The organism is Tildeniella sp., assembly GCF_059505325.1.
Genome location: NZ_JCACKI010000045.1, coordinates 1 through 40,467 on the forward strand (window position 1 = coordinate 1; position 40,467 = coordinate 40,467).

The window sequence follows — 40,467 nt, forward strand, 5'->3', positions numbered from 1 at the left end:
TGTTTCAGCCTATTGTGCTACGCTGCCTAATTGGATAAAGTCGAGCTAAGAGGCTATTTGAAAAGGTATGGTCTGTAAGCTTAAGCACTCAGCGATCCCCCCTGTCACCCTTAAAAAGGGGAAAATACGTCTGTAGTCCCCCTTTTTTCTGTCAGCGGCGCAAAGCGCGGGGATTGAGGGGCATCTAGCTTTTTGCTACTAACAGGAGGACTTTTAAAACATCCTCTTAGACAATCCGGACAGGATTGTCTTGGATTGCCTTGATGAGGCTCAGATTGGCTTTGCCCGCAACTCAAATGAAGATACAGCCTTCCTGGAAGTCCTCTCTCGGTTGGTGCGTCGTAGCAACAAAGAGCGAGAACGGCTTCGCACTCAAGTTAAAAGCATCATGCTAGAGATGTCAGCGGCGATCACGACCGAAGGAACGCGGCTTGCCACAGCCGTTGGTGACGCAAACTTTGAGGATCTGCATAAACAGTCCGAAATCAATGTTCGTAAGCATTACGAGAAGGCTGGCGAAGCTCTAGAGCAAACGATTGAGCAAGCCATTCAGTCGATTCAGCTTGAAGTTGAAGCTGAACTGCAAAGCAATCTGACTCAGGCTTTTGTGGCTCAACTCAACTTCAACGGTTCAGTCTCAGCGCAAAACCTCAAGGTCAATCTGAAACAACAGCAGGTACAAGGGCAAGTTGAGTGGCTGCAACAGATTGGTGGTCAAGTAGGCGCAAAAATTACGCAAGCAGCAACCAGAGAATTTGCCACTACAACTGGTCAAGGCTTTCTCCATTCCATGGATGTTGCAGGCAGTGACCTTCATCAAGGTGTGCTTGGACTCGGGAAGGCGATCGGCTTCAAATTCAAACCCTGTCAAGCAGTAGGCATTGCTAAGAATATCGGCAATGCTGCGATGGTTCTGGGACCTGCCCTAGTCGTTATATCCGTAGGGATGGATCTACACACGATGCATTAAGAACGAGAGTACGAGAAGCAAATGGCAGATGTTCGTCGTGATATTACCAGTCAGTTCAAGGCGATCGCCATCGACCTCGAACAGCAAATGGAGAACCAACTGTGGCAATTTGAAAATCAGGTCTATGGGCAGCTTGAGAAGAATATCGCCGAGGCACGGCAGCAAACTGAGTCAGATCTTCTTCAAATGTAGGCTTTTCATGAACTTGATGGATTTTCGGTAGGAATACCGATCATGATCCGGTTTCGCCCAGTTAGAACTCTAGAAAGGCTGGGAATACTTGGCTACAGAGCAAGATTTTTCACAAACTGCACAGTCACTAGAGTCACTAATGAGCCGTTTAATCTACTTAGAGGCTCAGCCGTATTTCCGTGCGAAGGAAGTGGCTGATCAAAATCAGCTTGCTGTAACTACTCCTACCAAAACTACAGCAAGGGCTTTGGGCAAACAGAAGCGATCGCTGCAAGATTTTGCCATGCAGCAATTACCCAAGGGGACAACGATCGCGTCTCCCCTGGAGGCACAGAGAGCCTTGCGCGAAGCAATCCATCAAACGGTTCAGCCTCATGACGTTGAAGGGACAGCACGAGCGTGGATGCCAACGGTTCAAGCCTTGCTGCGATCGTCGCCCTCATTCAATATCGCGCTAGACAGTTGTACAGAACGGGCAACGCAACTATTGCAAGTGACGCAGCGGTATGTGGATATCCTGCGACAGCAGAACCAGTTTGACACAGCAGAAGTCTTGTGGAGGGCTGTCGAGCAACAGCCGGAGCCTCACCCAGCCCTCATTTACGGTTACTTCCAACCGCGATTGGACGAGTTGACGTTGATTGATGCGATCGCCGCTGATGGTAGCATCGTTGTCTTGCCAATTGGGACTGGAGAGCTTTTTCGTGAAAGTCGCGTTGCAGTCGAATGGCTACAACAGAAAAGCTGGACGATTCATGCATTTGAAGCATCACTTCAGACAATTGGTGAAAAGCTAGGGCAACAATTTCTTGCACCCGTTGAGGCGATCGCAAAACCTTCAACTTATGCTTACAGCAACGTTGAGGCGGAAGTCCGAGGCACCCTAGCTCAAGTCAAGCAATTGTTGCATGAGGGGGTTTCTGCCCGCGATATTACCATCATTGCCAGAGATGAAATTTCCTACGGTCCTCAACTGCTGGAGATTGCCTGGGAGTGTGGTATTCCACTACGAGCGCTGTATGCCACACCCTTGAACACAACGCGCTTCGGAGCGTGGATCGACCTGTTGCTAGAGGCGATCGAACAGCAATTTCCTTTTGAGGCAACCGCAAAACTCCTCCGCCATCCGCTGTATACAAACCCAGATGCTGAATTTTGGAGCGCGGTGCGGTGTCTCCATCCGACTGGGTTTACGGCATGGCAAGAGGTTTGCCAAAGCGTTTTGAACTTTGACCTATCAGTGCTGAAGGTGGGGCATCGGGCACGTCGGGATTTCTGGGTTGAACGCCTTCAAACCATTCTCAAGACGTTTGATTTACGACGACGTTGCTCCCGTTGGGCACGAGAAAGTTTGGCGTTCAATGCATTGAATCAAGCGTTGGTGAATCTAGCCAAACCAGAGGAAGAAATACTAACCTGGAGTGCCTTTGCCCAAGAGATGCGAGAGGTGCTGGCGATCGTAGGCGTGCCTGCCCAACCCGGTCGCGGTGGCGTAGAGCTGCATAGTCCAAGCTCTATCATCGGAGCACGCTATCCCTATTTGTTTGTCCTTGGCATGGCAGAGGAGACTTTACCTGCGCCAGTGCGTAACGATTGCGTCCTGGACTTTCACGAGCGCAAGGCACTTCGACACATTGGCATTCCACTTGAATTGGCTTCTGAGGCAGCTCGTCAAGAAGCACTGCTTTTCTATTACCTGCTGCAAACTATAACCGAAGCCGTTGTCTTTTCGTATGCAAGCTTAAACGGTCGTCAGGAGCAATTACCCAGTCCATATCTCGCTCAATTGGGGCTGAAGGCGATCGCGCCGCCTGAAATGCCGATCGCCAGTTTGGAGGCATTGCAAAAGCTTTCCTTACGTAGGGCAACTCATCCTGAGGATGTTGTCCTGCAAAACGCGATTCACGCTTGGACTGTGGAATGTCGTCGCGAAAGTAGTGCAACACAGGATGAGTATGACGGTGTCACTGGAATGCCCATTGATTATCGCGATCGTATCTTTAGCGTTTCTCAATTAACCAAGCTAGGACTTTGTCCCTTTCAATGGTTTGCCGATAAAGTGCTGAAACTGGGCGAACCCGAAGAAAGCGAGGATGATCTCAGCCCCAGTCGTCGAGGTAATTTGTATCACAAAGTGCTGGAACTGGTCTTTAAGGAACTACAGACTAACCCACAACAATCGTTGCAAGATCCAGCACTGTTGGAAGCGCAATTTCAAAGCGTTGAGCAAGCCATGAAGCTCACAGACTTGCCCCTTTGGGCAGTACGACGCATTGAGCATCTACAGACGTTGCAGCGAGTTCTTAACGAGCCTAACTTCTTTCCAGACGGAGCAGAAGCGATCGCGCTAGAAGCTAAATTTGAAGGGATCTGGCATGACCTGAAATTAACGGGACGGGTCGATCGTATCGATCGCACCCCCCAGGGATTGGTGCTCATTGATTACAAGACAGGCTCCTCACCCCCAAAAGGCGTTAGCGACGCGAATGGCAAAGCCTGTATTGACCTCCAACTCCCTCTTTATCAACAGGTTGCTGCCCCTGCTCTCTTTCCAGCGGCGACGGTGGCGACATCGTATTACTATTCACTCACTAAAACGAAAAAGCTATCTAAGGCGCTGCCTTCAGAGCAAGAGTTAGCAGACGTTGCCGATCGTTGTAAAGCTCACCTGAATCACGGTCATTTTCCAGTGCAGCCCGATGTGGGAGGGGTTGCCTGTCAATACTGCGCCTTTGATCTGGTTTGCCGTCAGGGAAGCCGCTTGAGCCGCAAAGCACGCAAGGAGAATACCCATGATGCTGACTAAACAGCAAGCCGCTGCCGCTTATGCAGTCCACAGTGTTGCAGTCACAGCAGGCGCGGGCACTGGCAAAACTCATATGCTGGCAGAACGGTATTTGTACCATCTGGAGTCAGGTTACTCACCGCTGACAATTGTCGCTCTAACGTTTACTGAAAAAGCAGCAACTGAGTTGCGATCGCGCATTCGTCAAACGATTGGCGATCGCTTAGCCAACCCTGATTTTGTTGCAGAGCTGGAAGCGGCTCAGATTAGTACCTTTCATGCGTTGGCAGCGCGTATTTGTCGAGAACATTCCGATGCCGCAGGGGTGCCACCCGACTTCGCCGTGCTAGACGATTTGGATGGCAAGGTTTGGCTGGCAGAAGCGTTTACAGAGGCGCTCGATCAGATTCCGCTGCACCTTTACAAGCAAGTGCCCTACTCCTCAATGCGATCGATTATGCTTGCGCTCTTGGGCGATCCATTGACGGCAACAAAGGCACTTGCGAGAAGGCGGAAGGATTGGTTGCCGATACTTCAACAAGTGAAGCAAGAAGCGCTGGAAGCGTTCGTGCATCATAAGGATTGGTTCAATACTAAGGATATCTTGCAGAGCTACGCTGCTCCTGGGGACAAGCTCAACGATGTGCGCGAGTCTACTTTAGACGCGATCGCGAGCATAGAGCAAGGACACGCTTTCGCCGAATCTTTGGAAGCGTTATGTGATTTGAAAGTGAATGTCGGAAGCCAAAAAGCATGGGGTAGCAAAGAAAAGTTAGATGCTGTCAAAGATGCCATCAAATGCATACGTGAATTGGCTCAGGAGCATCAAAAGCAAGGTCTAATGACCCTGGAACCAAATATCTGGGATGACCAAGCAGAAGCAATTTTACCCGTTCTGCGAGAGGCATTCGAACAGGTGCGATCGCAGCTCCAGCAGGCGAAGCAACGTCAGCGAGTATTGGATTTTAGTGATCTAGAAATTCATGCACTGCAAGCCTTAAACCATCAAGCAGTACGGGACTACTACGCTCAACGCTGGCAAGTCTTCTTAATCGATGAATTTCAAGATACGAATCCCATTCAAGGGGAACTTCTAGAACTGTTAACGGCGAATCAGTTGCTTACCATTGTTGGGGATGCGAAGCAATCCATCTATGGCTTCCGTCGAGCTGATGTGAAGGTCTTTGAGTCCTGGCGCGATCACATTTACAGTGCAGGCAATCCGCCCAAAGAACTGAGCCTCAGTTTTCGGACTCATCACACCTTAATGCAGAGCATCAATACCATTTTTGAGCCGATATTGAATGGATTGCATCAAAACCTGGACGCTCATCGACAGGAGGAACCCCATACCGCTCCCCATTTGCGTGTCTTGACGATTCAAGACACGCATGGTCTGCCAATCGATCAATGTCGGCAAATTGAGGCACAACAAATTGCTGACCTGATCAAACAACTGCTGGACGATCAGGTAATGGTGTATGACAAGCTGACAGGAACCTTACGCCCGATCGAATATCGTGATATTGCCATTTTGTCGCGCACGTGGAGTCCTTTAGAGCTATACGGTCAGGCATTAGAGAGCCAGGGCATTCCGATTTTTCAAGCTGGAGGTGGCAGCCTTCTGGAGACCCGTGAAGCTAAAGATGCATGGGCGCTGCTGCGCTTCCTGGCGGACCCCACTGATGATATTGCCTTCATGGCAGTGCTGCGGAGTCCCTTCTTTGCGGTGAGCGATCGTACGCTCTTTCAATTGGCTCAAACTCTACCCGACCAGGTCTCCTGGTGGAAGCACCTGAAACACCAGCCAAACGCTGGAAGCTATGCCGCGATTCAAGTACTCGAAAAACTGTTGATCGAACGGCATAGCGAAGCACCCACGCGTCTCCTACAATTAGCCGATCGCGTCACTGGCTACACGGCAGTCATCGCCAATCTCCCAAATGCTCCCCGTCGGGAAGCTGATTGGCTCGGCTTTCTGGCGTTTGTCCGAGAGTTGGAACAGGGAAGCAATGATGTATTGAGCGTTGTGCAACGGCTGAAAATTTTAGTGACGAGTGAGGTGGAAGTGCCTCGCCCAGCCCTGGAAGCAGGCAATGCCGTGCAGCTCATGACCATTCACGCCTCTAAAGGATTGGAATGGTCAGTGGTTGCGGTTGCTGATTTAACACGACGATCGCCATCAGATTCTTCGCAAGTTCGGTTTGATCCAGACCTTGGTTTAACCTTCCAGTTGGCAGATGAAGCGGGTGACAACCAAAAATCTGCCCTTTACACGCTGCTGGAATATCGCAAGCGCCAGGCGGAAAAGGAGGAGAACAAGCGGGTTCTCTATGTTGCTCTGACTCGTGCGCGCGATCACCTCATTCTCACTGCCGCAGGTAACAAAGGAGGCGGTTTAGACATACTCCACCCTGGACTACAAGGGGCTGTGTCCATTGAGGAAATTTCAATGGAACAAGATCGCCTTCACCCCGTAGATATTGAAGACCCACCTTTACCCAGCATTCCTACGCGTATTCTCACTGGCACGGTCGGATCAGGGCTTTGGGAATTGCCTGTTACCGCGCTTACCGAGTATGCTCAGTGCCCCCAACGGTTTCGCTATCGTTACGTTGACGGACATCTGGGCTACCGTGAAGCCAATGGGAATCACGGCACTGAGATTGGCACAGTCACTCATTGGGCGTTACAGCATCAGATTCAAGAGCTTCAACCACTGTCGGCAAACTTTTCACACCTGTCGATCGATATCTTGCAAGAGGCACTGATACTGGCGCAGCAATTCCATCAGCGAGAGCTGTATGCACCGTATCGGCATCCAGAAGGATTGGCAGAACATGCCATAACGCTGAAGCTGGGTCAAATTACATTCAACGGGATCATTGATTGGCTAACCCCGGAGTGTGTATTGGATTTTAAGACCGATCAGGAACCTAAGCCTCATCACCATCGCTTGCAGTTGTGGGCGTACGCCAAAGCCACTGAGCGTACGACTGCTCATATCGCGTATCTCCGCCACAGCCAAGTGCATACCTTTACTGCTCAAGACTTAACTGAACTGCAAGACGAAGCTGAGGCTGTAGCAAACGCGATCGCCAAAGGACAATATCCACCCCAACCGTCTCAAACAAGCTGTAGCAGTTGTGCTTATCTAGAAATCTGTGACCACGGTATGCGATCGGGATGAAATTTGTTGGCAAGCATATCGTCATCAATCAACTTTGACATGGCGATGAAAATTGAATTTAAGGGCACTTTCAAGCAAGATTGATTATATCTCCCCGTCAAAATGGCATCATCCTTTACTTGGCTAGATTACTCTGAGCAAGACAAGCGTAAAATGCCTGATGTCATCAGCTTGTTTAGTGAAAAGACCACTCGCGACGAACTAGGCATTGGTTCTGTACGCGATGCCTTCGCCGAGCTGTTTTTTCCAGGCACCAGCACTATCCAGACCCGTGCACGCTACTTTCTCTTCATCCCCTGGATCTATCTTGATCTGGTGAGCCGCAAAACACCCTCCAACCAGATTGCAGCCAAACTGCGACAGCGAGAAGTTGAACTCATTAACGCTCTAGCCGATTCGGGTGAAACGAAGGGAGTCATTGGCATCCAGGCACGAGCAGGCTTAAAGCGGCTTCCCAGCAATGTCTACTGGTCTGGGTTAAGAACCTGGCATATCCGCCTGTTTCAGGGCTCCCAGGAAGATTACCACAGTAATCCATACCATTTCGCCAGCCGTTCTCAGCGCAACGATGATGGCGAACCCATTGATGGCAAGATCACTTACAACTGGCATCAAGGATTGCCGCCAGCTCCACCCAACTTCCCTCACAATGTCACCTTTCGTCTCACTTCTGCTGAGGCAGAGTATTTGGCAGAACGCATTTTGACCAAGTGCTCCAATAGCCTGCTAGCGTTTCTGGTCGATCGCCGCCAAACTAACATCCCTGCCGCTTTTGCGTGGGAACATCCTCTGTTTGATCAATTTCCTCCTCACATCCAAGAGCAGTTGCAGCACGCCCGTAACTTTTCTGAAGTCGTCCAGGGAGCGGCTTTACTCTACAACCTGATGTTGGCATCACCGTCTTTTGTCAAACGGGCAAAATTGCCATTCCTAAAAATCACAGCTTGCTCTACAGCTACTTGGAAGGTTCTGTGGTTGAAGTCAATGCTCCCCGTTCAGGCGGTATTTTCCATCCTAAAGTCTGGGTACTGCGCTTCACAGCCCCTAATCAACCGATTCTGTATCGCTGCCTCTGCCTCAGCCGCAACCTCACCTTCGATCGCTCCTGGGATACCATGCTGGTGTTGGATGGTCAGCTTATAAAGAACAGCAAGGAAGTCGCAGCGAACCGTCCCCTCAGTGATTTCGTTGCTTCCCTGCCTCGATTAGCTCGTAATCCATCGCTTGTGGAACGGGTACAAACGCAGGTCGATCTCATTGCGACAGAATTGCAGCGCGTACAGTTTGAACTGCCTGCTGGCTTTGAGCAACTGCTCTTCCACCCGTTAGGACTACAGGGAAATTCCAAGTCACCTATTGCTGGGCAAATCGATCGCCTACTAGTTGTCTCTCCTTTCGTCAGCGAGAAGCGCTTACATCAACTGAGTCAACAAGGGAAGCGTAATATTCTGATCGCTCGCCCTGAAGCACTCGAACAAATCCCCTTAACGACGTTAGGCACTTTTGCCCAGTGTTATCAAATTAGCCCTGCTGCCAATCCTGAGGATGCTGATGCAACGCCTAGCACTTCTACTCAGGCTCCTTTAGTGGGTCTTCATGCCAAACTCTACGTTGCAGAAGCAGGACCAACCGTCCGCATCTGGACTGGTTCCGCCAACGCAACGGATGCAGCTTTCGAGCGCAACGTGGAATTTCTGGTGGAACTGGTTGGAAGTAAGCAGCAGTTCGGCATTGATACTCTCCTAGCGCTGCATGATCACGAAGTCTCGTTCAGAAGCTTGCTAGAACCGTTTATCCCACCGTCTGAACCGATCCTGATTGACGACTCGCTGCAAGACCTGGCTCAAGCCGCAGAGGTTAAGCTGCTGAAATTTTCTCTGACCGCTCATGTTTTGCTAATCGAAGCCTCTGACCTGTATTGCCTACAACTGCAATTTGAAGGGAACGGTTCACTAGATTTCGCGCCCGATCTTGCGGTGCGTTTCAGTTGGACAAGAAGGGCTTGACTTTCACCCCTACTGCCATGCGATCGTTCACTGGAACTTACCCTCCAACCCTGTTGATCTCGAACAGCGTGAGGGGCGAATCCATCGGTATAAAGGACACGCCGTCCGCAAAAATTTGGCGCTCAAATATGGTCTGGGTGAAATTGCTAGTGCTGATGGTGATCCCTGGGAAAGTCTGTTTGCCGCAGGTAAGCGCGATCGCCCACAAGAGTCTTCAGACCTCATACCGTTCTGGCTTTACCCCTTGGTAGACGGTGCCCAAATTGAGCGCTACGTTCCCAACTTACCCCTGAGTCGTGATTCTGAGCGCTTGGTGGTTCTACGCCGATCGCTGGCAGTTTACCGGATGGTCTTCGGGCAAAGCCGTCAGGAAGATCTGCTTGCTTATCTGCTCGATCGTCTGCCTGTAGCCGAAGCAGAACAAGTTATGCGCAACCTCCAAATCAACTTAGAGCCACTTTAGGCTAGAAAGTAATCTACTTGACATTAAACAATTAAATTAGCTACATGAGCCAGTGAAACTATTAGTCCTAGAAAACCGACACTTAATTTGCGAAGCAAGTTGTTTCAGAGAAACGACAGTTAATTAGCGAAGCTGACTTTGCGACGCATAATATGCGAATCTGCTTGAATGTCGCTTTTTTGTACAAATAGCCTGAACAACCTGGTAAACAGTTGTTTAAGTCCGTTTGTACCCAGCTAAAACGATTTATGAAATGCGACGTTTAATGTGCGAACGTACAAGTGCTTTTGTCCATTAAAGAGCTATTTGTCAGTTTTAATTAGCTACTGCCAGGAAATTTTCTTCTCCACCGCATTTTCAGGGTTTCAACCAATACCCTCCAATTCTGGTCGGGTTCAATCCTACAAAACTAAGTTTAATTAGATCTCGCAGAAAAACATTAATGAGCATAGCCCTAATGCTGTAAAGCCACGCTCCTATGGCATAAGTTATGCGAACTTGCGATCAACGTTGGTGCGATCGCAGCGCTCCTTTCTATCCACTTTTATTTTTCAAATACTTAATGACACCCCAACTCTCTTAGCCAAATTTAATAATTTTGCTTCTCTTTATCATTAACGGCTAGAAGGGCGGCAGCACTCCCCGCACGCTCAAGCCCTTCTCTAGATTGGACTTCTCAGATGGTTGCAAAAGTCTTAAAGTGATTCAAAATCAACGTCTTAATTTCAGGTAGGGAACCCACCTTATTTGACTTGAAGCCTCTGTAAGCTTTTGTTGTGAAGAGTTTTAAGATTACGGTAAACTCACCCATTTCCTCCACTCAAAGGTTCCTTCAAACATGATGAGAAGGGGAATACGCTGCAACCGGAAAATGGTCGATGGTCGTTAGAGTGACCAATGAGGGGTATTGCGGTTTCTAATTCAGTGAAGTACAGTCGCAAAGAGGCAGAGGGCAGAAGTGAAAGAGAACGGCGGCTTTCCTCCTGCCTTCTGCCTTGAAACCTCAGCCCTTGTACTGCACTCTCATGAGAACCGCTATACCTAGCTCTAAGGCATCAAGCAGAACAGACAGAGGTTGGCTCAAAGGCACCGTTGCCTGCTTGAATCTGATGCCGAAAGGTGATGATGAGCTGGTTCAAAGCTTCCATGTCAATCAAAAAGGCATCGTGACCATGAGTGGAATGGAGCCAGGCGAACTGGGCGTTGGGAAGATGGGTTGCCAAGGTTTGCTGTTCGACGGGTGGATAGAGTACATCAGAGTCGATCGCTACCACTAACGCAGGCTGCTGAATTTGACTCAAAACCGCTGTATATTCACCTCGATCGCGAGCGACATCATGGGTATCCATCGCGTGGGTCAACGCGATGTAAGTATTGGCATCAAAGCGTTCCACCAGCTTTTGCCCCTGATAATGCAGGTAGTCAACCATCTCATAGGGGCGATCGGATGTGTGCTCCTGCTGTTGACGGCTAAACTTCGCCTCAAAGCTTGCCCACGAACGGTAGGTCAGCATTGCCATCATGCGTGCTGCCGCCAATCCAGCACTGGGGGACTGCTCTGGTAAATAATGTCCCCCTTGCCAGTTGGGATCGGCATAGATTGCTTGCCGCTGTGCTTCGCTGATGCCAATGCACCAGGCAGAATGCTTACCAGAAACGGCAATGAGCGCGATCGCCCCTACCCAATCGGGGTATAGCAACGCCCATTCGAGTGCCTGCATCCCACCCATTGAGCCACCCATGACCAGCTTGATCCGATCGACAGACAGCGCTTGCAGCAAAACCGCTTGTAAGTGCACCATGTCACGGATAGTAATCGATGGGAAGTCGGCACTGTAAGGCTTTTCGTTGCTAGGGTTGAGGCTCGTTGGTCCAGTTGTGCCGTAGCAACTGCCCAAGACATTAGGGCATAGAATGAAATCGGTTTCTGGATCAAAGGTTTGACCAGAGCCAAAGAGCGGTGCCCACCAATCATCGGCATCTGCCCATCCGGTGAGAGCGTGACAAACCACAATGGCATTATCTCGCTTGGCATTCAACTGTCCCCACGTGCGGTAAGCAATTTGCACACCCTCCAGTACCATGCCCGACTCTAAGTAAAATGGCTCTGTGAGAGTGTGGTAGTGGGTTTGAGGTGAGACGAATTGGCGATCGCTCATACGTGTTGAAACGCCTGCTCAAAGTCGGCTTTGATGTCGTCAATATGTTCAATGCCCACCGATACTCGCACCAAATCAGGTGTGACACCTGCTGAAACCTGTTCAATATCGTTCAACTGCTGATGCGTGGTGGAAGCCGGATGAATGACCAGCGTTTTGGCATCACCTACATTCGCTAGATGGCTGGCAAGTTTAACGTGGTCAATAAATGCCTTGCCAGCGTTCAATCCACCCTTGATGCCAAAATTCAACACACCACCAAAGCCATGCTGCAAGTATTTTTTGGCACGTTCATGATAAGGATGATCGGGCAAACCAAGGTAGTTCACCCACTCCACCCGAGGCTGTTGCTGGAGCCACTGTGCGAGTGCTAAAGCATTATCCACATGGCGCTGAACTCGCAGGGAAAGTGTTTCCAACCCTTGCAGGAATAAAAAGGCGTTAAAGGGACTCAAGGCGGGTCCTAGGTCGCGCAGCCCTTCCACTCTGGCGCGAATGATAAAGGCAATATTGCCAAACGAACCTTGAGCACCAAAGACATCATTGAAAATCAGACCGTGATAGCCCGGTGCTGGATCGGTGAAGACCGGAAATTTACCGCTGCCCCAGTCAAACTTGCCGGAATCAACAATTACGCCACCGATCGAGGTGCCATGTCCACCAATCCATTTTGTGGCAGACTGCACCACAATATCAGCCCCATGATCAATGGGACGAGCCAGATAACCTGCTGCTCCAAAGGTATTATCCACAATCAAGGGAATGCCGTTCTCATGGGCAATGTGAGCGAGTGCAGCGAAGTCCGGTACGTTGAACTGGGGATTGCCGATCGTTTCTACAAACAGTGCTTTGGTGCGATCGTCGATCGCCTGCCGAAAAGCTTCTGCATTATCCCCATCCACAAACTTGACCTGAATGCCCAACCGGGGAAACGTCACCTTGAACTGGTTGTAGGTGCCGCCATACAGGTAGCTTGTAGACACAATATTGTCACCTGCCTGAGCAATATTAGCGATCGCCAACAGTTGTGCTGCCTGACCACTGCTCGTTGCCAGTGCCGCCACTCCACCTTCCAGTGCCGCCACCCGCTTCTCAAACACATCCGTTGTCGGATTCATAATCCGCGTGTAGATGTTCCCGAATTCTTTCAGTGCAAATAGATTGGCACCGTGCTCTGAACTATCGAACGTGAAGGATGTGGTTTGATAAATGGGCACAGCGCGGGCATTTGTACCAGGAGCAGGCTCCTGCCCAGCGTGAACTTGCAAGGTTTCAAAGCGATACTGCTCAGTCATAGGAGGTCTTTGAGTTGGCTACAAAGGAATGCGGATCTTGAGCTAAACGGTGGTTGAGTAGATAATCGACTGGCAATGCCAAACTACGGTTATTCTATCGACTTACTGTATCGTTCATAGTACCGATCTTTGCTCAGCTTTGAAAGTTATCCGTTGAAAAGTTTAGGCGGTTAGACCCGTGATAAGCTCCAAGCGCGATCGTGAAAGGTGCAATGCCTACTTATACCAATTCTACAAAATCGCCCTACAGATTCGTTCTTGCTGCTGACCGCTGACCGCTGACCGCCAGCCGAAGCTTGCCTGTGTAGCCACAGCTTAGTGAAATGGTATGAGAACGTAAAGGTGGTAAAAGTCACGGGCACACAGACACTAGAACTGATACTCAACTGCTGGCGGTGTGCTTGGTGAGCTGGTGTGTAGCGTCACACCGTCATGTACCTCCTGTCATGCGGCGATCGGACTGCAATTGGGTATTGTACATTTTCCAGGGGAGAGACAATTTATGATGCCCAATAAAATGGTGCGCTGCTGTCAAGCAAACGCACCATAGGAAAGCCATAAGAGCGGCAATCGCCCTTAGTATGATCCCGCTAGAAGACGTGGGTCACTGTCCTCAGGATGAAGCACCGGAGTTGGTGAACCCCCTTTTGCCAGACTGGATTGCGGGGCGATCGCACTAGAAACTATTGTTTGCCAGTGACACTCTGAGGCATGAGGCTGCTCCATTGCTGAGCGACAACCCGTCCGACCATTTGGTAGGAGCCACTCTTGCCAGGTTTAAAGACGATCGCTTCACCTTCTTCGGGAACAAAGCCGATCGTGGCTAGAATATTTGTGCTGTGGGAAATGAGCACTGTATTCGTGCCAGAGGATGGCGCTGCCGCCAGCAGTGGCTTCAAACCAGAGGCAGCCCTTCGCTTCCCTTCCTCATTGTCAGTCACGTAATTCAGGGCATCAGACACTTCGGGTCGCCCAAAGGCAAGCCGTCCCGTATCCATTGCCCGACAGTAAGGGCTAGAAAAAACTTTGCTCACTGGAATTTGAAGGGTATCAATACCCTGACCGATCGTCCGAGCGGCAATTCTGCCATCTTTAGACAAATTCCGCTGGGTGTTGCAATCAGCAAGATTCACACTGGCAGCATCTTTCTGCGCCTTATCGCCCGCAGCATGACGAATGAGAATCACGTAACCACCTTGGCGCAAGGCACTAACCAGGGCTTGACTCTGCAACATCCCTTCTTGAGCGATCGCCGTAGCCGACAAACAAAGCGCACCCACGAACGAGAGCATTCCGATCGATCTCTGCATAGCTTTCTCCGTAGAAAATTCACACAGAATATAGCTCATCTCTTGACGCAGTGTGTGTTTGCTGGATGACGATACCCAGCGCGATCGCGCCTCTTTCTAGTAAGCTGTGTTGCTATCAGCGTTGTCAAAAAGCACATGACAAGAGTGGCGATCGTCCTTCTCTGTCTTTACAAACGCTTTACCGTTACTAACCACAGCTTCAACGGAAGTAACCACAGCTTCACAATTACTAACCAATGCTTGAGCGGAAGTAACCAATGCTTGAGTGGAAGTAACCACAGTTTGAGCGGAAGTAACCAATGCTTGAGTGGAAGTAACCAATGCTTGAGTGGAAGTAACCAATGCTTGAGCGGAAGTAACAAACGTTTGAGCGGGAGTAGCGAGGCGAGAAACCCGGTTTCTGGCTACAACCTGGATGGTAACGATATTTTCTCGTTGAGAAACCCGGTTTCTGAGACCCCCATTCAATCCTGCTGTGTGGCTAAACGTGATGCAGAAGTCGGGGATCTAGCACTTGAGGCTCTAACACTCGTCGTCGAGTCTTTGAAGCATCAAAGTCTTGACGGAACGCGAACGGCTGTACTGACGCAGCCTTGGTCTACGGTGAGACGATCGCTGTTCATTGAGGTTGATCGCCACTACGTTGAGTCAGGGCGGAGCGATCGCGCTGTTGCTCTGAGCTTGACCATTGAACCTTAGCGCATCACGGTTGAACCTCAGGACATCAACGACTGATCCAGCAAGTGTTGCGGAGAGACCTCATGCAGGAATCGGTCATCTATCAAAGTATTCTTCAAGAAGAAGCACTCACACTGATTCGGCGGCTGCTTAACCGGAAAGTTGGTGCGCTTTCCGACGACCTTCAAGCCCAAATTCAGCCGTTATCAGTAACACAGCTAGAGGAGTTGGGCGAAGCGCTGCTCGATTTTGATGCGTTAGCAGATTTGGTGAACTGGTTGCAGACTCATCAGGTAGCGTGAGCGCGATCGCTCTTTAATGCCTGCCTGACGAAGTGAGGATGACTGTTGTTTGACCGAATCCTGGAGCAAATGCAGGACAAGATGCGTCAGCGTCAGTACGTCATGACTCTGCACGCAGAAGAAGAAATGACCGACGATGGGCTGTCTATTTATGACATTGAGGCGATCGTTGATTCGGGTATGATCCTCGAACGGCAGAAGGATCAGAACACAAAGACATGGAAATATCGGGTTCATGGCAGAACCCTTGAGGGCGGTGCGGCTGAAGTCATTGCTAGACTGAGCTTAACGGGCAACGTTGTCATTATTACTGTGTACTTATGCTGACTGACTCAACCTGCTTCATTTGTGATGGCTGCGGGCAAAGCGGAGCCAAGATTCGCCATGTTACAAAAAGCTACGGCAAAGGTGAGAACCTCTTAGTCATTGAGAACATTCCTGTCATCAGTTGCCCCCATTGTGGTGAGAGCTATCTTACGGCTGAAACGTTACACCACATTGAGCAAATCAAATCAAACCGTCAGCAGTTAGCGGTTGAACGCCCTGTAGCCGTCGCACATTACGAGTGAAACCAATAAGTCTAGTTGCAGACGCATCAGGTAGCGTGAGGGCGATCGCGCAAATGCGATCGCTTCCTGACAAACCATCTACCCTTACCGTTACTCACAAAACCTGTAGGGAACTCTAGGGAAAGAAAACACCATTTACTTCCTTAAATCATCATGTCCACTCAACCTGAGCAAAAGCCTTCTAGTCAAGGAGAAACTCCTGATAAGCAACAAGCCCAGCAAGGATGTATAGGTTGCTTAGGTTTCATTTTCATAGGTTGGGTGCTGCTGTCAGTTCTAGGGCAATGTTCTCACAGTCCTACTACCAACACAACAAGCTCAGAAAGCTCTAGAAGCTCAAAGTGCCAACCAGGAGGAGATTGTTTATCTCCTCAGCAGGTGCAACAAGCAATATGCCAACAAGCAACAGATCCATCTAAACCGTACTATGACGATTGTAAGAAAAGAGGCTATTAATTTTCCTTGTGTGCCCATCCTACTCCGACCATGACACACTTTCTTCTGCCCTAAACTAGAGTTAAGCCATGCCATTTATCTCAGCCTATGACCGCCACGCTGATTCAGAGTTCTGATCGGGTTTTGCTTCGGAATATTAGTTGGCAGACGTACCAATCGTTGCTGAAGGATTTTGAGCAGCAGCCAGGAATGCGTCTGACTTACGATCGCGGCTTGTTGGAGATCATGATGCCGTTAGCGCCGCATGAAACGTATAAAAAGCTCTTGGGGCGGTTTATTGAGGCGTTGACCGAAGAATTAGAGATCGAAATTCGTAGCCTGGGTTCTTTGACGTGCGATCGCGAAGACTTAGCAAGAGGGTTAGAGCCTGACCAGTGCTACTACATTCAAAACGAGGCGGCGGTTCGTAATCGCGATCGTATTGATTTGACGCAAGATCCGCCACCTGATCTTGCCATTGAAGTTGACATTACTAGCAGTTCCATTGATCAACTCGCCATCTATGCTGCGCTGGGTGTTCCTGAAGTGTGGCGCTACGATGGTCAAACGTTAACCATCTATCACCTGGTAGCGGGAGTCTATGAGAGCCGCGATCGCAGCCTCAGTCTACCTCAACTCACTGCCGCTGAAGTCGTGCGGTTTCTAGAATTGAGCCACACTATGGGTGAAACGAGCTTGGTGCGCCAGTTCCGCCAGTGGGTGAGCACTATTTCCCTGCCTTTAGAACCTGATCTGTGATGAAAGGCAATGCTCCAAACATTACAGAATGGATGCCATCATTGCCACGAAACACTCCATGTTCGATGTAGTATCCGTTCTCCAGTTGCAAGACGGTAAACGTTTGAGTCTCCGGGTCGATCAACCAATATTCAGGGACATTGATTTCGGCATACTGACGACGCTTATCGATCGTGTCTCGTTGGCGGTTTTGCATCCCAGAGCTAATCACTTCTGCAATGAGGCGAGGCGGCGGCATTTGGCGTGTAATTGTCAATCGTCGTCGAGTCAGTTCAGGATGTTCCTCGCGAAGAATCACCAGATCGGGAATGCGGGTACGTGGTCTGCCAGCGACTTCAATTTCACAGGTTCCTGTTTTAATCAACCGGAACGAGATACCTATATTCACTAGCAGGAGGAACAAGTACGTACTAATTTCATCATTCAAGCTCGATTCGGGCATCTGTGCCACCAATTCCCCATCCACATACTCAAATCGCCCTTCTGGAAGCTCTTCGGGGTCTAATGCTAGATAATCCTCAAAACTGGCGAATTGTGGTTTTGCCTGGGTCATCGCTTACCTCTACTCTGCTATGCCATCGCGATCGCACTGCTATCCCCGCCTCTGTTTTTTATGGTACGCCAGGTAATCAATGAGCGTCACCTTTCATTCTATTTTGTCTGCTTACTTGAAGCAGACTCAGACAAGAAGCTAGAGCCTCAGTCCGATTTTTTCGCAGATTATGTGGTGTACGTAGCCTGAACGTATTGCTTCTAGCCATAATTGGCTGGTGTTCAGTAGCCGATCGCCCAAGGAATATGTCAGGATCGGGTGTTACTCAAATTAGTTCTGCCATGCTGGTGCAAACGTCTTCGCTAACATCTTCTTCGCTGCCGTTTCTGGATTCTGCTGTCGCAGCAACTTACGACAACGCTAAAGTTGTGATTCTGCCCATTCCTTACGAGGCGACCACTACCTATCGTCGCGGCTGTGAGCATGGTCCCGATGCCATTCTGGATGCATCTCAGCAGGTCGAGTATTACGACGAAGAACTCGATCGCGAACTGTGGGAGGTGGGAATTTATACGGAGGAGGCGATCGCGGATACTCGCAACGGTCAGAAAGTGTCGTCTGAAGCGATGCTCCGCGTGACACAAGAGACGGTTTACAAGCTCGCCTCAGATGGCAAATTTGTGATCTCGTTGGGCGGCGAACACAGCATCACTACAGGCATTGTCGAAGCGTATCGGCAGGCGAATCCGGGTGAGACGTTTACCGTCGTGCAGGTCGATGCTCACGGTGATTTGCGCCACGAATACGAAGGCTCCATTCACAACCACGCTTGCGTCATGCGGCGGATTGTTGATATGGGTTTGCCAACCGTGCAGGTGGGCATTCGCAGCATTTGTAAAGAAGAAGCAGATTTGATCAAAGAGAAACAGCTTGCTGTCTTCCGCGCACGGGAAATTGTCGCACAACCCGACTGGATCGATCGCGCCGTTGCCAGCATCAAAACCGAGAAGGTCTTCATCACGATCGATCTCGATGGCATCGATCCCACGCTCATTCCCGGTGTTGGCACTCCCGAACCTGGCGGACTGAACTGGTACAATCTGCTCACCTTCATCCAGCGTATCTTTGCTGCCCATCAAGTTATCGGTTGCGATGTCATGGAACTGGCTCCTATCAACGATTCTGTGGTATCAGAGTTTACGGCAGCCAAATTGGTCTATAAACTAATTGGGTATCAAGCGATCGCGCAAAACTGGAAGTAGTTTTTGGTTTTTAGTGATTGGTTTTTAGAAGGAGTTAGGAGGCGGAAGGCAGAGGGCAGGAGGCAGAAGGCAGGAGGTAACGATGTTGACTTCACAGGCTAAGCAGGAGTCAATGACGTTAGAAGAAGCCGGAAGGCAAGAAGCCAGAATTAACTCAAAATGCTCCCCTTGCCCCTCGTCTCCCCTGCCTCTTGATCTTTTCTGCTAACAACTAAAAACCAACAACGTCTCCGCCCCTCCGCTCTACCAGGATTCACTGCATGGAAAAGATGAGTACCGTGATTGGCTGCTACGCTCCAGATTTTGAGATACCGGGGATTGATGGCTCTGTGCATCATCTGGCAAAGTACCTCGAACAGTTTCGAGCGGTGGCGGTTGTGTTCATGTGCAACCACTGCCCGTATGTCCATCGGCACCTCGATCGCCTCAGGCAAATCCAGGCAGAGTTCCAGAGTCAAGGCGTGACGCTCATTGGCATCAACTCTAACGATGCCGATCGCTACCCCGACGACAGCTTCGAGAACATGAAGCGGTTTGCTGCCGACCATCAACTGAACTTCCCCTATTTGCGGGATGTGACGCAAGACGTTGCCCAAAGCTTTGGCGCTGAGAAAACGCCTCATATCTTTCTACTCAACCAGCATGGCGTGCTTTGCTACAGCGGTTCGGTCGATGATAGCCCCAACGATCCTGCTGCGGTGCGGGTGAACTATTTGCGGGATGCGATCGCCCAAATTTTGCTCAACGCCCCGATTAAGTCAACTTCTACAGAGCCTGTCGGTTGCTCTGTCAAATGGCGTTCCTAGTCGCTTGCGAGCTATAGAAGGTTCAGCGTAGTCGGAACAAAGCAGTGGATCAATGCCACATCTGGCTCAAGTATGGCTAGTTAAACGATCGCCTTCTGACAAAGCGCAGGCGATCGTGCATCAAGCATTTACAGTTTCCTACATTTCTTAACTTTCGCAATGTCTGCTAATCCCCTGCTGCTGCTCGACTACGAACCGTCCCTCGAACGTTTGGGCGACGACTACTACGACCAGGTTGAGGCGGCTGAGTTTCCAGCGCATATCCTGCGGTTTCGCAACAATGCGTTATTGCCAAGGCTAGGGCTTGATCCCAACGCTGTGAGTGATGCTGACTTTGTAGAGGCGTTTGGCAGGTTTCAAGCACCGCGTCCCCTGTTGGCGCTACGGTATCACGGGTATCAGTTTGGCGAGTACAACGCTTTTTTGGGCGACGGTCGCGGCTTTCTGTATGGTCAAGTGAGAGGCGCAGACGGCAACCTGTACGACATGGGCACCAAAGGATCAGGCACAACGCCCTACTCCAGAGGGGGCGATGGCAGACTCACGCTGAAAGGAGGGGTACGCGAAGTATTGGCAGCGGAGTCCTTGCATCGGGCTGGCGTTCTTACGTCTCGTTGTCTCAGCCTGATTGAAACCGGGGATGCGCTGTGGCGTGGCGATGAACCGTCACCCACGCGATCGTCTGTGATGGTGCGCTTTCAGCAATCCCACATTCGCTTTGGCACGTTTGAGCGGCTGCATTACCTCGATCGCAAAGACCTGATCGCCATTTTGCTCGATCATGTGATTGAAGTTTATTACCCGCAGTTGGCAGGCACGAGCGATCGCTACGCCCTGTTTTACGCTGAACTGGTGCAGCGGGTAGCCGAACTAGCCGCGCAATGGATGGCAGCAGGGTTTTGCCATGCGGTGCTCAATACAGACAATATGGCAATCACGGGCGAAAGCTTTGACTACGGTCCGTTTGCCTTTCTTCCTACCCTCGACCCCAGCTTCACGGCTGCCTATTTCGATCACTTCGGGCGCTACAGCTACGGCAGGCAACCTGTCATTTGCCGCTGGAATTTGGAAATGCTGCAACGCCCGTTAGAACGCGTCATTGAGGCATCGGCGTTAGAGTCAGGACTCGCCACCTTTGATCAACACTATGAGCGCACCTACCGGGAACAAATGCTGCACAAGTTGGGATTTGAAGCGCTAGACAATCCAGCACTTGATCATTTACTCAACCAAACCTTGCAACTGTTACGAGAAACGCAAATTGGTTACCACAGTTTCTTTGCTGAATTGGCTCAGCAGTTCGCAAGCAATTGGCGAGAAGATGTGGGCAATATTTTTAGTCAGGCAAGCGTCTCGCCCGGTGAGTTCGCCAATTTATGGAACGCCTGGAAAAGCTGCTACTTCAATCTTTTGCTGAATGTTCCAGAGGCAGGGATGGACACGATCGCCAGCCGCCTCCGCGACCACAATCCGCTTATAGTGCCGTTGCGACCAGAGATTGAAACCGTGTGGGATGCGATCGCTCAGCATGACGACTGGCAACCCTTTAATGCTTTGCTAGAGCGCCTTCGAGCGAGATGAGACATCCTTCAGAGCCACCCCAACTAGCCACAAACCGACTGTTGATCCGTCTGGCAACCAAGCGGGACGTGCATGAAATTGCACGCTACTACCGCACGAACCGAGCGTTTTTAGCCCCTTTTGAGCCAACGCGATCGGAGCACTTTTTTGTTGAAGACTTTTGGCGTGGTCAGGTGGAGCGCAATCTCATTGAGTTCAATTACAACCAATCGCTTAGACTGTTCGTCTTTGAGCAAGCAAAGCCTGAAATGATCATTGGTATTATCAATTTCACCCAATTCTTTCGTGAGCCTCTTCATGCCTGTATTTTGGGCTACAGTCTGGCAGAAAGTAAGCAAGGAAACGGCTACATGACAGAAGCGGTGGGACGATCAATTCAATACATTTTTAATGAACTGAATTTTCATCGCATCGCCGCAAACTATATGCCCCGCAATCAACGCAGTGGTAATCTACTCAAAAAGTTAGGTTTTGTAGTCGAAGGCTATGCGAGAGACTATTTATTGATCAACGGCAAATGGGAAGATCACATTTTAACGAGTCTGACGAATTTGTGCTGGCACATTGATTAATGTAAAAAGGCAGAAGGCAAAGGGCAATTGGTGCGAAAGTGCGAAATAGAGTTTTAATAGAGAAAGGAAATCGCTAAGGTTTGAGCATTCAGTCTGTAAAGGTTGCGTGATTAGCGATCGAGCGATAAAGCCAGATCCCTGACATGGACGCTACCAATGGCACTACCAAGTACTGGCACCTGTTCACTGCTCACGAGACACTGATCAGGCTTAACGTACAGCGCCGACAGCCATTTGCTGATACGCCTAAACTCTCAAGCGCTCCCCTATTCTCTGTCTGCTTGCCGCTCTTTGAGTCATTCAGAAGCGATTCTGCTTCCTACTGTTCGCTTCGAGCCAGCACTAGTTCAGACCAGCCTGATTGATCGCAGTAATGCTTTCAGCTTTGCGTGATGCCCTCAGCGATCGGGCTAAACCTGGTTGCTCAAACCGATTGAGGGCAGGCGCAAACAGGCGTTGGGTGAAGTAACGTTCACACCGGATGAAGCGTTGTCTAACCGTAGCTGCGTTGCTCAGCCTCCAAACCTGAATTTAAGGTTCTGTTCCATACCGAATACAGAATTACGTACACAAGGATCTATCGCTTCATGGAATTTTCGATCGCTGCCCTGTTGTCAAACTTCACCGATGACAAACTCGTTGCTCCCAAAGTTTTAGAAAAAAAACTGGATTGCCGAAACGACGATGATTTGCTGCGGCTTCAAATTGCGCTTGATGCGCTCGAAAAAATTGGCATCCTGACCAAAGATCGGGGACGGTATAAGCGGATTGCAGAAGAAGGAGTCGTTGAGGGCAAACTGCGCTGCTCCAGCAAGGGCTTTTGTTTTGCCATTCAAGATGTTGAAGGCGCAGAAGATATCTACATTCGTGAAAGCCAGCTCAGCAATGCATGGAATGGCGATCGCGTTCTAGTCCGGGTAACGAAGGAAGGCAGCCGTCGTCGCAGCCCCGAAGGTGAAGTTCGTCTGATTCTAGAGCGCTCCAACCCTTCAGTGCTGGCGCGGGTCAAGCAGGCAGAGGATGGGTTTCGAGCCGTACCGCTGGACGATCGCCTGCTGTTTGAAGTGCGGCTACAGCAAAACGGGGAAAACTTGAGTGAGGCGATCGACCATTTAGCGCATGTCAAGCTACTGCGCTACTCACTGGGGCAAAATCCGCCGTTGGGCAGCGTTGCTCAAATTTTAGGCACCGATACCGATGCTGCCGACATTGATATCGTCTGCTGCAAGCATTACCTCTCTCGCACCTTTAGCGATGAGGTGCAAGCTGCCGCTCAGTCACTGCCAACCAAGCTAGAGAAGACAGAGCTGAAAAATCGGCTGGATTTACGCAAACTGACCACGATGACGATCAAGGCAGACAGCAGTCAGGCAAATACCGATAGCCTGGATGATGCCCTCACCTTAGAGCAAACTCAAGACGGGCAGTGGCGCTTGGGGGTTCACATTGCGGATGTAGCGCACTATGTTGAACCAGATTCGCCCGTCGATCGTGAAGCACGTAAGCGTGGCACCTCTGTTTACCTGGGTGAACTCGTGATCCCAATGCTGCCTGATGCGATCGCCCACTCGCTTTGTGCCTTTCAGGTGGGACACGATCGTCTAGCCGTGTCTGTTCTAGTCACGCTTGATGCGGAAGGGCACGTTGTAGAGTACGAAATTCAGCCAACGGTCATTAAAGTTAACCATCAGTTGAGCTACCATCAGGCACAGGCAATTCTGGAGCGGTCAGCCGACAACGATCAGCCGACCGTAGAGATCGAAGCGCTTGAACCTGTGTTTGAGCTGTTGGATCAGCTAGCGGCACTCAGCCATGCGTTGAAAGACCAACGGCATCAGCGAGGAGCCTTTGAACTCAACCTGCCAGAAAAGCCAACATCCAGTAGCCTTGCTGACGCTGACCAGGATACAGGCAAGCTTGTCTTTACACCGAAGTTTCACTATGACGACGAAGGGATCTTGGGCGCAATGGTTGTCTCGCCCTCCGTCCCAACCTACGCCATGATTGCTGAGTTTATGCTGCTGGCAAATCAGCTTGTTGCCAACCACCTGCAAGCGTTGGGCGCTCCGAGCCTCTACCGAGTGCATCCCACGCCCGACCCAGACGACGTACAGGAGTTGATTAAACTGTCCATCAACATGGGCATTGAGCTGCATCTAGAGCAAGAAGATGTGGTGCGACCCGAAGACTACCAGCACTTTACGCAAAAGTTCGCTGAATCGGATGCTGAACGGGTCATGACCTATCTCTTACTGGAAACCCTGAAGCCTGCGTTTTACAGCACTACCCCTCGATCGCACTTCGGTCTAGCACTGGATCATGGCTATACCCATTTCACCTCACCTGTACGCCGCTATCCCGATTTGTTGGTGCAGCGGGCACTCCATGCCGTTTTTAAGGAAGGGCGCGATCGCAAGTCTAGCCGTTCTAAAGAAATGGTCAATCTGCGGCACAGCTCATCGCACGGCAACATTAGCTGGAACGTGCTGCCTCCTGAAATTCATCAGGAGCTAGAAACCTACTTTGCTTCGCAGGTCGTGCATCTGAGCGAACGCGAGAAAGTCGCGCAGGAAGCCGAACAAGATCTGGAAGGACTCAAGAAAGCCGAATTAATGCGAGAGCGCACTGGCGAAATTTTCCACGGCTTGATCACAGGCGTTCAGTCCTACGGTCTGTTCGTCGAAATCGAAGAGCTATTGGTGGAAGGCTTGGTGCATGTCAGTTCTCTCAAGGATGATTGGTACGAGTACCGATCGCGCCAGCAAACGTTGGTTGGACGCAAAAACCGCAAGCAGTATCGTCTGGGCGATCGCATCGAAGTTCAGGTGAAGAGCGTGGATTACTACCGCCAGCAAATTGACCTCCTTGCAGTGGGTGGTGGCAGCGAAGCACCAGATGACGAAGTAGGTTTAGACACGATCCAGATTGCCGAATCAGAACCAGAGTTTGAGGATGATTAAGCACAGAGAGAAGTCAGGAGTCAGGAGTCAGGAGTGGAGAAGCAGAAGCAGGGGAAGCAGGGGGGCAGAGGGAGCCGGGAAAACAGGAATTAACGAAAAGTTATTACCAACAACCAACAACCAATAACTAACAACTTCTTCAACTCAAAACTCAAAGCTCAAAACTCGAAACTTTCCCCACCTTCCTCATACCCTCATCTCCCCCTCCCCCTTGTCCTCTTCTCTCCCCCTTCCCCCCTCTCGTCCCCTTATCCTTGGCATCACCGGAGCCTCTGGGCTAATTTATGCCGTTCGTGCGCTCAAATTTCTGTTGCAGGCAGACTACACGATCGAATTAGTTGCCTCCAAGTCGGTCTACATGGTTTGGCAGGCAGAGCAAAACACTCGAATGCCACCGGAACCGATGCAGCAGGAGCAGTTCTGGCGGCAGCAGGCAGGCATAGAGACGGCTGGCAAACTAACCTGTCACCCGTGGAGTGATGTCGGAGCCACGATCGCCAGCGGTTCCTTTCGTACGCTGGGTATGCTTGTCATTCCATGCAGCATGAGCACGATCGCCAAACTTGCAGGCGGACTCAGTTCCGATTTGCTCGAACGTGCTGCCGACGTGCAGCTCAAGGAAGGACGCAAACTCGTTGTGGTGCCCCGTGAAACGCCCTTTAGCCTGATCCATCTCCGTAACCTGACAGCGCTGGCAGAAGCGGGAGCGCGCATTGTGCCTGCGATTCCTGCCTGGTATCACAACCCACAAACGATCGAAGATTTAGTTGATTTTGTCGTTGCCCGCGCCCTCGATCAGCTAGATATTGACTGCATTCCGATTAACCGCTGGCAGGGGCATTGAGGGCTTCGAGTTCTAGTGAGGAGATTGGTCAGTCATAACATTTCAGCTTGATGTAGCTCCATTTTAGAGGGCTATGCCTCTGACATCTTTTGCACGGCATCACTCGGCTTCATCAATGGACTCATCAGTAGACTTTTTGCCTGCAAGGGCGATCGCAATCGCATCAACAACCCTGGCAACGGGAAAAATCTCCATGCCCAAATCGGGTAAGACTTGCCCTTTCGGAACGATCGCCTGCTTGAAGCCTAGTTTCGCCGCTTCTTTCAGCCGTAGCTCCATTTGTGAAACGGGTCGCACCTGCCCACCCAAACCCACTTCGCCAATTAAGACCATGCGGGGATCAACAACCCGATCGCGAAAACTTGCCACCACTGCGATCGCCACGCCCAAATCAGCAGCAGGTTCTCCCACGCTCAAGCCACCAGAAGAGGCAACGTAAGCATCCAGTTTGGAGAGGGGAATGCCGACCCGTTTTTCCAACACTGCCAGAATTTGCAGCAGCCGATTATATTCAATGCCCGTGGTCGATCGCCGGGGTGAGCTGTAGCTAGTCGGGCTAACGAGAGCTTGCAATTCAACCACGATCGGGCGCGTCCCTTCACAGGCAACGATCGTTGCACTACCCGACGAAAACTCATCCCGATTGCCCAGAAACAGTTCCGAGGGATTAAGCACTTCCTGCAACCCCTGATCCACCATCTCAAACACGCCGATTTCGTGGGTCGCCCCAAAGCGGTTTTTCACCGATCGCAGCAAGCGGTGGCTAGCAAAGCGATCGCCCTCAAAGTACAGTACCGTGTCCACCATATGTTCGAGTACCTTTGGTCCCGCGATCGCCCCTTCCTTCGTCACGTGCCCCACAATGAACAGCGTAATATTCTGCCGCTTCGCCATCTGCATCAGCACCGACGTACACTCCCGCACCTGCGCCACCGAACCAGGGGCAGACGACAACGCACTGAAGTATAGCGCCTGGATACTGTCAATCACCGCTACATGAGGCTTTAGCGACTCCAACTCTGCAAGAATCGTATCGAGGTCGGTTTCGGGCAGAAGGTAGAGGTTGGAGGGTGTGGGGTGTGGGGTGTGGGGTGTGGGGTGAGAAGAATCGGGAAGAGTCTTGAGTTTTGAGTTTTGAGTAGCGCTTTGCGCCGACAAACTAGAGAGTTTTGAGTTTTGAGTTTTCCCGCCTCCCGACTCCCGACTCCCGACTCCCGACTCTTCCCTTCTGCCTTCTGCCGCCTGCCCTCTGCCTCCTCTTCCCTCCCCCCTTTCCTCCCCCACCCCCAGCCGCTGCGCTCTCAGCTTCACCTGTTGGGCAGACTCTTCGGCACAGACATAGAGCGTGCGATAGGTTTGAGACAGGCGATTGGCAGTTTGTAGCAGCAGGGTGGATTTGCCGATACCCGGATCGCCACCGATGAGTACTAGAGAACCGGGGACGATGCCACCACCGAGGACGCGATCGAGTTCCACATAGCCGGACGACAGGCGAGACTGAGGGTGGTCAGAGATTTGCGCCAGTGTGAGAGCAGCTTTGGGCTGAGCGGGCGTTTGATGGGCAGTGCGGCTACCGACGCGAACGGCACCGGGACGAGCGGCTGTAGTTGTAGCAGGGGCGACCTGCTCTTCGAGTGCATTCCAGCTATTGCAGGCAGGGCATTTGCCAAAGTATTGTGAGGACTCTGCACCGCATTGGTTGCAAACGTAGTGCGATCGAAGTTTCGGCATTCTTGGTGAGGAACGGTTAGAAGTACTTGTATCAGCGAGAACGCCAACAAATGTAATAGTAAGAACGTCCGAAGCGCTTTGAGGGAGACAATTTTAGCGTTCCGAACCAGACCACTTCGGGTACTATCTTTAATGATAGGGTACAGAAATTAATGATTCTAAAATTAGCTTAAGGAGTCTATCATCTTGGAAAATCACAAAGAAAAAATATTAGTGGTTGATGATGAAGCGAGTATTCGCCGCATCTTAGAAACGCGCCTCTCAATGATTGGCTACGATGTGGTGACAGCCGCTGACGGTGAAGAAGCGCTGGACACCTTTCGTAATGCCGACCCTGACCTGGTTGTTTTAGATGTGATGATGCCAAAACTTGATGGCTATGGGGTTTGTCAGGAGTTGCGGAAAGAGTCGGACGTACCCATCATTATGCTGACAGCGTTGGGCGATGTCGCCGATCGCATCACGGGTCTGGAACTCGGTGCCGATGATTATGTCGTCAAGCCCTTCTCACCCAAAGAGCTAGAAGCGCGGATTCGATCGGTGCTGCGCCGAGTCGAAAAAACAGGTACCACAGGCATTCCTAGCTCTGGTGTCATTCATATCAACAGCATTCGCATCGATACCAACAAGCGTCAAGTTTACAAGGGTGACGAACGTATTCGGTTAACGGGGATGGAATTTAGCCTGCTGGAACTGCTGGTCAGTCGATCAGGAGAAGCATTTTCCCGATCGGAAATTCTGCAAGAAGTGTGGGGCTACACACCCGAACGTCACGTTGATACGCGCGTTGTAGACGTACACATTTCTCGTCTCCGCGCCAAGCTCGAAGACGACCCCAGTAACCCAGAGCTGATCTTAACGGCTCGTGGTACAGGCTACCTCTTTCAGCGCATTCTTGAACCGGGCGAAATCGAATAGACCAGACTGGCTCAGCAGGCTTGTATGCTGAAGGAGAGAACGTCTATGCCTCAGATGCCCATGCAGATTTATTTGGACTACAGCGCCACGACACCCACGCGTCCAGAGGCGATCGCGGCAATGCAGGTTGCCTTGAGTGATCAGTGGGGCAATCCATCGAGCCTTCATGCATGGGGGCAACGGGCCGCGATCGTCGTTGAACGTGCCAGGGTGCAGGTAGGGCGACTGCTTAATGCCCCACCCGAAGCGATCGTCTTTACGGCTGGCGGCACTGAGGCAGATAATCTGGCAATCATGGGTGTTGTGCGTCAATATGCCACACCGCAGCATGTGATTATCTCCAGCGTCGAGCATTCAGCGATCGCCGAACCTGTGCGCTGGCTTGAACAATTGGGCTGGCAGGTCACGCGCTTACCTGTTGATCAGCAGGGACGAGTTAATCCTTTGGAGTTACGGGCGGCGCTGCAAGCAAACACCGTTTTAGTGTCAATCATCTACGGTCAGAGCGAAGTTGGCACGTTACAACCCATTCAGGCATTAGGGGCGATCGCCCGTGCTCACGGTGCTTTGTTTCATACCGATGCCGTGCAGGTTGCAGGACGCTTGCCGCTAGATATGCAACAACTACCTGTTGATCTGTTGTCCTTATCCAGCCATAAACTTTATGGTCCTCAAGGTGCAGGGGCGCTGTATGTACGACCGGATGTGACGCTCCTGCCGTTAATCGGTGGCGGTGGTCAGGAAGCGAAACTACGATCGGGCACACAGGCTGTACCCGCGATCGCAGGCTTCGGCGTTGCTGCTGAGTTAGCCGCACAGGAGATGGCGATCGAAACGCCACGACTGATCCAACTGCGCGATTACCTTTTCGAGCAATTAGCCGCTGTCCCTGAGTTGGCACCGACTGGTGATCGCTGGCATCGTTTACCCCATCACACCAGCTTCTACCTTCAACATGCTGATGGCGAGGTGCTCAACGGTAAAACGCTCGTGCGCCACATGAATCTCGCTGGCATCGGCATCAGCGCTGGCTCTGCCTGTCACAGCGGTAAATTGTCTCCCAGCCCAATCTTGCAGGCAATGGGGTATAGCGATCGCATTGCCAAAGCAGGCGTTCGTCTCACGTTGGGAAAGCAGACAACTGAAGCTGATATCGACTGGACGGTGATGGTACTCAAGCAATTGCTGGCTCGACTCGCACCAGAACCATCTTTATCCAGGTTGTCTTACTGATGCACCACGATCGCATCGCTTACCGGGAGTGCGATCGCTTATCATCTGCGCAAGCCAATCGCTCTCCAAACGCAATCGCGCAGTAATGGTCGATCGCTTGCCGCACTGCAAAATAACCAGAACCCGGCTGGTCAAAAACGGCAGCATTTACAACAGCAAGCAAAGCCACAACTGCAACGACTGCGATCGCCAGTTAGCGATAGGGTCTACTGCACTTCACGCCGCTCAGGATAACATTGGTCGTTTATCGGTGCAATCTTCATTGTTCAATGAAGATCTCCTCAAGCAATTGAACCTTGATGAGTCAGCACGTTATAACGCTTACAGTGAGTGAACAAACTTTATCAGGCGTATAGTGTAAAGTTCTCATAAAACGCTCTAAGCACTTAGTTGTCAGAGGTCGTGTTGTGAGGAAATTGTGATGAACGTCTCGCCCACCGAAATTCCTGATGTGTTAGTTTTCGAGCCTCGTGTCTTTGAAGACGATCGCGGCTTCTTTTTTGAAAGCTTCAACGAACGTGTGTTTGCTGATAAAACCGGAGTCAAGGTTCAATTTGTTCAAGATAACCACTCGCGCTCCTGTCAAAACGTTCTGCGGGGGCTACATTATCAAATTCAGCAACCTCAAGGTAAGTTAGTGCGAACAATTTTGGGCACTATATTGGACATAGCCGTTGACATTCGTCGGCACTCACCGACCTTTGGGCAATGGATTAGTTGTCAGCTCAGCGCCGAAAACAAGCGCACACTTTGGGTTCCTGCCGGATGTGCTCATGGCTTTGTGGTCATTTCAGAGGTCGCCGAAGTGCTGTACAAGGCAACAGACTACTACGCACCTCAATACGAACGCTGCCTGCTTTGGAACGATCCTGATTTAGCAATTGACTGGTCTCTCACAGCAGAACCAATTCTGTCTGCTAAAGACCAAGCAGGAAAGCCTCTTAAATTAGCTGAAGTCTATCCTTGACCGAAAACCCTCTTCTCAGAGATTCGTCTTATGAAAGCAATCATTCTCAGTGGTGGTAAAGGCACACGACTGCGACCACTGACTTACACTGGCGCAAAACAACTGGTGCCAGTGGCGAACAAACCCATTCTTTGGTATGGCATAGAAGCTATTGTGGCGACGGGCATTACCGACATCGGTATCATCATCAGCCCCGAAACAGGCGAAGAAGTCAAAGCAAAAACAGGTGATGGCGATCGCTTTGGTGCCAGGATTACCTACATTTTGCAGGAGCAGCCTGCAGGTCTGGCACATGCCGTCAAGATCGCTCGTCCCTTTCTGGGCGATACCCCTTTTGTGATGTACCTGGGCGACAACCTGATTCAAAATGAACTCGGCGAGTTTCTGAATCACTTTAAAGAACAGCAGATGGATTCTCTCATCTTGCTGCGTCCGGTTGCTAACCCATCTGCGTTTGGGGTTGCTCAAATTGATGAGCAGGGGCGGGTCGTGCATCTGGTTGAAAAGCCCAAAGTGCCGCCGTCAAATCTAGCGCTAGTCGGTATCTACTTTTTTGCTAACACCATTCACGCCGCGATCGATCGCATCCAGCCGTCTGCCAGAGGTGAGCTTGAAATTACTGACGCGATCCAAGACCTGATCGACCACAAACAACACGTTGAAGCCCGTCAAATTGAAGGATGGTGGCTTGATACGGGTAAAAAGGATGACCTCCTCGAAGCGAATCAGATCATTCTGGACACATGCCTCAAATCCGACCTCTGCGGTGAGTTGGATGCTCAAAGTCAGGTTTTCGGACGCGTCCAGATTGGCACAGGCTCCAAACTCATCAACTGTAGTGTCCGTGGTCCTGTGACGATCGGCAAAGACTGCCACCTGGAAAATTGCTTTATCGGTCCTTACAGTAGCATTGCTGATCAAGTGACGTTGATTGATGTTGATTTAGAGCACAGTGTCATTCTTCGAGGCGCAAAGGTTATAGGCATTCATCAGCGCATCGTTGACAGCGTGATCGGACAACGCGCTCACCTCAAAACTGCCCCACAGCGTCCAAAAGCACTGCGCTTCATGATCGGTGATGACTGCCAGATTGAGTTAGCATAACGGCTACATCGTTTGCAGTTGACTAAAAGACACGCCACCTTCCCACAATCTCTGTAAAGGGAGCCGACCTAAAGACTACCGAGGGAGGAGTTCTAGCCCAAGCACTATGTTGTAAATTTCGCCTAAACCAACAGGTGTATTACCAGCCCTAAAGAGTTTGATATGACTAGCGACAAACCCCGCGTGCTGCTTGTGGCAGAACATGCTTCGGCGAAGTTTGGCGGTGAGGCAGCATTGCCGCTCCATTACTTTAGAGTGCTCCGGAAGCGTCAGATTGAAGCCTGGCTGATTGTGCACGATCGCACTCGTGATGAGCTAAAGCTGTGTGTCGGAGACGACTTCGATCGCATCTTTTTTGTCTCTGACACAACTGCACACCGACTGCTGTGGCGGCTTGGTCAATACTTACCGCAGCGATTGGCTTACTTTACAGCCTGGTTTGCTTTACGCTTATTGACGCAGATAGCTCAACGCCGTTTGGTAAGACAAATTGTGCAAAGCCACCGGATTACCGTTGTGCATCAGCCAATTCCCGTTTCACCCAAAGAGCCATCTCTGATTTTTAATGTGGGGGCACCAGTCATCATCGGACCGATGAATGGTGGCATGAACTACCCACCCGCTTTTGAGTGGATGCAAAGCCGCTTCGTTCATCTGGCTCTTCAAGTAGGTCGTTTATTGGCTGACTGCCTTAATTGGCTCATTCCGGGCAAACGCCAAGCGGCGGCTCTACTGGTTGCCAATACACGCACATGCCATGCGCTACCGAAGGGTACCTGTGGTGATGTGGTTAGGCTTCATGAGAATGGCGTTGATCTGTCGGTATGGCAACCAACGTCTGAACCAGTGTCTCAGGTGCCTACACAACCGCTAACAGAGACAAAAAGCCCAGTTACCAAGTTTGTTTTTGTTGGTCGGTTGGTGCATTGGAAGGCGGTTAATCTACTGTTGCTTGCGTTTGAGCGGGTTGCCCAGCAGCTACCTGTTGAGCTGGAAATTATTGGCGATGGTCCTGAGAGTACAAGCCTGAGACAGCAGGCAAGAGCATTAGGATTGTTGCCATTGCACGAACTTCAAAGCACTGACCAGACTATATGCAGGCAGACTCAACTCCATAGCTCAGTGCATTTTCTGGGTTGGTTATCTCAAGCTGACTGTGCTCGACGGCTGCAACGATCGGATGTGATGGTGCTGCCCAGTATGCTGGAGTGCGGTGGTGCAGTGATTTTAGAATCAATGGCGATGGGTATTCCGGTGATTGCGACGAACTGGGGCGGACCGTCAGATTATTTGGATGAATCGTGTGGCATTTTAATTGAGCCACGATCGCAGCGTTTATTTGTCAATGATCTAGCCGCAGCGATGATCCGGATGGCAGCGTCACCAGCTTTGCGTCAATCGATGGGTCAAAGGGGTCGTCACCGAGCAATGCGCTATTTTGACTGGGATGTTAAAGTCGATGCCATTCTAGAAATTTATCGAGCTGTACTCAAGGCAAACGCGCCCATGCGATCACTGACAAACCCGGAGAACGCAGGTAATGCTGTTAGCAGAGTGTAAATTCTGAAGGGTGTAAACGCCAAGTCATAGCAAGATAACACTTTTTTACAAAGCCCAAAACACGCCGTCCCAGTTCAACTTCAATTAACGCAAGCACCTAAAATTTATGACATCTATAGAGCAAGAACCATCCCTATCAAGAAACCCGCGCACTATTTTGATTACTGGTGGAGCGGGCTTCATCGGCGCTAACTTTGTCCATCACTGGTGCAAACACTATCCGGGCGATCGGGTAGTGGTGCTTGATGCGTTGACCTATGCTGGCAATCGTAAAACCCTGGAAGCGCAAGAGGCACAGGCGAATCTACGCTTTGTTCAAGGCGATATTTGCGATCGGGCGTTGGTGGATGCCTTGCTGCGGGAGGAAGCGATCGATACAGTGGCGCATTTTGCGGCGGAGTCCCATGTCGATCGATCGATTCTGGGTCCCGATGCCTTTGTACGAACGAATATCAATGGCACCTTCACGCTGGTTGAAGCCTTTCGACAACACTGGAATGCCCACCAACAGCCGACTCATTTTCGCTTCCATCACGTTTCTACAGATGAAGTGTATGGTAGCCTGAGTGCCGATGATCCAGCCTTCTCGGAAACCACACCCTATGCGCCCAACAGTCCTTACTCTGCGTCAAAAGCAGGTAGTGATCATCTAGTGCGGGCTTACTACCATACTTACGGGCTGCCGACACTAATTACCAACTGTTCCAATAACTACGGTCCCTATCACTTTCCCGAAAAGCTCATCCCGCTGATGTGCATCAATATTTTGATGGGTAAACCGCTGCCTGTGTACGGCGATGGGCTGAATATTCGCGATTGGCTGTATGTAGGCGACCATTGCAGCGCGTTGGATGCGGTGCTTCATCGCGGTAGACCGGGCGAAACGTACAATATTGGCGGTAACAACGAGGTGAAGAACATCGATCTCGTGCATATGCTGTGCGCGTTGATGGATGAATTAGCGCCTGATTTGCCCATGCGTCCGTCTAGCAAGCTCATTACGTTTGTGAAAGACCGTGCTGGGCACGATCGGCGCTATGCCATTGATGCCACCAAAATCAAAACAGAACTGGGTTGGATGCCAGCGCAGACAATTGAAACCGGACTACGGCAAACGGTGGAGTGGTATTTGGCAAACCAGGGCTGGTGGCAACCGTTGCTCTCTGAAGAATACCAGGCTTACTATGCAACGGTTTATACCAGCGTTTAGTCGATCGTGCTTGAGTACTATTGAGGAGCCTTCACACGATTGACGACTCGTAAGCGCTGCGTGATCATCGTCATACCGTCCTGCCGCACTAACACGGCTGAGATCCAACGACTGTCAGCCGTGAGTGGTGCACGACCAACTTTGAAAAGACCGCCAGCAGATAGGAGTTCTAAGTCAACGGTTGTGGGGTTAACGAACCCATCGGCTTTGACAGGTTCTTCAAGCGCTGTTCCTAGTAGAAGGTCATTTCCTAAAGGTTCTTGTACAACTGCATCAAAGCTAAATGCCTGTCCAGCGTTTACTTGCTCTGGTAGGTTTAGCTTCACGTTGGGAGGGTTGGTGCCAGAGGTGATTTGGCTACGTTCGGCGAGAATCTCTTGTCGCACGATTTTTTGGTTTTCAAACTGTTGCTGTGCCTGGAGAGTAGAATCGATTTTCAGCTCCCGATCGCCCATTTTTTGTGCTCCGGTGACATACGTCACTGTTTGTGCTGTAATGCCATTGCCTTCAGCTTTCCAGGACTTGAGTTCGGTGCGATAGGTCAAGTTTGGGTAGCGTTTCCAAAGTTGAGTCAGCGCCTGCTCTAACGTCTGGCGGGTTAAGCCATCCGAGTGCGTAAAGGTCGGGCTATAAAACGCCAGGACACTCTGAACATTGTGGCTACTGGCAGCTTTGTCGATCGCTGCTAATGTCTCTTTTAGTGGTGCAGGAGCTGTTTCAGGTGGTTCTGCGTTGACACGACTGGCAAATCCTCCAAACGCGATCGCTATGCCCATTGCCACCAAAGCAGCCTGCCAGCGTTGCGTTGCCTGGATTGGACGCGAAATCGGTGGAGGCGTGGCGGTTAAAGAGTGCAAAGACTTAGGCATGGGGATTAGTTCGGTCGCTATGGGGTCGATCGCGGACAAAGTTTGGCGTACAATCTGCAACTTAACATCTTAAGGTTAGTTATGAATGCAGCGTCTTTAAGATCGTCGTGAACAATTCTCCTGATTCTACTCTGCCAGCAACCATTAAGGCTGTAACCGCAGCAACGACCCCAATACGGTTGCTGATTGCTGCCAGCGGCACGGGTGGACACGTCTTCCCTGCAATCGCTGTCGCAGAGTGCCTTGCAGACTACCAGATTGAGTGGCTGGGTGTACCCGATCGCCTGGAAAGCCAGTTAGTGGCTGGGCGCTATCCTTTGCATACCGTAACGGCTGAAGGCTTTCAAAAACGTGGTTTAGATAGCATCCGTGTGGCTGCAAAGCTGATCGCCTCTATCTGGCAGGTGCGGCGGTTGCTGCAAATCGGTGGGTTTCAAGGCGTGTTCACAACGGGTGGCTACATTGCTGCGCCTGCGGTTCTTGCTGCTCGATCGCTCGGTCTACCGGTCATTCTGCATGAATCGAATGCACTACCGGGAAAAGTAACGCGGTTTCTGGGTCCCTGGTGTAGCGCGATCGCGATCGGCTTTGCAGCCGCAGCAACCCATCTTCCCAACACAAAAGTAATCTGTACCGGTACACCCGTGCGATCGCAGTTTCAGGCTGGCGGAACAACCGACATATCTGACCTTGCCCTTCCTGATGATGCCTTGCTCATTGTCGTCATCGGCGGCAGTCAGGGAGCAGTGGGCATCAATCGGCTGGTGCGGCAATGTGCCCCTGCCTGGTTTGACGCTGGTTTCTGGGTGGTGCATCTCACAGGCGAAAACGATCCAGACGCGACGCACCTCCAGCATCCTCAATACTTTGCGTTGCCCTTCTACAACAATATGGCGGGCTTACTGCAACGAGCGGATCTGGCAATCAGTCGATCGGGTGCAGGCACGTTAACAGAACTCGCTATTACCCACACGCCCTCGATCCTCATTCCCTATCCTTATGCGGCTGAAGATCATCAAACCTGTAACGCAGCCGTGTTTACAAAAGTTGGAGCCGCCAAGCTGTTCCAGCAGCATGATTTAACACCAGATGGTCTAACCGCTGAGGTTTTGGATCTGCTGGGTCATGAGCACAGCCACACGCATCCTTCCGAACGACTACAGAAAATGGCGCAGCAGGCAAGCTGTTTAGCAGTACCCGATAGTGCTGAGCAATTGGCTCAATTAGTGCGGCACTGGTTGAATACTGGATAGTCTGTGTGCAGGTTGGAACCTGGCATTATTTTCCTGCTCCGTTTTGAGCGTGTTTTGTCTTGATACAACAGTTTTATGAGAAAAATAGTACAAATGTATTTTGCATGACTGACAAAACGTGAACAGCGACAGATAATTAAGAGCGTCCAGAGGCTTTGCAAGGAGCATATTGTGCAAAACGCAATCAGTTGGTTTGAGATTCCAGCGATCGATTTTGATCGAGCAGTTAACTTTTACGGCGCTGTGTTAGGCACAGAAATCCAGAAAAGTGAATTTATGGGTGAGCCGCAAGCCTTTTTTCCTGGCAGTGACCAGGGCGTTGGGGGCGCGATCGTGAAAAGTGAACGCTTAACGCCAGCCGCAACAGGCACTCTTATCTACTTGAACGTAGAAACGGTTGAGCAGTTGGAGCAATCGTTAGAGCGAGTTGAGTCCAACGGTGGCAAAACACTCATGCCAAAAACAGCGATCGGCGATCCTGGTTTTATCGGCATTATCCTGGATACGGAAGGCAATTGTATCGGGCTACACGCGCCCAAACCATCTGCTTAATGCCTAGGGCGCGTCATCAATTAGCTCCAAAACCTGGCGGTATCAGCCTGATCGCGCCCGCCCCAACACACCAGGCTAGGGGCTAGAACCCTTGCTGCAAGTCATGTGTAGTTGTAATTGATGACAGCCCCTAGTTAATGGCACCATCCGTAAGGGCGTTACACCTAACGCCCTGACAAACTTAGTTTGTGACGATCTGGCTGCTGTGGCTGCGAGGATCACTGTCAGCGCTGGCTTTTGGGGTGACAGGGGCAGAGAAGGCAGAGGTTTGTCCAGTCGTTTTCGCGTAGGGAAGAGTGCCACCAGATGCAAGTGCTACGAGGTTCGCTTCCATAATGGCATGGGGTTGTTCGCCGATCGACTGCGCGATCGCATCCCCATCCTGACCCAAAAAGACAAAGTGCGGAATGCCATCCACCCGATAGGACAATACTTCAGGAAGCCATTTGCTGTTGTCCACATTCAGCATGACAAAATTTACCCGATCGCCGTACTGCTGCTTCAACGCTTCTAAATCCGGTGCCATTGTCTGACAGCTTGTACACCAGTTGGCGTAAAACTCCATTAGTGTTGGCTTACCGTTGCTGAGTGCCACTTCCAGCGGCACAGCATCTTCTGCCATTGTTGAGAGTAACCCTGACCCTGTTTCGGTCTTCAGCCCCAGGAAAACAGACGCAGTGAGGACGATCGCCACCAGTACAATGATGAAATTTCGGACTCGCGTTCCAAGCGTCGTTTGAGCGATCGCGGTTGGAGCAGAGTCTGACGATGGCTTTGTTGGGTCTGGCGCATTAGCGGTCATAGTGAATAAGGGCTGATGATAAGGAGGTTGAGTATTTTAATTGTAGCGATCGCTATCCGATTTTCCAGATTGTCGCAATTGACATAGCCGAACGCAGTCAGCTCCTCTACACTGCATATGATCTGTTTTGATGCTGCTATGTCTAACGAGAGTGAATATATCCGCAAAGCGGAAGCGACGAGAGTCCGCGTTCTGAGCGAGGCGCTGCCTTACATTCAGCAATTTGCTGGTCGGACAGTCGTAGTTAAGTACGGCGGCGCTGCGATGAAAGACAGCAGCCTGAAAGACAAGGTGATTCGCGATGTGGTCTTCATGGCGTGTGTGGGGCTACGCCCGATCGTCGTGCATGGCGGCGGACCCGAAATCAATACATGGCTGGATAAGCTGGGCATTGAGCCACAGTTCAAGAACGGACTGCGAGTGACCGATGCCGCCACGATGGATGTCGTAGAAATGGTGCTGGTTGGTCGAGTGAACAAAGAGTTAGTCGCGCTGATTAACCAAGCAGGCGGCTCGGCGGTTGGGCTTTGCGGGATGGATGCCAATTTGATTAAAGCCCGTCCGGTTGATGCGGTTGACGTTGGCTTTGTGGGCGAAGTGACCAGCGTCGATATCCGGATTCTGGAGACGTTGGTTACCGCGGGGCACATTCCCGTTGTTTCTAGCGTTGCAGCCGATGAAACGGGACAGACATACAACATCAACGCTGACACAGTAGCAGGCGAAATTGCGGCTGCCTTGGGTGCTGAGAAGATGATTCTGCTTACCGACACAGCAGGCATTCTGCGCGATTACAAAGATATGGCGACACTGATTCCAAAAATAGACATCCAGGAGGCGCGAACGCTGATTGATGATGGCATTGTTTCTGGTGGGATGATCCCGAAGGTCAATTGCTGTGTCCGATCGCTCGCTCAAGGGGTTCGCGCCGCCCACATCATCGATGGACGCATTCCTCATGCCCTGCTGTTAGAAATCTTTACCGATGCAGGTATTGGTTCCATGATTGTGGCATCAGAGTTTATGGGCTGAGTTTGCTGGTGAATTGGGGCACTCTAAGCACAGGGATGAACGAGTCCTGTCGCTCCCGGTTTTTCTTTCAACCTAAGCCGACCAAGCGGATCTGTCTTTTCTTGCATGGGTTTACAGCCGAACCAGCTCAGTTCGTGCCAATGGCAGCAACCTTTTTCAAGGCAGGCTCTAACGTTTTGGTGCCGCTGCTGCCGGGTCAGATCTCTTACCCTGCTTGGGTGAGCATCAATAGACAGAACATGGACTAAGATAAAGCAGCCATTTATCCCTTGCTGGAACTTATTCCCTGGCTCTTATCTATCCATGTCTAACTACTCCGCTTTAACCACCACGATCGCGGCTGAAGCAAAGGCGCGTGAAGATGCGCTGCCCGTTCGCAACGAGTCCTGTCGCTCGAAATTTTTCTTTCACCCTCAGCCAACTCAAAAGGTTTGCTTATTTTTTCATGGGTTTACAGGCTATCCCAATCAGTTTTTGCCCCTGAGTAAAGCGTTGTATCAGAAGGGATATAACGTGCTGGTACCGCTGCTGCCGGGGCACGGACAGGCAGGGAACTGGAACCGCGATCGCCCTACCCCGCTACCCACTGACCCAAAAGTCTATCAGGACTTTGCGTTGGCTTGGATTCGGCAGGCACAGGCATTGGGGCAGCAGGTTGTGGTTGGTGGGCTATCAGGTGGCGGCACTCTTTGCGGTTGGTTAGCGCTAGAGCATCGAGACTTGATCGATCGCGCCCTCCTCTTTGCTCCTTACCTGAGCGGCAACAGCATCACCGATAAGCTGTTCATTAAGCTGTCAAACTCCTACTATTCCTGGGGTGGTAACCCTGATCTGGCGATCGGCTACACAAATTTTCAGGTGCCAGCACTACGGTTGTTTCTCGACTTGGGCGCAAAACTCCTCAAGCAAGCGCGAACAACCCCGGCGGCTCCCATGTTTATTTTCTCGACAGAAATCGATGATTCGGTTGATACGAACGATCACAAAGCCTTTTTTGCGGATGCGCTTCAGTTTCAGCCGAAGTGCTGGTATCACTGCTTCGATCGCACCTACAAAGTACCCCATACCATGATGACGATCGGCGAAGGCAATCAGTGGGAAGGCATTCTCAACTTGATGGCAAAGGCATATGTGGAAAGCGATTTGACCTGGGCAGAAGTCGAAGAAATTGGGTTTCGCCTGACTCAAGGCAAAACGTTTCCTAACATTGTGGCGGAGCTAGGGATCAGCGATCGCGCGGGTCCTGATATGCCTGCAATGATGACGATGGTAGATAAGGCAGCGATCGTTCAGGCACGCAATCCTTCAATGACTGATAACGGTGGTTAGGAGCTATCGGCTATCGGCTATCGGCTATCAGCTATCAGCTATCGGCTATCAGCTATCAGCTATCAGCTATCAGCTATCAGCTATCAGCTATCAGCTCTAAATTTGCTCAAGCGAGGCTAGCAGATTGACTTATAGCTCTAAACTCAGGCTAACCGCTAACTGCTGACCGCTGACCGCTGACCGCTAACCGCTAACTGTGGTTAGGAGCTATCAGCTATCAGCTATCAGCTCTAAATTTGCTCAAGCGAGGCTAGCAGATTGACTTATAGCTCTAAA

General features: G+C 50.9%; 37 protein-coding genes and 1 pseudogene. 30 read left to right on the forward strand and 8 right to left on the reverse strand.

The genetic code is table 11. From position 1 onward, the window contains the following. The first annotated feature begins 250 nt into the window (after positions 1-250). The 6 genes from AC5JO6_RS15795 to AC5JO6_RS15820 all read left to right on the forward strand — a co-directional run bounded on the left by AC5JO6_RS15795 (position 251) and on the right by AC5JO6_RS15820 (position 9,606). On the forward strand, positions 251-970 hold the full coding sequence (locus AC5JO6_RS15795) for a hypothetical protein (protein WP_496082023.1): 720 nt from the start codon (positions 251-253) through the stop codon (positions 968-970). A gap of 21 nt (positions 971-991) precedes the next feature. After that, positions 992-1,162, forward strand: coding sequence for a hypothetical protein (locus tag AC5JO6_RS15800; protein ID WP_496082024.1), 171 nt, complete (start codon positions 992-994; stop codon positions 1,160-1,162). 139 nt (positions 1,163-1,301) lie between these two features. Then, on the forward strand, positions 1,302-3,968 hold the full coding sequence (locus AC5JO6_RS15805; RefSeq protein ID WP_496082025.1) for a PD-(D/E)XK nuclease family protein: 2,667 nt from the start codon (positions 1,302-1,304) through the stop codon (positions 3,966-3,968). Next, the gene (locus AC5JO6_RS15810; RefSeq protein ID WP_496082026.1) at positions 3,955-7,137 is read left to right on the forward strand and encodes a UvrD-helicase domain-containing protein; all 3,183 of its coding nucleotides are present in this window, start codon (positions 3,955-3,957) and stop codon (positions 7,135-7,137) included. Before AC5JO6_RS15805 ends, AC5JO6_RS15810 begins: the two co-directional genes overlap by 14 nt. Positions 7,138-7,239: 102 nt before the next feature. After that, positions 7,240-8,280 (forward strand): DUF6361 family protein, encoded by a 1,041-nt coding sequence (locus tag AC5JO6_RS15815; protein WP_496082027.1) that lies wholly within the window; start codon positions 7,240-7,242, stop codon positions 8,278-8,280. Between the two features lie 828 nt (positions 8,281-9,108). After that, a complete protein-coding gene (locus AC5JO6_RS15820) occupies positions 9,109-9,606 on the forward strand; it encodes a hypothetical protein (RefSeq protein WP_496082028.1) in 498 nt (165 codons plus the stop codon). A 1,055-nt stretch (positions 9,607-10,661) separates the two neighbouring features. On the opposite strand, the gene metX is transcribed toward AC5JO6_RS15820, so the two are convergent. Together metX and AC5JO6_RS15830 are read right to left on the reverse strand one after the other, a co-directional pair. After that, complete coding sequence (gene metX, locus AC5JO6_RS15825; protein ID WP_496082029.1) at positions 10,662-11,765, reverse strand: homoserine O-acetyltransferase MetX; 1,104 nt, start codon at positions 11,763-11,765, stop codon at positions 10,662-10,664. Next, positions 11,762-13,060: an O-acetylhomoserine aminocarboxypropyltransferase/cysteine synthase family protein gene (locus AC5JO6_RS15830; protein WP_496082030.1), complete on the reverse strand. Its 1,299-nt coding sequence runs from the start codon at positions 13,058-13,060 to the stop codon at positions 11,762-11,764. The genes metX and AC5JO6_RS15830 overlap by 4 nt, the downstream gene beginning before the upstream one ends. Positions 13,061-13,644: 584 nt before the next feature. Here AC5JO6_RS15830 and AC5JO6_RS15835 point away from each other — a divergent pair. Continuing rightward, positions 13,645-13,740 (forward strand): annotated as a pseudogene (locus tag AC5JO6_RS15835) (alpha/beta fold hydrolase); the annotation flags it as partial. A gap of 3 nt (positions 13,741-13,743) precedes the next feature. Here the strand turns inward: AC5JO6_RS15835 and AC5JO6_RS15840 are convergent. Next, complete coding sequence (locus AC5JO6_RS15840; RefSeq protein WP_496082031.1) at positions 13,744-14,370, reverse strand: histidine phosphatase family protein; 627 nt, start codon at positions 14,368-14,370, stop codon at positions 13,744-13,746. A 65-nt stretch (positions 14,371-14,435) separates the two neighbouring features. Between AC5JO6_RS15840 and AC5JO6_RS15845 the strand changes: the two genes are divergently transcribed. The 7 genes from AC5JO6_RS15845 (at position 14,436) to AC5JO6_RS15875 (ending at position 17,113) form a co-directional block, all read left to right on the forward strand. Then, on the forward strand, positions 14,436-14,561 hold the full coding sequence (locus AC5JO6_RS15845; RefSeq protein ID WP_496082059.1) for a hypothetical protein: 126 nt from the start codon (positions 14,436-14,438) through the stop codon (positions 14,559-14,561). After that, positions 14,506-15,069, forward strand: coding sequence for a hypothetical protein (locus tag AC5JO6_RS15850; RefSeq protein ID WP_496082032.1), 564 nt, complete (start codon positions 14,506-14,508; stop codon positions 15,067-15,069). The genes AC5JO6_RS15845 and AC5JO6_RS15850 overlap by 56 nt, the downstream gene beginning before the upstream one ends. Positions 15,070-15,131: 62 nt before the next feature. Next, positions 15,132-15,350, forward strand: coding sequence for a DUF4351 domain-containing protein (locus tag AC5JO6_RS15855; RefSeq protein ID WP_496082033.1), 219 nt, complete (start codon positions 15,132-15,134; stop codon positions 15,348-15,350). 45 nt (positions 15,351-15,395) lie between these two features. Then, positions 15,396-15,677, forward strand: a complete 282-nt coding sequence (locus AC5JO6_RS15860) for a DUF4258 domain-containing protein (RefSeq protein WP_496082034.1) — start codon at positions 15,396-15,398, stop codon at positions 15,675-15,677. Further along, positions 15,671-15,919, forward strand: coding sequence for a type II toxin-antitoxin system MqsA family antitoxin (locus AC5JO6_RS15865; RefSeq protein ID WP_496082035.1), 249 nt, complete (start codon positions 15,671-15,673; stop codon positions 15,917-15,919). Before AC5JO6_RS15860 ends, AC5JO6_RS15865 begins: the two co-directional genes overlap by 7 nt. Further along, positions 15,916-16,038 (forward strand): hypothetical protein, encoded by a 123-nt coding sequence (locus AC5JO6_RS15870; RefSeq protein WP_496082036.1) that lies wholly within the window; start codon positions 15,916-15,918, stop codon positions 16,036-16,038. The genes AC5JO6_RS15865 and AC5JO6_RS15870 overlap by 4 nt, the downstream gene beginning before the upstream one ends. 424 nt (positions 16,039-16,462) lie before the next feature. Beyond that, positions 16,463-17,113, forward strand: coding sequence for a Uma2 family endonuclease (locus AC5JO6_RS15875; RefSeq protein WP_496082037.1), 651 nt, complete (start codon positions 16,463-16,465; stop codon positions 17,111-17,113). Here the strand turns inward: AC5JO6_RS15875 and AC5JO6_RS15880 are convergent. Further along, a complete protein-coding gene (locus AC5JO6_RS15880) occupies positions 17,082-17,666 on the reverse strand; it encodes a Uma2 family endonuclease (protein WP_496082038.1) in 585 nt (194 codons plus the stop codon). The two genes, AC5JO6_RS15875 and AC5JO6_RS15880, sit on opposite strands and share 32 nt — an antisense overlap. 281 nt (positions 17,667-17,947) lie before the next feature. Between AC5JO6_RS15880 and speB the strand changes: the two genes are divergently transcribed. The 6 genes from speB to AC5JO6_RS15910 all read left to right on the forward strand — a co-directional run bounded on the left by speB (position 17,948) and on the right by AC5JO6_RS15910 (position 25,631). Then, entirely contained in the window at positions 17,948-18,868 is a 921-nt protein-coding gene (speB, locus tag AC5JO6_RS15885; protein ID WP_496082057.1) for an agmatinase, read from the forward strand. A 260-nt stretch (positions 18,869-19,128) separates the two neighbouring features. After that, positions 19,129-19,674: a thioredoxin family protein gene (locus tag AC5JO6_RS15890; RefSeq protein WP_496082039.1), complete on the forward strand. Its 546-nt coding sequence runs from the start codon at positions 19,129-19,131 to the stop codon at positions 19,672-19,674. Between the two features lie 159 nt (positions 19,675-19,833). Continuing rightward, positions 19,834-21,255, forward strand: a complete 1,422-nt coding sequence (locus AC5JO6_RS15895; RefSeq protein ID WP_496082040.1) for a protein adenylyltransferase SelO — start codon at positions 19,834-19,836, stop codon at positions 21,253-21,255. After that, positions 21,252-21,827: a ribosomal protein S5-alanine N-acetyltransferase gene (gene rimJ, locus AC5JO6_RS15900; protein WP_496082041.1), complete on the forward strand. Its 576-nt coding sequence runs from the start codon at positions 21,252-21,254 to the stop codon at positions 21,825-21,827. The genes AC5JO6_RS15895 and rimJ overlap by 4 nt, the downstream gene beginning before the upstream one ends. 587 nt (positions 21,828-22,414) lie before the next feature. Further along, the gene (locus tag AC5JO6_RS15905; protein WP_496082042.1) at positions 22,415-24,787 is read left to right on the forward strand and encodes a ribonuclease R family protein; all 2,373 of its coding nucleotides are present in this window, start codon (positions 22,415-22,417) and stop codon (positions 24,785-24,787) included. Between the two features lie 211 nt (positions 24,788-24,998). Next, positions 24,999-25,631 carry a flavin prenyltransferase UbiX gene (locus tag AC5JO6_RS15910; protein WP_496082043.1) on the forward strand — a complete coding sequence of 211 codons (633 nt, stop codon included), beginning with the start codon at positions 24,999-25,001 and terminating at the stop codon, positions 25,629-25,631. A 99-nt stretch (positions 25,632-25,730) separates the two neighbouring features. On the opposite strand, the gene radA is transcribed toward AC5JO6_RS15910, so the two are convergent. Next, the gene (gene radA / locus AC5JO6_RS15915; protein WP_496082044.1) at positions 25,731-27,362 is read right to left on the reverse strand and encodes a DNA repair protein RadA; all 1,632 of its coding nucleotides are present in this window, start codon (positions 27,360-27,362) and stop codon (positions 25,731-25,733) included. Positions 27,363-27,548: 186 nt separating this feature from the next. On the opposite strand from radA, the gene rpaB reads away from it, so the two are divergent. Both rpaB and AC5JO6_RS15925 read left to right on the forward strand, forming a co-directional pair. After that, entirely contained in the window at positions 27,549-28,280 is a 732-nt protein-coding gene (gene rpaB, locus AC5JO6_RS15920) for a response regulator transcription factor RpaB (RefSeq protein ID WP_496082045.1), read from the forward strand. 60 nt (positions 28,281-28,340) lie between these two features. Next, a complete protein-coding gene (locus AC5JO6_RS15925; protein WP_496082058.1) occupies positions 28,341-29,513 on the forward strand; it encodes a cysteine desulfurase family protein in 1,173 nt (390 codons plus the stop codon). A gap of 19 nt (positions 29,514-29,532) precedes the next feature. On the opposite strand, the gene AC5JO6_RS15930 is transcribed toward AC5JO6_RS15925, so the two are convergent. Beyond that, positions 29,533-29,676, reverse strand: a complete 144-nt coding sequence (locus AC5JO6_RS15930) for a hypothetical protein (RefSeq protein ID WP_496082046.1) — start codon at positions 29,674-29,676, stop codon at positions 29,533-29,535. Between the two features lie 258 nt (positions 29,677-29,934). Here AC5JO6_RS15930 and rfbC point away from each other — a divergent pair, with 258 nt between their 5' ends. The 4 genes from rfbC (at position 29,935) to rfbB (ending at position 34,354) form a co-directional block, all read left to right on the forward strand. Continuing rightward, entirely contained in the window at positions 29,935-30,480 is a 546-nt protein-coding gene (gene rfbC / locus AC5JO6_RS15935; protein WP_496082047.1) for a dTDP-4-dehydrorhamnose 3,5-epimerase, read from the forward strand. A 30-nt stretch (positions 30,481-30,510) separates the two neighbouring features. Next, positions 30,511-31,584: a glucose-1-phosphate thymidylyltransferase gene (locus AC5JO6_RS15940; protein WP_496082048.1), complete on the forward strand. Its 1,074-nt coding sequence runs from the start codon at positions 30,511-30,513 to the stop codon at positions 31,582-31,584. Positions 31,585-31,746: 162 nt separating this feature from the next. After that, entirely contained in the window at positions 31,747-33,144 is a 1,398-nt protein-coding gene (locus AC5JO6_RS15945; RefSeq protein WP_496082049.1) for a glycosyltransferase family 4 protein, read from the forward strand. 106 nt (positions 33,145-33,250) lie between these two features. Then, positions 33,251-34,354: a dTDP-glucose 4,6-dehydratase gene (gene rfbB / locus AC5JO6_RS15950; RefSeq protein WP_496082050.1), complete on the forward strand. Its 1,104-nt coding sequence runs from the start codon at positions 33,251-33,253 to the stop codon at positions 34,352-34,354. Between the two features lie 17 nt (positions 34,355-34,371). On the opposite strand, the gene AC5JO6_RS15955 is transcribed toward rfbB, so the two are convergent. Then, a complete protein-coding gene (locus AC5JO6_RS15955; protein ID WP_496082051.1) occupies positions 34,372-35,223 on the reverse strand; it encodes a DUF8623 domain-containing protein in 852 nt (283 codons plus the stop codon). A 107-nt stretch (positions 35,224-35,330) separates the two neighbouring features. On the opposite strand from AC5JO6_RS15955, the gene murG reads away from it, so the two are divergent. After that, positions 35,331-36,476, forward strand: a complete 1,146-nt coding sequence (gene murG, locus AC5JO6_RS15960; protein ID WP_496082052.1) for an undecaprenyldiphospho-muramoylpentapeptide beta-N-acetylglucosaminyltransferase — start codon at positions 35,331-35,333, stop codon at positions 36,474-36,476. A 171-nt stretch (positions 36,477-36,647) separates the two neighbouring features. Then, on the forward strand, positions 36,648-37,028 hold the full coding sequence (locus AC5JO6_RS15965; RefSeq protein WP_496082053.1) for a VOC family protein: 381 nt from the start codon (positions 36,648-36,650) through the stop codon (positions 37,026-37,028). 181 nt (positions 37,029-37,209) lie between these two features. On the opposite strand, the gene AC5JO6_RS15970 is transcribed toward AC5JO6_RS15965, so the two are convergent. Then, positions 37,210-37,830, reverse strand: coding sequence for a thioredoxin family protein (locus AC5JO6_RS15970; RefSeq protein ID WP_496082054.1), 621 nt, complete (start codon positions 37,828-37,830; stop codon positions 37,210-37,212). 138 nt (positions 37,831-37,968) lie between these two features. On the opposite strand from AC5JO6_RS15970, the gene argB reads away from it, so the two are divergent. Further along, positions 37,969-38,862: an acetylglutamate kinase gene (gene argB, locus AC5JO6_RS15975; protein WP_496082055.1), complete on the forward strand. Its 894-nt coding sequence runs from the start codon at positions 37,969-37,971 to the stop codon at positions 38,860-38,862. Positions 38,863-39,165: 303 nt separating this feature from the next. Further along, positions 39,166-40,191, forward strand: coding sequence for an alpha/beta hydrolase (locus AC5JO6_RS15980; RefSeq protein ID WP_496082056.1), 1,026 nt, complete (start codon positions 39,166-39,168; stop codon positions 40,189-40,191). Positions 40,192-40,467: the final 276 nt, after the last annotated feature.

Bases quoted from the DNA above. Each gene is read 5' to 3' on its own strand.
- AC5JO6_RS15800 (WP_496082024.1), top strand. From the start codon at position 992: ATGGCAGATGTTCGTCGTGATATTACCAGTCAGTTCAAGGCGATCGCC.
- AC5JO6_RS15805 (WP_496082025.1), top strand. From the start codon at position 1,302: ATGAGCCGTTTAATCTACTTAGAGGCTCAGCCGTATTTCCGTGCGAAG.
- AC5JO6_RS15810 (WP_496082026.1), top strand. From the start codon at position 3,955: ATGATGCTGACTAAACAGCAAGCCGCTGCCGCTTATGCAGTCCACAGT.
- AC5JO6_RS15815 (WP_496082027.1), top strand. From the start codon at position 7,240: ATGGCATCATCCTTTACTTGGCTAGATTACTCTGAGCAAGACAAGCGT.
- metX (WP_496082029.1), bottom strand. From the start codon at position 11,765: ATGAGCGATCGCCAATTCGTCTCACCTCAAACCCACTACCACACTCTC.
- AC5JO6_RS15830 (WP_496082030.1), bottom strand. From the start codon at position 13,060: ATGACTGAGCAGTATCGCTTTGAAACCTTGCAAGTTCACGCTGGGCAG.
- AC5JO6_RS15840 (WP_496082031.1), bottom strand. From the start codon at position 14,370: ATGCAGAGATCGATCGGAATGCTCTCGTTCGTGGGTGCGCTTTGTTTG.
- AC5JO6_RS15845 (WP_496082059.1), top strand. From the start codon at position 14,436: ATGACGATACCCAGCGCGATCGCGCCTCTTTCTAGTAAGCTGTGTTGC.
- AC5JO6_RS15850 (WP_496082032.1), top strand. From the start codon at position 14,506: ATGACAAGAGTGGCGATCGTCCTTCTCTGTCTTTACAAACGCTTTACC.
- AC5JO6_RS15855 (WP_496082033.1), top strand. From the start codon at position 15,132: ATGCAGGAATCGGTCATCTATCAAAGTATTCTTCAAGAAGAAGCACTC.
- AC5JO6_RS15865 (WP_496082035.1), top strand. From the start codon at position 15,671: ATGCTGACTGACTCAACCTGCTTCATTTGTGATGGCTGCGGGCAAAGC.
- AC5JO6_RS15875 (WP_496082037.1), top strand. From the start codon at position 16,463: ATGACCGCCACGCTGATTCAGAGTTCTGATCGGGTTTTGCTTCGGAAT.
- AC5JO6_RS15880 (WP_496082038.1), bottom strand. From the start codon at position 17,666: ATGACCCAGGCAAAACCACAATTCGCCAGTTTTGAGGATTATCTAGCA.
- speB (WP_496082057.1), top strand. From the start codon at position 17,948: ATGCTGGTGCAAACGTCTTCGCTAACATCTTCTTCGCTGCCGTTTCTG.
- AC5JO6_RS15890 (WP_496082039.1), top strand. From the start codon at position 19,129: ATGGAAAAGATGAGTACCGTGATTGGCTGCTACGCTCCAGATTTTGAG.
- AC5JO6_RS15895 (WP_496082040.1), top strand. From the start codon at position 19,834: ATGTCTGCTAATCCCCTGCTGCTGCTCGACTACGAACCGTCCCTCGAA.
- rimJ (WP_496082041.1), top strand. From the start codon at position 21,252: ATGAGACATCCTTCAGAGCCACCCCAACTAGCCACAAACCGACTGTTG.
- AC5JO6_RS15905 (WP_496082042.1), top strand. From the start codon at position 22,415: ATGGAATTTTCGATCGCTGCCCTGTTGTCAAACTTCACCGATGACAAA.
- radA (WP_496082044.1), bottom strand. From the start codon at position 27,362: ATGCCGAAACTTCGATCGCACTACGTTTGCAACCAATGCGGTGCAGAG.
- AC5JO6_RS15925 (WP_496082058.1), top strand. From the start codon at position 28,341: ATGCAGATTTATTTGGACTACAGCGCCACGACACCCACGCGTCCAGAG.
- rfbC (WP_496082047.1), top strand. From the start codon at position 29,935: ATGAACGTCTCGCCCACCGAAATTCCTGATGTGTTAGTTTTCGAGCCT.
- AC5JO6_RS15940 (WP_496082048.1), top strand. From the start codon at position 30,511: ATGAAAGCAATCATTCTCAGTGGTGGTAAAGGCACACGACTGCGACCA.
- AC5JO6_RS15945 (WP_496082049.1), top strand. From the start codon at position 31,747: ATGACTAGCGACAAACCCCGCGTGCTGCTTGTGGCAGAACATGCTTCG.
- rfbB (WP_496082050.1), top strand. From the start codon at position 33,251: ATGACATCTATAGAGCAAGAACCATCCCTATCAAGAAACCCGCGCACT.
- AC5JO6_RS15955 (WP_496082051.1), bottom strand. From the start codon at position 35,223: ATGCCTAAGTCTTTGCACTCTTTAACCGCCACGCCTCCACCGATTTCG.
- AC5JO6_RS15970 (WP_496082054.1), bottom strand. From the start codon at position 37,830: ATGACCGCTAATGCGCCAGACCCAACAAAGCCATCGTCAGACTCTGCT.
- argB (WP_496082055.1), top strand. From the start codon at position 37,969: ATGTCTAACGAGAGTGAATATATCCGCAAAGCGGAAGCGACGAGAGTC.
- AC5JO6_RS15980 (WP_496082056.1), top strand. From the start codon at position 39,166: ATGTCTAACTACTCCGCTTTAACCACCACGATCGCGGCTGAAGCAAAG.